45 protein-coding genes and 1 pseudogene (1 of these 46 only partly in view) are annotated in these 46987 nt (G+C 70.5%); 20 read left to right on the top strand and 26 right to left on the bottom strand.

Annotation, left to right across the window (positions count from 1 at the left end; all coding sequences use genetic code 11):
- Positions 1-92: 92 nt before the first annotated feature.
- The 4 genes from ACZ6MZ_RS18190 to ACZ6MZ_RS18175 form a co-directional block, all read right to left on the bottom strand.
- The gene (locus tag ACZ6MZ_RS18190) at positions 93-602 is read right to left on the bottom strand and encodes a hypothetical protein (protein WP_389786526.1); all 510 of its coding nucleotides are present in this window, start codon (positions 600-602) and stop codon (positions 93-95) included.
- Positions 603-747: 145 nt separating this feature from the next.
- Positions 748-990: a DUF6411 family protein gene (locus ACZ6MZ_RS18185; protein WP_384182148.1), complete on the bottom strand. Its 243-nt coding sequence runs from the start codon at positions 988-990 to the stop codon at positions 748-750.
- A 220-nt stretch (positions 991-1210) separates the two neighbouring features.
- Positions 1211-2137: a glycoside hydrolase family 16 protein gene (locus ACZ6MZ_RS18180; RefSeq protein WP_386875400.1), complete on the bottom strand. Its 927-nt coding sequence runs from the start codon at positions 2135-2137 to the stop codon at positions 1211-1213.
- Positions 2138-2336: 199 nt separating this feature from the next.
- Positions 2337-3308 (bottom strand): acetylxylan esterase, encoded by a 972-nt coding sequence (locus ACZ6MZ_RS18175; protein ID WP_469352917.1) that lies wholly within the window; start codon positions 3306-3308, stop codon positions 2337-2339.
- A 160-nt stretch (positions 3309-3468) separates the two neighbouring features.
- On the opposite strand from ACZ6MZ_RS18175, the gene ACZ6MZ_RS18170 reads away from it, so the two are divergent.
- The 8 genes from ACZ6MZ_RS18170 to ACZ6MZ_RS18135 all read left to right on the top strand — a co-directional run bounded on the left by ACZ6MZ_RS18170 (position 3469) and on the right by ACZ6MZ_RS18135 (position 10886).
- Complete coding sequence (locus ACZ6MZ_RS18170; protein WP_469352915.1) at positions 3469-4767, top strand: alpha/beta fold hydrolase; 1299 nt, start codon at positions 3469-3471, stop codon at positions 4765-4767.
- Positions 4768-4945: 178 nt separating this feature from the next.
- Positions 4946-5239, top strand: coding sequence for a DUF5133 domain-containing protein (locus ACZ6MZ_RS18165; protein WP_469352914.1), 294 nt, complete (start codon positions 4946-4948; stop codon positions 5237-5239).
- A 201-nt stretch (positions 5240-5440) separates the two neighbouring features.
- Positions 5441-6409 carry an NADPH:quinone oxidoreductase family protein gene (locus ACZ6MZ_RS18160; protein WP_469352912.1) on the top strand — a complete coding sequence of 323 codons (969 nt, stop codon included), beginning with the start codon at positions 5441-5443 and terminating at the stop codon, positions 6407-6409.
- Positions 6406-7605, top strand: a complete 1200-nt coding sequence (locus ACZ6MZ_RS18155) for an acyl-CoA dehydrogenase family protein (protein WP_469352910.1) — start codon at positions 6406-6408, stop codon at positions 7603-7605. The genes ACZ6MZ_RS18160 and ACZ6MZ_RS18155 overlap by 4 nt, the downstream gene beginning before the upstream one ends.
- Positions 7602-8708: an acyl-CoA dehydrogenase family protein gene (locus ACZ6MZ_RS18150; RefSeq protein ID WP_469352908.1), complete on the top strand. Its 1107-nt coding sequence runs from the start codon at positions 7602-7604 to the stop codon at positions 8706-8708. The genes ACZ6MZ_RS18155 and ACZ6MZ_RS18150 overlap by 4 nt, the downstream gene beginning before the upstream one ends.
- 259 nt (positions 8709-8967) lie before the next feature.
- The gene (locus tag ACZ6MZ_RS18145) at positions 8968-9834 is read left to right on the top strand and encodes a phosphatidylinositol-specific phospholipase C/glycerophosphodiester phosphodiesterase family protein (RefSeq protein ID WP_469352907.1); all 867 of its coding nucleotides are present in this window, start codon (positions 8968-8970) and stop codon (positions 9832-9834) included.
- A gap of 119 nt (positions 9835-9953) precedes the next feature.
- Positions 9954-10148: a hypothetical protein gene (locus ACZ6MZ_RS18140; RefSeq protein WP_384182123.1), complete on the top strand. Its 195-nt coding sequence runs from the start codon at positions 9954-9956 to the stop codon at positions 10146-10148.
- Positions 10149-10271: 123 nt separating this feature from the next.
- The gene (locus ACZ6MZ_RS18135) at positions 10272-10886 is read left to right on the top strand and encodes a GOLPH3/VPS74 family protein (RefSeq protein ID WP_469352905.1); all 615 of its coding nucleotides are present in this window, start codon (positions 10272-10274) and stop codon (positions 10884-10886) included.
- 43 nt (positions 10887-10929) lie between these two features.
- Here the strand turns inward: ACZ6MZ_RS18135 and ACZ6MZ_RS18130 are convergent, their stop codons facing one another.
- The 7 genes from ACZ6MZ_RS18130 to ACZ6MZ_RS18100 form a co-directional block, all read right to left on the bottom strand.
- Positions 10930-11661, bottom strand: a complete 732-nt coding sequence (locus ACZ6MZ_RS18130; RefSeq protein WP_469352903.1) for a 2OG-Fe(II) oxygenase — start codon at positions 11659-11661, stop codon at positions 10930-10932.
- 37 nt (positions 11662-11698) lie between these two features.
- A complete protein-coding gene (locus tag ACZ6MZ_RS18125; protein ID WP_469352902.1) occupies positions 11699-12205 on the bottom strand; it encodes a methylated-DNA--[protein]-cysteine S-methyltransferase in 507 nt (168 codons plus the stop codon).
- A gap of 345 nt (positions 12206-12550) precedes the next feature.
- A complete protein-coding gene (locus tag ACZ6MZ_RS18120; RefSeq protein WP_469352901.1) occupies positions 12551-13900 on the bottom strand; it encodes a PP2C family protein-serine/threonine phosphatase in 1350 nt (449 codons plus the stop codon).
- 103 nt (positions 13901-14003) lie between these two features.
- Entirely contained in the window at positions 14004-15218 is a 1215-nt protein-coding gene (locus ACZ6MZ_RS18115; protein WP_469352899.1) for a cytochrome P450, read from the bottom strand.
- Positions 15219-15255: 37 nt separating this feature from the next.
- A complete protein-coding gene (locus tag ACZ6MZ_RS18110) occupies positions 15256-16626 on the bottom strand; it encodes an NAD(P)/FAD-dependent oxidoreductase (protein ID WP_469352897.1) in 1371 nt (456 codons plus the stop codon).
- On the bottom strand, positions 16610-16825 hold the full coding sequence (locus ACZ6MZ_RS18105) for a ferredoxin (RefSeq protein ID WP_389786496.1): 216 nt from the start codon (positions 16823-16825) through the stop codon (positions 16610-16612). The genes ACZ6MZ_RS18110 and ACZ6MZ_RS18105 overlap by 17 nt, the downstream gene beginning before the upstream one ends.
- A gap of 109 nt (positions 16826-16934) precedes the next feature.
- On the bottom strand, positions 16935-17627 hold the full coding sequence (locus ACZ6MZ_RS18100; RefSeq protein ID WP_469352895.1) for a formylglycine-generating enzyme family protein: 693 nt from the start codon (positions 17625-17627) through the stop codon (positions 16935-16937).
- Positions 17628-17775: 148 nt separating this feature from the next.
- On the opposite strand from ACZ6MZ_RS18100, the gene ACZ6MZ_RS18095 reads away from it, so the two are divergent.
- Positions 17776-18651, top strand: coding sequence for an LLM class F420-dependent oxidoreductase (locus ACZ6MZ_RS18095; protein WP_389786492.1), 876 nt, complete (start codon positions 17776-17778; stop codon positions 18649-18651).
- A 76-nt stretch (positions 18652-18727) separates the two neighbouring features.
- On the opposite strand, the gene ACZ6MZ_RS18090 is transcribed toward ACZ6MZ_RS18095, so the two are convergent.
- Complete coding sequence (locus tag ACZ6MZ_RS18090; RefSeq protein ID WP_469352893.1) at positions 18728-20269, bottom strand: GMC family oxidoreductase; 1542 nt, start codon at positions 20267-20269, stop codon at positions 18728-18730.
- Positions 20270-20496: 227 nt separating this feature from the next.
- On the opposite strand from ACZ6MZ_RS18090, the gene ACZ6MZ_RS18085 reads away from it, so the two are divergent.
- Together ACZ6MZ_RS18085 and ACZ6MZ_RS18080 are read left to right on the top strand one after the other, a co-directional pair.
- Positions 20497-21501 (top strand): helix-turn-helix domain-containing protein, encoded by a 1005-nt coding sequence (locus ACZ6MZ_RS18085; protein WP_469352891.1) that lies wholly within the window; start codon positions 20497-20499, stop codon positions 21499-21501.
- A gap of 41 nt (positions 21502-21542) precedes the next feature.
- Positions 21543-21635, top strand: a pseudogene (locus ACZ6MZ_RS18080) (polyketide cyclase); the annotation flags it as partial.
- A gap of 53 nt (positions 21636-21688) precedes the next feature.
- Here ACZ6MZ_RS18080 and ACZ6MZ_RS18075 read toward each other — a convergent pair.
- The 3 genes from ACZ6MZ_RS18075 to ACZ6MZ_RS18065 form a co-directional block, all read right to left on the bottom strand.
- Positions 21689-24451 (bottom strand): type 1 periplasmic-binding domain-containing protein, encoded by a 2763-nt coding sequence (locus ACZ6MZ_RS18075; RefSeq protein ID WP_389786485.1) that lies wholly within the window; start codon positions 24449-24451, stop codon positions 21689-21691.
- Between the two features lie 105 nt (positions 24452-24556).
- Positions 24557-25615, bottom strand: coding sequence for an LLM class flavin-dependent oxidoreductase (locus ACZ6MZ_RS18070; RefSeq protein ID WP_469352890.1), 1059 nt, complete (start codon positions 25613-25615; stop codon positions 24557-24559).
- A gap of 74 nt (positions 25616-25689) precedes the next feature.
- Complete coding sequence (locus tag ACZ6MZ_RS18065) at positions 25690-27411, bottom strand: serine/threonine-protein kinase (protein ID WP_469352889.1); 1722 nt, start codon at positions 27409-27411, stop codon at positions 25690-25692.
- Between the two features lie 158 nt (positions 27412-27569).
- Here ACZ6MZ_RS18065 and ACZ6MZ_RS18060 point away from each other — a divergent pair, with 158 nt between their 5' ends.
- The gene (locus ACZ6MZ_RS18060) at positions 27570-28133 is read left to right on the top strand and encodes a type 1 glutamine amidotransferase domain-containing protein (protein WP_469352888.1); all 564 of its coding nucleotides are present in this window, start codon (positions 27570-27572) and stop codon (positions 28131-28133) included.
- Between the two features lie 5 nt (positions 28134-28138).
- On the opposite strand, the gene ACZ6MZ_RS18055 is transcribed toward ACZ6MZ_RS18060, so the two are convergent.
- Positions 28139-29110: a LysR family transcriptional regulator gene (locus ACZ6MZ_RS18055; RefSeq protein ID WP_469352886.1), complete on the bottom strand. Its 972-nt coding sequence runs from the start codon at positions 29108-29110 to the stop codon at positions 28139-28141.
- A 100-nt stretch (positions 29111-29210) separates the two neighbouring features.
- On the opposite strand from ACZ6MZ_RS18055, the gene ACZ6MZ_RS18050 reads away from it, so the two are divergent.
- Positions 29211-29834, top strand: a complete 624-nt coding sequence (locus ACZ6MZ_RS18050) for an NAD(P)-dependent oxidoreductase (protein ID WP_389786476.1) — start codon at positions 29211-29213, stop codon at positions 29832-29834.
- A 77-nt stretch (positions 29835-29911) separates the two neighbouring features.
- Here the strand turns inward: ACZ6MZ_RS18050 and ACZ6MZ_RS18045 are convergent, their stop codons facing one another.
- Together ACZ6MZ_RS18045 and ACZ6MZ_RS18040 are read right to left on the bottom strand one after the other, a co-directional pair.
- Positions 29912-30823, bottom strand: a complete 912-nt coding sequence (locus ACZ6MZ_RS18045; protein WP_389786474.1) for a hypothetical protein — start codon at positions 30821-30823, stop codon at positions 29912-29914.
- Positions 30824-30986: 163 nt separating this feature from the next.
- Positions 30987-31232, bottom strand: coding sequence for a hypothetical protein (locus ACZ6MZ_RS18040; RefSeq protein ID WP_469352884.1), 246 nt, complete (start codon positions 31230-31232; stop codon positions 30987-30989).
- Between the two features lie 533 nt (positions 31233-31765).
- Between ACZ6MZ_RS18040 and ACZ6MZ_RS18035 the strand changes: the two genes are divergently transcribed.
- Both ACZ6MZ_RS18035 and ACZ6MZ_RS18030 read left to right on the top strand, forming a co-directional pair.
- Positions 31766-32533 carry an NPP1 family protein gene (locus ACZ6MZ_RS18035; protein ID WP_389786468.1) on the top strand — a complete coding sequence of 256 codons (768 nt, stop codon included), beginning with the start codon at positions 31766-31768 and terminating at the stop codon, positions 32531-32533.
- A 179-nt stretch (positions 32534-32712) separates the two neighbouring features.
- The gene (locus ACZ6MZ_RS18030; RefSeq protein WP_469352882.1) at positions 32713-33693 is read left to right on the top strand and encodes a DsbA family protein; all 981 of its coding nucleotides are present in this window, start codon (positions 32713-32715) and stop codon (positions 33691-33693) included.
- 60 nt (positions 33694-33753) lie between these two features.
- On the opposite strand, the gene ACZ6MZ_RS18025 is transcribed toward ACZ6MZ_RS18030, so the two are convergent.
- Positions 33754-34920 (bottom strand): acetyl-CoA C-acetyltransferase, encoded by a 1167-nt coding sequence (locus tag ACZ6MZ_RS18025; RefSeq protein WP_469352938.1) that lies wholly within the window; start codon positions 34918-34920, stop codon positions 33754-33756.
- A gap of 160 nt (positions 34921-35080) precedes the next feature.
- On the opposite strand from ACZ6MZ_RS18025, the gene ACZ6MZ_RS18020 reads away from it, so the two are divergent.
- A complete protein-coding gene (locus ACZ6MZ_RS18020) occupies positions 35081-35734 on the top strand; it encodes a TetR/AcrR family transcriptional regulator (RefSeq protein WP_384182059.1) in 654 nt (217 codons plus the stop codon).
- Positions 35735-35806: 72 nt separating this feature from the next.
- A complete protein-coding gene (locus ACZ6MZ_RS18015; RefSeq protein ID WP_384182056.1) occupies positions 35807-36481 on the top strand; it encodes a LuxR C-terminal-related transcriptional regulator in 675 nt (224 codons plus the stop codon).
- A gap of 38 nt (positions 36482-36519) precedes the next feature.
- On the opposite strand, the gene ACZ6MZ_RS18010 is transcribed toward ACZ6MZ_RS18015, so the two are convergent.
- The 4 genes from ACZ6MZ_RS18010 to ACZ6MZ_RS17995 are packed head-to-tail and all read right to left on the bottom strand — an operon-like array spanning position 36520 to position 40057.
- The gene (locus ACZ6MZ_RS18010) at positions 36520-37281 is read right to left on the bottom strand and encodes an SDR family NAD(P)-dependent oxidoreductase (protein WP_469352880.1); all 762 of its coding nucleotides are present in this window, start codon (positions 37279-37281) and stop codon (positions 36520-36522) included.
- Positions 37282-37293: 12 nt separating this feature from the next.
- Positions 37294-38094 carry an enoyl-CoA hydratase/isomerase family protein gene (locus tag ACZ6MZ_RS18005; RefSeq protein ID WP_469352879.1) on the bottom strand — a complete coding sequence of 267 codons (801 nt, stop codon included), beginning with the start codon at positions 38092-38094 and terminating at the stop codon, positions 37294-37296.
- On the bottom strand, positions 38091-39020 hold the full coding sequence (locus tag ACZ6MZ_RS18000; protein ID WP_469352878.1) for a 3-hydroxyacyl-CoA dehydrogenase family protein: 930 nt from the start codon (positions 39018-39020) through the stop codon (positions 38091-38093). The genes ACZ6MZ_RS18005 and ACZ6MZ_RS18000 overlap by 4 nt, the downstream gene beginning before the upstream one ends.
- On the bottom strand, positions 39017-40057 hold the full coding sequence (locus tag ACZ6MZ_RS17995; protein ID WP_469352877.1) for a 3-oxoacyl-ACP synthase III family protein: 1041 nt from the start codon (positions 40055-40057) through the stop codon (positions 39017-39019). The genes ACZ6MZ_RS18000 and ACZ6MZ_RS17995 overlap by 4 nt, the downstream gene beginning before the upstream one ends.
- Positions 40058-40782: 725 nt before the next feature.
- Here ACZ6MZ_RS17995 and ACZ6MZ_RS17990 point away from each other — a divergent pair.
- Both ACZ6MZ_RS17990 and ACZ6MZ_RS17985 read left to right on the top strand, forming a co-directional pair.
- Positions 40783-41820 (top strand): 3-oxoacyl-ACP synthase III family protein, encoded by a 1038-nt coding sequence (locus ACZ6MZ_RS17990; RefSeq protein ID WP_469352876.1) that lies wholly within the window; start codon positions 40783-40785, stop codon positions 41818-41820.
- A 6-nt stretch (positions 41821-41826) separates the two neighbouring features.
- Positions 41827-42795: a zinc-binding dehydrogenase gene (locus ACZ6MZ_RS17985; protein ID WP_386875364.1), complete on the top strand. Its 969-nt coding sequence runs from the start codon at positions 41827-41829 to the stop codon at positions 42793-42795.
- 67 nt (positions 42796-42862) lie between these two features.
- Here the strand turns inward: ACZ6MZ_RS17985 and ACZ6MZ_RS17980 are convergent, their stop codons facing one another.
- Positions 42863-44347 (bottom strand): MDR family MFS transporter, encoded by a 1485-nt coding sequence (locus ACZ6MZ_RS17980; protein WP_469352874.1) that lies wholly within the window; start codon positions 44345-44347, stop codon positions 42863-42865.
- Positions 44348-44465: 118 nt separating this feature from the next.
- On the opposite strand from ACZ6MZ_RS17980, the gene ACZ6MZ_RS17975 reads away from it, so the two are divergent.
- On the top strand, positions 44466-45146 hold the full coding sequence (locus ACZ6MZ_RS17975) for a TetR/AcrR family transcriptional regulator (protein ID WP_469352872.1): 681 nt from the start codon (positions 44466-44468) through the stop codon (positions 45144-45146).
- On the opposite strand, the gene ACZ6MZ_RS17970 is transcribed toward ACZ6MZ_RS17975, so the two are convergent.
- Together ACZ6MZ_RS17970 and ACZ6MZ_RS17965 are read right to left on the bottom strand one after the other, a co-directional pair.
- On the bottom strand, positions 45124-46374 hold the full coding sequence (locus ACZ6MZ_RS17970) for an acyltransferase family protein (protein WP_469352870.1): 1251 nt from the start codon (positions 46372-46374) through the stop codon (positions 45124-45126). The two genes, ACZ6MZ_RS17975 and ACZ6MZ_RS17970, sit on opposite strands and share 23 nt — an antisense overlap.
- A gap of 71 nt (positions 46375-46445) precedes the next feature.
- On the bottom strand, positions 46446-46987 hold the final stretch of the coding sequence (locus ACZ6MZ_RS17965; RefSeq protein ID WP_469352869.1) for an LLM class flavin-dependent oxidoreductase. Its footprint extends 664 nt past the window's final position; 542 of the gene's 1206 nt are visible here — the last part of the coding sequence; the start codon falls outside the window, past its right edge — the gene reads right to left on this strand; the stop codon is at positions 46446-46448.

The raw sequence follows: 46987 nt of genomic DNA, 5'->3' as shown, positions 1-46987 counted from the left end.
CCAACACCTGTTAACCACCTGGACCGGCACCTGCCCCACCTGCCGACAACCCACCCCATGGCAGACCTACGACACCACCTAACAAAGCCCTACTAGGTGGCGGGCGACGGCTCGGAGTCGCACGGCCGCTTCGACGTGCCGAGCAACAGCGCTCCCTCGTAGGACTCCGCCATCGGTTTGTGTTCCTCGGCTATCTCCGACCCGCCCACGGAGCCCTCCCAGCCGTCCTTCGTCAGAAACGCGTCCAGGTCGCCATCCGTGTAGCTGTCATCCGCGGTCCAGCCGCGTTCCACGAGACGATCGACCACGGCCCGTACGTCTTCGGGGGTCGGCGGCTTCTCGGTGAAGACCATCTGGGAAATGATGGGGCAGGCCGACACGCGGGACGGCTTGATGAACTGCTTCCGGCCTGTCGTCTTCGCCGAGGCGTACCGGAGGTCGCTGGTCGCTTCGGTGCGGCTCATCGCCACGGCGGGCGACGCCGAGGGCTTCGCCCGTGCACCGTCCTGCTGCGTCGTCGTGGACTCGGCGGAGCCACCGCACCCCGACAGCAACAGCGCCGCCAGCGCCAAGGCCGGCACCGCGTTTGTCCCACGTCTCATGATCCCCACCCACGTCGTATGCCTGTCACCGCACGGTGCCGCGTGCGTCCCCCACCTGCGGCAGCGGGATTCTGTCACGCGCCGCGCAGCGCGTGAGCTCCGCCCCCGCGCATCGGGGGCGGAGCTCACGACTGTGGGGTCCGGGTCAGAAGGGCATACGGCCCCGGGTGCGGCGTCCGGCGGAGCCGCTGTGGCTCACGGCGCGTGAGCTGCTGCTGAAGGGCTTGCGCAGCAGTCGGCCGAGAGCGCCGGGGGCCTTGCCCGCCACCTGCCCTCCTGTGCCCAGGGTGCGCTGGGTGCCGCGCTCCGGGTGGCGGGACAGACGCGGAATCAGAAAGGCGAGCACGAGTAGCACTGCGCAGACGGCGACGATACCAACGATGATCATGCGACGGTCCTCCTCTGGCGTGGGCGCGATGTACTGATCGGCTACCCGTCCGTCGCCCTCGCATACGTCGCTGAGCCCGGCCGGCTCCGGTGGTGCCCGCCGGTACGGAGACGGCGGAAAGGGAAGGCCGCCGGTCCGATGACCGGCGGCCTCCCCTTTTTCCTGTCAGCTTTCTCCTGTCAGCGGCCGGGACGTATCCGTTCCGCCGACGCGTTCGCGGCTACGACGTGGGCAGCGCCTTGTCGGCGGTGGTGACACGGACGTAGTCGACGACGAGCTGCTGCGGGAACGAGGTGCTTCCATCCGGGTCGCCCGGCCAGTAGCCGCCGACGGCGAGGTTCAGGATGATGAAGAAGGGCTTGTTGAACACCCACTGACGGCCGCCGAGGTCGGCGGGCGTCCGGGTCTGGTAGACGTTGCCGTCCACCGACCAGGTGATCGAGTCGGGCGACCAGTCGATCGCGAAGGTGTGGAAGGCGTCGGCGAACGCCTGTCCGCCCGGCAGGGTGTAGCCCGCGCCGATGCCGCCCTCGCCGGAGTAGCCGGGGCCGTGCAGGGTGCCGTGGACGGTGCCGGGCTCGAAGCCGACGTTCTCCATGATGTCGATCTCACCGCTGTTGGGCCAGCCGACGCTGCCGAGATCGTCCCCGAGCATCCAGAACGCGGGCCAGATGCCCTGGCCGCGCGGGATCTTCATCCTGCTCTCGACATGTCCGTACGTCGAGGTGAACTTTCCGGAGGTGTTCAGCCGGGACGAGGTGTACTCGCAGGCGCCGTACCAGCACTGGTACCCGGCCGGGTTCTCCTTTCGCGCGGTGATGACCAGGTTGCCCTGGCCGTCGAGTGCGGCGTTGTTGTTTCCGGCGGTGTAGTACTGCCGCTCGTGGTTGTTGACGTTGTCACCGGTCTCGATCTGCCACTTGCTGCCGTCGACAGCGGATCCGGCCCCGCCGTCGAACTCGTCGGCGAACGTCACCGCGGCGGGTGCCGCGGCGGTACGGGAGGATGACGCGGCCGTGTGGGGGGCGGGCGCGGCGGATGCTCCGACGGGCAGTGCGGTCAGTGCTCCGGCGCAGCAGAGCAACGAGAGGGCGTACAGCGCCGTGCGGCGCCGCTTGGAGGTGTGCTTCGCTTGGTTCACAGTCATCACATCACTTGAGTGGGGGCATGTGCATGACATTTCGTTGCTGAGAGGTGAACACAATTCATGATCACCTGTGGCTGATGGTTCAGTTCTCGATTTAAGAGACTGTCGAGACGGTCGTCAAGAAGCCGAACAACAGCGGAACGTGAACGCGCCAGTCGACGCCGTTCCCCTCAGCGGGCCACTCGCAGCCGGATCTCTGTCAGGCCGTCAGCTTCCCCGGCAGCCAGGCCAGTTGGGCGGCCTGCTGGAAGGGACCGCCCCCCTCGTGGTCGTTGAAGTCGTACACCTCGATCGACTTGTCCTTGCCGGCGTAGGCGTTGAAGGCCCCGAACACCGTCGACGGCGGGCAGGTCTGGTCCTCCAGCGCCACCGAGAACAGCGCCGGAGCCCTCCCGCGTGACGCGAAGTGCACCCCGTCGAAGTAGCTGAGCGTCCGCCGCACGTTCCGCGTCCTGTCGCGATACGTCTTCAGGTAGTTGCCCACTTCCCGGTACGGATTGCGGTCGGTGAGCGTCGTCGCCCGGGGGAAGTCGCAGAGGAACGGCACATCCGGCGCGATGGCCGTCAGGTCCGGCACCAGACCGCCGACCGCCAGGGTGATCCCGCCGCCCTGACTGATCCCGAGGACCGCCGTCCGTGAGGCGTCGACGAGGGGATGCGCGCGGGCGGCCTCTATGGCGCGCACCGCGTCGGCGAACAGGCGCCGGTAGTAGAACGCGTACGGGTCCTCGATGCCCCGGGTGAGGAAGCCGGGGTACGCGGAGGCGCTGCCCACCGGGTCGGGGGTACCGCCGCCGCCCCAGCCGCTGCCCTGCCCCCGGGTGTCCATCACGAAGTGCGCGAAGCCGGCCGCGCCCCAGAGCAGATGGGTGTGGGGCAGTCCGCGCCCGCCGCCGTAGCCGAGGTACTCCACCACCACGGGCAGCGGCTCAGACGTCCCGGCGGGCAGGATCAGCCAGCCCTTGACCGGGTGACCGCCGAACCCCGCGAAGGTCACGTCGAACACGTCCAGCGCCGTCAGCGCCGTGGGTACGGGCTCGAAGCGGGCGGCGAGCTCATGGCCGCGCGTCTCGGCGAGGGTCTCGGCCCAGAACTGGTCGAAGTCCTCAGGCTCCGTGGACCGGCTCCGGTAGCCCCGGAGCTCGTCGAGGGGCAGGTCGAACAGGGACATGCGGGACCACCTTGGTCGTACGAGACGGACAACAGGACGATACGACCAGGGCCGGCGCCGGTGCGCACGGGAGCGGGGCGGGCTCCGCCGCTCCCGTACCCGTGTGCTGAACTGTCCGGCGTGACTGCCCCGGCGGGGGCGATCGAGAACAGGAGCACCCTTGACCAGCTATCGCCAGCCCGGCGTCGTCCTCACCGACCACCGCTTCACGGTCCCGCTGGATCACAGCGACCCGTCGGGGGAGCGGATCGAGCTGTACGGCCGCGAGGTCGTCGCGAGCGGGAAGGCCGACGCTGGCCTGCCCTGGCTGGTGTATCTGGAGGGCGGCCCCGGCTGCGCCGCGCGCCGTTTCGTCGGACAGCAGGCCTGGCTCGGCCGTGCCCTCAAGGAATTCCGGGTGCTTCTCCTCGACCAGCGCGGCACCGGTCTCTCCACCCCCGCCGACCGGCAGACCCTGCCGCTGCGCGGCGGTCCCCAGGAGCAGGCCGCCTATCTCGCCCACTTCCGGGCCGACTCCATCGTGCGTGACTGCGAGACCATCCGCCCGGGGCTGACCGGCGGCGCCCCCTGGACCCTGCTCGGCCAGAGCTTCGGCGGTTTCTGTGCCACCCACTATCTCTCCACCGCCCCCGAGGGCCTGGCCACCGTCGTGATCACCGGCGGGCTGCCCTCCCTGGACGCCACCGCCGACGAGGTGTACCGCGCCGCGTACCCGCGGATCGCGCGCAAGGTCGAGGGGCACTACGCCCGCTACCCGCAGGACATCGGCCGCGCCCGCCGGATCGCGGAGCACCTCGCCGAGTACCGCGTTGTGCTCCCCACCGGATACACCCTCACACCCGAGGCCTTCCAGTCCCTCGGCATCCTGCTCGGCGGCGGGGACGGCAGCCACCAGCTGCACTACCTGCTGGAGAACGCCTTCGTCCTCACGCCGGGGGGCCAGGCCCTCTCCGACACCTTCCAGGAGGGCGTGGCGTCGGCTCTCTCGTACGCGGGACGCCCGCTGTACGCCGTGCTCCACGAGGCGATCTACGCCCAGGACGACCGGGCCACCGCCTGGGCCGCCGAGCGGGTCCGCGCCGAATTCGCGCGGTTCGACGCGGCCAAGACCCTGGCCGGGGAGGGCCCGTTGTACTTCACCGGCGAGACCATCCACCCCTGGCACTTCGACGCCGACCCCGCGCTGCGCCCGCTGCGCGAGACCGCCGAACTGCTCGCCGCCCGCACCGACTGGGCGCCGCTGTACGACACCGCGCGGCTCGCGGCCAACGAGGTGCCGGTCGCCGCGGCCGTCTACCACGACGACATGTATGTCGACACGGACCACTCCCTGAGCACGGCACGGGCGATCCGCGGGCTGCGTACCTGGGTGACGGACGAGTACGAGCACGACGGGGTACGGGCGAGCGGCCCGCGTGTCCTGGACCGGCTGCTGGCGCTCGCGAGGGGCGAGGACTGAGCTCCTGACGGGTGGCCTTCGAGGTCTTCGGCCGCTGGTCCGCGGCCTCCGGGCCTCGGCGAGCGGATGCCCGGCGCTGGGGGGAGAATAGGTATCAGGGGACTGGTGCCACGCTGCGCGCGAGGCCGGTCCCGCCCCACGCCGTCCTCGCGATCCTGGCGTACGGAAGGAACCCTGGGTGAGCGGGCGGACTCCGATGCTGGAAGTGGTGCACATGCTGCTACCGGACAGACATCTGGTCGCCGATCTGCTGGGTCGCTACCGGGCCTGGGAACGGCTGGTGCTCGCCGAGCCGCTGGACGAGACCACCCGCAGACGGTTCGAGGACGTGGCGTACACCCTCTGTGTGCTGATGGGGCAGCGCACCGCACGTGAGGCGATCTGGCAGGCGGAGGCGTATCTGCGCCGGATCCAGCCTGTTCCGGTCATCCCGGAGGGAAAGGAGAGCGTCACGCCGGGAGTTCACGAATGATCAAGGCTTGGTAGGCACACAACCGCGGCTCCGGGCGGGCGCGTTGCTCGCGCCGTTCGAGCCGCGGACCCGTATGCGCGGGCCTGGGTACGTGGCCGGGCGCGGCCGAAGACATCAGGAGCGGGCTGTTCCCCCGAAGGCAAGCGACCGCTTAGTATGCGAAAGAGTGCGGTACTGCCCATCGTGTGTGGAGGCCCCGAAATGCAGGCATGGCGAGTGCACCGGAACGGCGAGCCGAGCGAGGTGATGCGGCTCGAAGAGGTGGAGCGCCCTGTGCCCGGCGACGGACAGGTCCAGCTGCTGGTCCGTGCCGCGAACATCAACTTCCCCGATGCCCTGCTCTGCCGCGGTCACTACCAGGTGCGGCCGCCGCTGCCCTTCACACCCGGTGTGGAGATCTGCGGGGAGACGGAGGACGGGCGCCGCGTCATCGCCACGCCCGCGCTGCCGCACGGCGGTCTGTCGCAGTACGTCGTCGCCGACGCCGCCGCGCTCCTGCCCGCGCCCGAGGCGCTGGACGACGCCGAGGCGGCCGCTCTGCACATCGGCTACCAGACGGGCTGGTTCGGTCTGCACCGGCGGGCGCGTCTGCAGGCGGGCGAGACTTTGCTCGTCCACGCGGCGGCCGGTGGGGTCGGCAGCGCAGCCGTTCAGCTCGGCAAGGCGGCCGGAGCCACCGTCATCGGCGTCGTCGGCGGACCGGAGAAGGCCCGCGTCGCCAGGGAGCTGGGCTGTGACGTCGTGATCGACCGCCGTACGGACGACATCGTCGCCGCCGTGAAGGAGGCCACCGGCGGCCGGGGCGCGGATGTCGTCTACGACCCGGTGGGCGGCGACGCCTACACCGCGTCCGCGAAATGCGTGGCCTTCGAGGGCCGCATCGTGGTCGTGGGCTTCGCGAGCGGCGCCATCCCCAGCCCCGCCCTCAACCACGCGCTGGTGAAGAACTACTCCGTCATGGGCCTGCATTGGGGTCTCTACAACACCAAGGACCCGGCCGCCGTCCTGCGTTGTCACGAAGAGCTGACCGGTCTCGCCGAACGAGGCGCCATCAAGCCGCTCGTCAGCGAGCGAGTGCCGATGAAGGGCGCGGCGGACGCTGTCCAGCGCGTCGCGGACGGTGTCACCACCGGACGTGTCGTCGTCCTCCCGGAGGGCGATGACCGATGACCGACGCCACCGAACTGCGCTCCCTCACCAGGAAGTTGCTGGCCGAGCACCCGCCGGCCGACACAGCGCGCACCGATTTCCTCAAGGCCCGCTTCGACGCCGGACTCGCCTGGGTGCACTACCCCGCCGGGCTCGGCGGACTCGACGCGCCGCGCTCCCTCCAGGCCGTCGTGGACGCCGAGTTGGCGGCCGCCGGGGCACCCGACAACGACCCGCGCCGGATCGGCATCGGCCTCGGCATGGCCGCGCCGACCATCCTGCGCTTCGGCACCCAGGAACAGAAGGAGCGCTTTCTGCGGCCCCTGTGGGTCGGCGAGGAGGTGTGGTGCCAGCTCTTCAGCGAGCCGGGAGCGGGCTCCGACCTGGCGGCGCTCGGAACCCGCGCCGTACGCGACCCGGACACGGACCCCGTCTCCGGCGACTGGATCATCGACGGGCAGAAGGTGTGGACCTCCAGCGCCCATGTCGCCCGTTGGGCCATCCTCATCGCCCGCACCGATCCCGACCTGCCCAAGCACCGGGGCATCAGCTACTTCCTCTGCGACATGACCGATCCCGGTGTCGAGGTGCGGCCGCTGCGCCAGATCACCGGCGAGGCCGAGTTCAACGAGGTCTTCCTCACCGGCGTACGGATCCCCGACGCGCACCGCCTCGGCGAGATCGGCGAGGGCTGGAAGGTCGCACAGACCACGCTGATGAACGAGCGGGTCTCCATCGGCGGCGCCCGGCTCCCGCGCGAGGGCGGCATGATCGGCACACTCGCCAGGACCTGGCGTGAACGGCCCGAGCTGCGCACGCACGATCTCCGTCAGCGCCTTGTCACGCTGTGGGTGGAGGCCGAGGTCGCCCGCCTGACCGGGGAACGGCTGCGCCAGCAGCTCGTCGCGGGACAGCCAGGACCCGAGGGCAGCGGAATGAAGCTCTCCTTCGCCCGGCTCAACCAGGAGATCAGCGGTCTGGAGGTCGAACTCCTCGGTGAAGAAGGCTTGTTGTACTCCGACTGGACCATGCGCCGGCCCGAGCTGGTCGACTTCACCGGGCGCGACGCCGGTTACCGCTATCTGCGGTCGAAGGGGAATTCCATCGAAGGCGGTACGAGCGAGGTACTGCTGAACATCGTCGCCGAACGTGTCCTCGGCCTGCCCTCCGAGCCGCGCAACGACAAGGACGTCGCCTGGAAGGACCTGGCCCGATGACCGAAACCTCCCCCGATCTGCTCTACTCGGACACCGAGGACGCTCTGCGCGCGGCCGTACGGTCCCTGCTCACCGCCCGCGGTGATGTCCCGGCGGCGCTCGTCCGCGCCGAGGCCGGCGATCCGTACGACCACGAGCTGTGGACCTCTCTCACCGCCGGGATCGGCGCGTCGGGTCTGCTCGTCCCGGAGAAGCTCGGCGGCCAGGGCGCGAGCCACCGCGAGGCCGCCGTCGTACTGGAAGAGCTGGGCCGGAGCGTCACACCCGCGCCGTATCTCACCAGTTCGGTGATGGCGACCGAGACGCTCCTCGCCTGCGACGGGGAGAGCACGGAGAGCACGGACGTCGCGGGTCTGCTCACCGCGCTCGCCCACGGCCATCGCGTCGCCGTACTCGCGCTGCCGCTGGCCACCGCCCCGGACGCACCGCTCCCCGTCGGCGCGAGCACCGTGACCGGTGTGGCCGACGCCGTGCGCGCCGATGTCCTGCTCGTGCTGAATGACGACGGGCTGTACGCCGTCGAGACGGCCTCGCCCGGCGTCACCGTCGAGCCGCTGACGCCGCTCGATCTGACCCGCCCCCTCGCCACGGTCACCGTCGACCCCGGCGCCGGGATCCGGATCGCCGACGCTTCCGCGGCGGAGGCCGCCGTACGCCGAGGACTGCTGGCCGGGGCCGGGCTGCTCGCCTCCGAACAGCTCGGCATCGCCGAATGGTGCCTGGAGGAGACGGTCAGGCACACGCGCGAGCGGCATCAGTTCAACCGCCCCATCGGGTCGTTCCAGGCGCTCAAACACCGGATGGCACAGCTCTGGCTGGAGGTCGTCTCGGCCCGCGCCGCCGCCCGGAACGCCGCCGACGCGCTGGCCACCGGCAGCCCGGACGCCCCGCTCGCGGTGGCCGTCGCGCAGGCGTACTGCGGGCGGGTCGCCGTCCACGCCGCCGAGGAGTGCGTCCAGCTGCACGGCGGGATCGGGATGACCTGGGAGCACTCCGCGCATCTGTATCTCAAGCGCGCCAAGTCCGATGAGATCGCGCTCGGTTCACCTGGCCGGCACAAGGAGACGCTGGCCGCTCTGGCCGACCTGCCGGGCCCCGGGTAGCGGCCCCTGGCCAGGGCGAGCCCGTGGCCGTCGTCGGGCACCACCGCCGCGAGCGCGGTACGGGGCCGCCCGGCGTCGGCCACGGGATCGCCCTGCCGGAGCGCCGGAGCGGCCGTACGGTCCGCCGGACGCGGGCCGCCGGGACTGTCTGAACCACAGCCGTCGCGCCGGCGAACTCTGCGCCGGCCGCTGTCGGTCGGGCCACGGGAGGACCGATACTCGCCTGGACCGCGCCCCACCGCGTCCACCTGGAGGCATCATGGCCCTCACCACCCGCCGCAGAGCCGTCAGCACACTCGCCGCCGCGATCACGGGAGTGGTCGCGGCTCCCGCGTACGCACAGGCCGCGTCACGGACACCGGCCAGTCCCGGGCCCCGGCCGCTGCGCCAGGCCCACGCCCACAACGACTATCTGCACCCGCGCCCCCTCCTCGACGCCCTGTCACACGGCTTCACCAGCGTCGAGGCCGACATATTCCTGGTCGACGGCGAGCTGCTGGTCGCTCACGAGGCCACGGATCTCGACCCGGCCCGTACCCTCCGCGCCCTCTACCTGGACCCGCTGGCGGCTCTCGTCCGGGCCAACCACGGCTCCGTACACCAGGGTTACCACCGTCCGGTGCAGCTGCTCATCGACATCAAGACGGACGGCGCCGCCGCCTACGCCGAACTCCACCGCCAACTGACCTCCTACCGCTCGATGCTGAGCCGCTTCACGTACGGCTCGGTGCGCCTCGGCGCGGTCACCCCGGTCATCTCCGGCGACCGCGCGGCCCGCGTCCCGATGGAGGCGCAGCGGACCCGGTACGCCTTCTACGACGGGCGGCTCGAGGACCTCGGCACCGCGGCGGGCGCCGCGTTCATCCCGCTCATCAGCAGCAACTGGACCACGACCTTCAGCTGGCTGGGTGTGGGCGCGTTCCCCGCCGCCGAACGTGCCGAGCTGCGCCGCATCACCGCCACGGCACACAGCCGTGGTCAGCGCGTGCGCTTCTGGGGGACACCCGACCAGGCGGGGCCCGCGCGGGACGCCGTCTGGGCCGAGCTGCTCGCCGCCGGCGTCGACCATGTCAATTCGGATGACCTTGCGGGGCTCGAACGTTTCCTGCGTGCCCGTCGCCCGTAAACGCGATCACCAGGGACAACCACCCGAATGGCGGACATGCCAGTCGGCCGTACGGGACTCCTCCTCCGCCACACTGGCCGCCGAATGCCGCGATTCCGGTGCGGCGGAGGAGGTTGTCGATGGCTATTTCGATCTCACTGATGCTGCTTCTGGTGATCCTCACGGTGATCTTCATGCGCAACGGCGGACTGAAGCTCTCCCACGCGATGGTCTGTGTCCTGCTCGGGTTCTTCCTGGCGGGCTCGAGCATGGCGCCGACGATCGCGAACGGGATCTCCGCCACGGCTGGGGTGGTGGCCGGCCTCAACCCGTGAACGACGTTCCGGGATGGAGCATAGAGAGCGCCTATAATATGAGGTACGTATGGAAAACTGATTTAATTCGCACAACGCGCCTGATGCGACAGACCGGGCCCTCGTGCTGACATGGAGCCATTCATGACCACACCGCGGGACCTGTTGATCGTTGCCATGGACAGGGCGTCCAGCAGCCCCGTGGAGCGTGGCGATCTGTCGCTCGCGCTCGCGGGAGCCGAGGTGATCGACCTCCTCGGCGCCCAGGCCGTCGAACTGGACGACGGTCACCTCGTGCCGAGCGCCCGGCGAGCGGTGGCCGACCCCCTGTTGGTCGAGGCCGCGTCGTCGCTGGCCCGCCAAGCGCCGTACGAGTCGCTCGGCGACTGGCTGTGGCGCAGAGGCCGCGGTCTGTCCGCCACCTATCTGGCCGCCCTTGAGGCGGAAGGACAGCTGGCCCGCCAGCGCCGCCGCCGCTGGATGCTCTTCCGTACCAAACGGGTGGTGCTGGTCGATTCGCCCGCCCGCAGCCAGGCGGCGGACCGCTGGACAGCGGATGAACCCGTCCTCGCCGCCCTCGCCGCGGCCATCGGGATCCGCGACGAATCGACCGGAGACTTCCCGAGCGTGTCCGACGACGAGGTGGCGACCGTGCTCGCCGCCGTCAGCGACGCGTTGGGGGAACTGGCGGACGAACGGCAACGGCGAGGCCGGAGGCTCAACGAAGCGGCCGTGAACAACGTCCGCCGAGGCTACTGACGATCGCGGCCCCCGCAGTCCGTGCACCGTGTCCGCACGGGCATCAGGAGGCGTTGTGGAAGACCAGGCCCAGGGTGCGCCGGCTGCCTGAGCGTACGGCGCTGACTCCGTGCCGTACCGGCGAAGCCGACCAGCCTCGCTTGGAGAGCACGGGCCGGTCGCGGGTGGTGAAGATCAGGCCGTGGCCCTGCGTCAGCAGGGTGGCGGTGCCGCGCGACTGGGCGCGGGGGCGCTGCTCGACGAGCAGGAACTCACCGCCGGTGTAGTCGGTGCCCGCCGCGTCGAGGCTGATGACGACCTGGAGCGGGAAGACCGCGTCGCCGAAGAGGTCGCGGTGCAGGGCGTTCCAGTCTCCGGGCCCGTAACGCAGCAGGATCTGGGACGACTTGGCCTGGCCCGCCTCGCGGCACATCGCGAGCCACTCCTCGAAGCTGTCCGGCCAGGGCGCGGGCCGGCCGAGTTTGCCGGCCCAGTCGCGGGCGATCGGCAGCAGACGTGGGTAGAACGCCTCCCGCAACTCCCGCACCAACTCCGGCAGCGGGTCGCTGAAGTAGCGGTACTGGCCGGAGCCGAAGCGGTAGCGGGCCATGTCGATCGTGGAGCGGAAGTGCTCCGTCTCCTCGTACAGCGCGGCCAGCAACCGGCATTCCTCCAGGGTGAGGATCCGGTGGGTCGGCGCACAGCCGTATTCATTGACCTCGTCGGCCAGGGCGCTCCAGTCGCCCGCGTCGACGCGCGCGCCTGCTCGGGCCGGAAGACGGGTGGTCACGGTCATGGTTCTGGTTCCTCCGGTGTCGTGGGCGGAGCGCGGGTCAGGCGGCCTGCCTGACGCCTTCGTGGAGCAGCAGCTGCTGCTTGCACGGGAGGCCGCCCACGTAGCCGGTCAGGGAACCGTCCGCGCCGATCACGCGGTGACAGGGCCGGACGATCAGCAGCGGATTCGCGCCGATCGCCGCGCCCAGGGCGCGCAGTGCGGCACGCGGGGCGCCGATCCGCTCGGCCAGCCGGCCGTAGGTGGTCGTGGTGCCGTACGGGACGGACTCCAGGGCCTGCCAGACCCGCCGCTGGAATTCCGTGCCGGCGGAGACGTACTCGATGTCGAAGTGGGTGACCTCGCCGTCGAAGTACGAACGCAGCTGGGAGAGGATCTCGGTGAACGCCTCCGGGCTGCGCCGCCAGCCGTTCTGAATGGCCGCTCCGCCCTTCTGGCCGGGTACGGACAGGGACGCGAGCGCGGTGCCACCCTTGGCGGTCGCCGACTCCTCACCCACCAGGAGCAGTTCACCCAGGGGGCTGTCGATCGTGGTGTACAACGTCATCGTTCTTCCCTTTCCTTCGGGCTTGCTTGGATATGTTCGAGTCTGCCCTCCGTACAAGGTTTCGTCTGGCGGGATTCGGACGCCACGCTCCTTGCCTGCTCGGCACGGCGGCGCGAGGCCGTGCCGGCCCCGTCGTTCTGCGGACGCGGAGAAGACAGTGAGCAGGCTGGACTCGGCGAAGAGCAGCTCGCTGGTGTCCAGGATGACGACGGCGTGCGCTGCGGCGGCTGTCTCCAGAGCTTCCCGCACATCCGAGTGGTCGTCGTTGTGGGGCGTGCGGGGGCTGGGCACGCAGGGAAGCGTAGGCCAATGAAGCCGCCGGGCCCCCGATAGGTGAGTCGGATCTCATTCGGTGGTGGCGGTGTACGCAGTGGAGGTGGCGGGCGGGATACGGACCGCGATCAGGGCGATGTCATCGGTACTGGCCTGCCCGAGGCCGGTCATGAGTTCGTCGCAGAACGTCTCCAGCGGTGCGCGGGCCAGCGCGGCGGCGTGCTGGCGCAGCCGGGCCATGCCGTCGTCGAAGGTTTCACTGCGGCGTTCGATGAGTCCGTCGGTGTACAGCAGCACGGTGGAGCCGGGTGGCAGGGGCTCGATCGCGTCGGGGCGGACCGTGTCGGCGTCGGCTCCGAGCAGCAGGCTGCGGCCCTCGTTCAGGAATCGGGCATCGCCCTGACGGGTGACCAGGAGCGGGGCGGGGTGGCCGGCCACGCCGTAGTGGAACAGCCAGGGGCCGTCGGGTTCGGGTTTGGTGACCAGGGCGTACAGGCACGTCAGGGTCTGGGTGGGGTAGAGAATCTCGTTCGCGGCGTCCAGCCGGGCCAGGATCTTGCCCGGGGGTTCCTTGCGGTCGCACGCGATGCCGCGGAGCATGTTGCGCATCTGGCTCATGGATACGGCGGCCTTGAGGTCGTGGCCGGTGACGTCGCCGATGATGAGCGTGAGCGCGCCGTCGGGAAGCAGGAAGGCGTCGTACCAGTCACCGCCCACCTCCGCGCTCACCCGCGCGGGGTCGTAGCGCGCGGCGATGTCGAGGGGCCCGTGGTCGGGCAGGTCGGGCAACAGGGAGCGCTGGAGCCGTTCCGCGGTGGTGGCGATCTGGGCGTGCAGGCGCGCGTTGTCCACGGCCATGGCGATGCGATGGGCCAGATCCTCGATCAGCGGCAGCCGGTCCTGCTCTGCCAGCCCGTCCTGGTCGGTACGTACCAAGGTCAGCACCCCCAGCACCTGGCGGCGCGCACGCAGCGGTACCAGAACCGCTCGATGGGCCCCCAGCTGCTGGAAGGTCTGCAGTTCGATGCGGTGCAGGGCATCGGTGCCCTCTTCGGACGGCGGAAAGTCCGTCAGCAGCAGGGGCCCGGCGCCCCGCAACGCCCGGGCCAGCGGGGCATCGGAGGAGTCGTCCGCCGGTGGGAGCAGTGCTTCGAGAAACCCGGGAGGCACCGCGTCGGGATCGCGGTGCTCCACCACGGCCCGGCGCAACCGCCCTTCACCCCCGTCCTCGTCCTCGACCAGGTCGATGACGCACCAGTCCGCCACGGCGGGTACCAGCACCCGACACAACCGGCGTAGTCCCGGATCCAACTCCAGCGTGCTGGACAGCGCCTCGGAGGCGTTGGCCACCAGGGTCAGCCGGTCCAGGGCGTCCTGCACGGCCTGGTCCACCTCGAAGGAATCGCTTCCGTGGGGCTGCATGGCCACCGTGCTCTCTCTGCCTCGGACGCGGGGTCGGCTACGAAAAGGCGCCGCCCACATGATCGGCGAGAACGCCCGCCACTGCGGCCACGCCGACCGGAGCTCACGAACCAGCCGCGCCGAGTCCGATGGCCAGGTGGCGGGGGCCGCGCAGTACCGGGCTGGGGCGGTACGGAGGCGGGTCTTCGATCAGGCGGGGACTGTCGAGCCGCCGGATGAGCTCGTTCAGCGCGATCTGTGCCTCCACCCGGGCGAGCGGGGCGCCGAAGCAGTTGTGGATGCCGCTGCCGAAGCCGAAATGCTGATTGTCCTCACGGGTCGGGTCGAAGCGGTCGGGATCGTGGAACCGCTGGGGATCACGGTTGCCGGAGGCAAGCATGAGGACGAGGGGCGCGCCCTTGGGGACGACGGTGCCCGATACCTCGATATCGGTCAGCGGCGTGCGCTGCGGCAGCATCTGGACGGGCGGCTCGTAACGGAGCATTTCCTCCACCGCCCTCGGCATCAGCGCCGGTTCCTCGCGCAGTCGTTCCAGCTGGTCGGGCCGGCGCAGCAGGGTGAGCATGCTGTTGCTGATGAGATTGACGGTCGTCTCATGACCGGCGATGAGCAGCAGGACGGACGTGGCCATCAGTTCCTGCTGGGTGAGGTGTCCCTCGGGGCCCTCGTCGTTGACGTACGCGGAGAGCATGTCGTCGGACGGGTGGCCACGGCGTCTGTCGGCGAGCTCTCCCAGGTACAGGCCCATCGCCTGCCGGGCTTCCATGGCCGCGCGCACGCGCTCGGCGGTGTCCGTGGCGGAGCCGGGGTCGATTCTGGCGATGATGGTGTTCGACCAGACGCGGAACAGCGGTTCGTCCTCGCGGGGTACGCCCAGAAGCCGGCAGATCACGGTGACGGGGAGCGGGTAGGCGAAGTCGTCGACGAGGTCGATCTGCTCCTTCCCCCGGAACGCGGCGATGAGCTCCTCGGCGATCCGGGTGATGTCGCCGCGCATCGCGTCGATGCGGCCAGGGGTGTGGGGCGGGCCGAAGGGCCGCATCGCGAGGCGGCGGAGCCGGTCGTGTTCGGGGTCGTCGACCCCGATGAACGCCGGCTGCAGCTTGAACGCGTCCTCGTCCGGTTCGTTGAGGTTGCGGCGGTCCGAGCTGATCCGCGGGTCGTGGAGCAGAGCCGCGATGTCGTGGTAGGTGCCGACCACATAGCTGCCGTCGTCCTGGCGCGCGACCCTGCTCCGGCGCAGCTCGGCGTAGAGCGGATAGGGGTCGGCGCGGTTGGCGTAGTCGGTGATCCGGCGGAGCAGGGTGTCGGCAGCCATGGGTGGGCGCTCCTCATCGGTAGGGAGTGTGGGCGGTTCAGTCGGCGTGCCGCAGCAGGATCAGGCGCCGGTCCGGCAGATAGCCGGTGAGTGCGACGGTCGGCCCGTGCGAGAGCCCCTTCGGGTCCAGTACGTCCGAGGAGACGGGGACGGCCGTGCCGGGACGGTCGGCGGCGCCCGGTCCCGGCGGAAACGGCGCCGCCGTCTCGATCAGGTTCTGGTAGTAACTCAGCCACTTGGTCCGGTTCACGCTCACCGCCGCGGTGACGCGTCCCCGGTAGCCGTAGACGGCGACGAGCCGGGCCTCCTTGAGCGAGCCCTGCGCGATGACCACCTGGTCCGAGAAGGTGGGCACGCCGACGGACTTGATGTTGAGGCCGAACTGGCTGGACCAGAAGACCGGCACCGCCAGATGAGGGCGTCTGCTCGGGCCCGGGCTGACCATGTTGTGGGCCGCGACCTCGGCCTGCGCGACCGCGTTGCCCCAGTGGTCCAGGGAGAGCATCTGGTACTCGAAGAGCGGATGCGGGAAGCGGGCCACGTCGCCGGCGACGAAGACGTCGTCGGTGACGATCCCGTACATGCTGAAGGCGCGGCACCCGGCGTCGCAGGTCACTCCGAGCGGGCCCGCGGCGAGTCCCGAGTCGGCAAGCCATTCGGTGTTGCGGACCGCACCCAGGGCGACCACGGCGATGTCGGCGTCGATCCTGCTGCCGTCGGACAGTGTCGCGCCGGTGAGCCGGTCGGTGCCCTCCAGGGCGGTGACCGTCACGCCGCAGCGCAGGTCGACACCGTGCGCGAGCTGCAACTTCGCGGCGAGCGCGCCGAACGCTCCGCCGAGCGCGCCGACCAGCGGCGCGGGGCCGCGCTCGGCGACCGTCACCTCAAGACCGCGTTCCCGGCAGGCGGAGGCGATCTCCGAGCCGGTGAAACCGGCACCGATCACCAGCACCCGTCGCGGCCCGGCGTCCAGCCGCTCGGCGAGGCGGCCTGCTTCGTCGCTCGTGCGCAGCGTGAACACCCCGTCCAAGGCGTTCTCGGCGGGGTTCGGCCAGGGCCTGGCACGGGTTCCGGTGGCGATCAGCAGCCGGTCGTAGGGCAGCTCCTCGCCGTCGGCGAGGAGGACCCGCTTCTTGACCGGGTCGACGCCGGTGGCCCGTACGCCGAGCTTCCAGCGCGCGTCCACCTCACGCCGCTGCGGCAGCCCGGTGTCCTTCGCCGACACCCGCCCGAGCAGCACCTGTTTGGACAGCGGTGGTCTGTCGTACGGGGGATGGGGCTCGTCCCCGACCATGGTCAGCGAGCCGGTGAAGCCTTCCTCACGCAGCGTCTCGGCGGCACGCAGCCCGGCCAGTGACGCGCCGACGATGACGATCCGGCAGCCGCGCAGCTCACCGTCGCCCGGCATCGGTACCCGCCTCCTCGCCGATGAGGATGGCCTGCACCGGACACGCCGCCGCGGCCCGCCTGACATGTTCGTCCTGGTCTGCCGGGGCGACGGGGCTGTACGACAGGGCCTCCTCGCCATGCATCGCGAACACGCGCGGGGCGAGGAACGCGCACTGGGCGTAGGCCTGACATCGATTGAGGTCGACGACGATGTTCATCCCGAGCAGCTCCTCCACCGCGACACCCGTGATGTCCGTCCTACTACCGATCAGGCGAGGGCGCGGACGGTGCTGCTCCGTCCGGGGGATGACGCACAGTCACGGGTGCTCACATCGACCGGGCGAGCCGGAATCCGAGGTCGTCGATGCGGAAGGTCGGGTGGCTCTTGCGGCGGCACGACGCCCGGCATCCCCGGGGCGGGTCGTATCCACCACCGCCACGGAACACGCGGTACGGGCCGTAGACCCTGGGATCGTAGACATCCCAGCACCACTCCCACACATTGCCGATCATGTCGTAGAGGCCCCACGCGTTCGGCGCCTTGGCCGCGACGTCGTGCACCGCGCCGCCGGAGTTCCCGCGGTACCAGGCGATTTCGTCCAGCTCCCCGTAGCGGGCGTCGGAGGTCCCGGCCCGGCACGCGTACTCCCACTCCGCCTCGGACGGAAGGCGATAGCCGTCGGCCTCCCAGTCACAGACCACGTCCTGCCCGTCGCGGTCGTCGCCCATCGCGTAGCAGGGTGCGAGCCCCGTCGCTCGCGAGAGCAGGTTGCAGAACCGAACGGCCTCCTGCCAGGAGACCTCGGTCACCGGCGTCCTGGGCCCCGCCGAGCTCGCGGGCGCCTCGCCCCGAACGGCGCGGTACAGCTCGCGGGTCACGGGACAGGGCGCCAGCCGGAAGGCCCCGACCTCGACCTTCCAGTTCGTCTTCGTACCCTCGTCCCGCAGGAGGATCTCCCCGGCGGGGATGTCCCTCATGTTCTGGACGATCGCCCGGTGGAGGGTCGATTCAGGATTCATCCCAGCTCCTGTGCGCGTAACAGCCGTACCGCTCCTGTGCACCGGACTGGCCCGTACGGGGGACAGGCCGCCGTGCCGGAATAGTCGGTGCCGGGCGCGGGTTGGCACGGCCGTCGCTGGATTTCGAGGGCACGTAGGAGACAAGACGATGGTAACTCTGCAGGAGTCCGTGGGCCGTTACGGGATCTGGAGCGCGGAGCTCCGCTCCGAGGACCCCGCGCTGCGCGGGGAGATCCCGGAAGCCGCCGCCGAGCTGGAGGAGCTCGGCTTCGGAGCCGTCTGGCTGGGCGGCAGCAGCGGCGTCGAGCACGCGGTACCCCTGATCGAGGCCACGTCGGGGCTCACCGTCGCCACCGGCATCCTCAGCATCTGGCAGTACGAGGCCGCCGACGCCGCCGCCCGGTTCCTGCGGCTGGACTCCGCGCATCCGGGGCGTTTCGTGCTCGGTATCGGCGCCAGCCACGCCAAGCTCGCCGCGCAGTACCGACGGCCCTACTCGGCGATGGTCGACTACCTCGACGCCCTGGACACGGCCGGTGTTCCGGCCGGCCGGATCGTGCTGGCCGCGCTCGGCCCGAAGATGCTCGAACTCTCCCGCGACCGCGCGGGCGGTGCCCACCCGTACCTCGTCACCCCCGAGCACACCGCCCAGGCCCGTGAACTCCTCGGCGCGGGACCGCTCCTCGCCCCCGAGCTGAAGGTCGTCCTGGACGCCGACCCGGACACCGCTCGGGCCACGGCCCGCGGCTACCTCGCCATGTACCTCACCCTGCCCAACTACACCAACAGCTTCCTGCGGCTGGGCTTCACCGAGGACGACTTCGCGGACGGCGGCAGCGACCGGCTCATCGACGCCGTCTACGCCTGGGGCGACGACGCCGAGATCCGGCGCCGTATCGACGCCTTCCACACGGCCGGCGCGGACCACGTCGCCCTGCAGATCGTCACCCCCGGCACCACCCCCGGCACCCCGGGCCCCCTGCCCCGCGCCGAATGGCGCCGGCTCGCCGAGGTACTGGCCTGACCCTCGCACCCTCGCCGCCCGTACCCTCGCCGCCCGTACCCTCGTCGTCCGTACGGAACAGATCCTGCAGCAGGGGTCAGCGGGCGGTCAGGACGAGCTCCGCGGCGCGTTCGGCGATGGCCACCACCGTGGCGTTGGGATTGACGCTCACGATGTCCGGCATGACCGAGGCGTCGGCGACGCGCAGCCCCGTCACGCCGTGCGCGCGCAGCTCGGTGTCGACGACGGCCCTGGGATCCGTCCCGATGCGGCACGTACCCACCGGATGGAAGGAGGACCCCGAGGACCGGCGCAGATACGCGGCGAGCGCGTCCCGGTCCTGTACCCCGGGGCCGGGCAGCACCTCGGCGTCACGCCAGGGCGCGAGCGCGTCGGCCTGTCCGACCTCGCGCGCCGCGCGCAGGCAGTCGATCATCTCCGACAGGTCCGCGTCGTCCGCGTAGTAGCGGGGGTCGATGACCGGCGGCCGCTCCGGATCGGCGGAGGCGAGGCGGACCGAGCCCCGGCCGGCCGGCGGCGACTGCTGGGAGAAGGCGAGGGTGTAGCCGGCGGCGGGAAGCCGCGCGGCGAAGTCCGTGTCGGCCGTCAGCGGACCGGCGGGGAAGTCCATCAGCAGCAGGAACACGGTGGGAGCGGTGTCCGCCGTACAGTCGCCGCGCAGCAGCGCGCCCGCCGGGCAGAAGCCGTTGGACGCCGTTTCCACCGGCTTCTTCGCGGTGTAGACCAGTCGGCTCTGTATGTGGTCCTGGAGGTTCTCCCCGACCCCGGGGAGGTCGGCGACCACCTCGATGCCGTGCCCGCGCAACTGCTCCGCGGGACCGATCCCCGACAGCAGGAGCTGCTGGGGGGAGCCCACGGCGCCCGCCGTGAGAACGGCCTCCCGGCCCACGCCCAACGTACGGACCTCGCCCCCGACCGAGAACTCGACGGCCGTGCACGCACCGCCCCGCGTCCGCAGGCGCCGTACCAGGGCGCCGCCCACCACGTCCAGGTTGTCCCGGTCCGCCGCGGGACGCAGGTAGGCGTCCGCCGCGCTCTGGCGGCGCCCGTCCACCACGTTCAGATCGAACCAGAACGCTCCCACCTGGTCGCGGCCGCTGATGTCGTCGCTCGCGGGGTGGCCCGCCTCGATCACCGCCGCGTGGAAGGCCCGGGCGGCGCGCGTCCGTGTGGCAGGCGGCGCGACGATCAGGGGACCGTCCGTGCCTCGGTGGGCCGGGTCGCGTCCAGGGGCCGTCTCGCTGCGCCGGAAGTAGGGCAGGAGCCGCTCGTGACCCCAGCCGTCCGCGCCGTTCGCGGCCCATCCGTCGTAGTTCGCCCGGTGACCTCGAATGTGGGCCATCGCGTTGATGCTGCTGGTCCCGCCGATCACCTTGCCGCGCGGCCACATGTGCACCGAACCGCCGGTGCCCGGCTGCGGGGTGGTGAGGTACGACCAGTCGATCGCCGATCCGATCAGCTTCAGCGGGAATGACTCCGGGGCGTACACGTCGGCGGGTGGAGTCGCGGGCCCCGCCTCCAGGAGCAGGACGCTCTCCCCGCTCTCCGACAGCCGGGCGGCCACCACCGATCCGGCGGTGCCGCCGCCCACGACGACATACTCATAGCTGCGCAGCATGGTCCTCTCCCCAGTCCTCTCGGCGCTTCTTTTCGCTGTCTTTCGCTTCGTTTCGCTTCGTTTCGTCCCTCCTGAACAGGCTCGCGCCCGTCGACGGGCATCCGATAGATGAGGGGCGCCAGCTGCGTGGAACCTCCGTGCCACGTCCGTCCCTGACGGGGCCGGACCGCCCGACGTATGCTCGGAACACACACTGCGCTCCTCGCACTGTGGATGGGTCACTCGACATGTGCCGTGAACGAGACGTCGCCGAAGCCGCACTGAGTGTGGACGTCGAACTGGACCGGCCCGGCGCGGGACAGCGGCTGCGCGAGGGCATCGAACGCGTCCCCGTCTTCCGGGTCAGGGACCTTGCCGTGCCCACCGCGGCGGCCTCCCGCAGCTCCCGCAGATACCGCTACCGGATGGGCTGGCGTACGTACGCCGACGTGGCCTGCCTGGACCAGCGCAGCGACGCGATATCGGGCACCGTCGCGGGCGACCCCGGATCCGACCGGGTCGTGGCGCACTTCGTGACGCACGGCTCGATGCGCCTGGAGAGCCCGGAGGAAGCCGTCACGCTGAGGCCGGGAAGCGTCTGCGTCCGGGACATCCGTACGGCATGGCGCTTCTCCTTCGGCGCGGGGACGGTCGCGCCCCTGCTGATCGTCCCGCGGTCCGGACTCGTCCCGCATCTGCCGGCCGGCACCACGCTGCCGACGCTCACCATGGCCGAGCAGGGCGCGCCCGAGGTCCGCCTCCTCTCCGGGCACCTGGAGCTGATGAAGTCCTTCGCCGACGGGGAGCTGCCCCAGGCGGGGCTACGGGCGGCGGGCAACGCGACACTCGAACTCCTGGCCGCCGTTCTGTCGGCCAACTGCCCGGCGGACGGCGCCCCGTTCCGGTCGTCGCTGCGCTCGGCCGGCCTGCTCGCCATCGACGAGTACCTGCTCGATCCCCAGCTGAATCCCGCGCTGATCGCGCACCTGCTCAATGTGTCGGTGCGCACGCTGCACCGCGCGTTCGCGGACACAGGGGATCCGGTCATGGTGTGTGTGCGCCAGCGGCGCCTGGACCGCGCCAGGGCCGAGCTGGCGGCGGGCGGCGGCCTCACCGTCTCCGAGATCGCCGCCCGCTGGCACTTCGCGGACGCGAGCCACTTCGTACGGTCCTTCAAAAAACGCCACGGCGTGACGCCGTCCGCCTGCGTGCCCCGCGAGCCCGCCGGCCCTGAACCACGGGACAGCCCTTAGGTTGACTCCCACGTACTCGACGTGGGTCTCCCGGCACGTGAGTGCCTCACGTGCGGTCTCCCGACGCCGTGCCCGCCGCCGACAACGAGACAGGCACGCGCATGGCCCTGGCGAACCTCGCCCGGCTCGTCGAGGCGGACGAGCGCTCCGGGGGCGGCCGGGCCGCCCCCCGCGTGAGCCGACGCCCTCACGGGCACGGATACTCGTCGCCCTTCGGCCCCCACCTCGTGCGTTCATCGCCGCGCGCCACCCTGCCGCACAGCAGCTCGGTCGCCGGCGCGCCGCCGGTGCCGCGCAACACCGCGAGCAGCTTGTCCTCCGTCACCCGCCCCCCGCCCGCCGCGCCGTGCGCGTCGGTACGGCCGGTGGCGCCGTCGAGGCCCCCGCCGCCCAGGCCCTGGTAGAGCACACCTTGCAGCAGCCCGCGGTCGAGGCGGTCGTCATGTCCGCCGGTGGTGCGCCAGGCCTGGTCGATGCCTTCGGCGAGATAGCGCAACGCGTCCCAGGCGAGCGCGAGATGGCCGTCCTCGCGCATGGCCTTCGTCCTGGCGCTGTGGTCGCCCGCGTACGCACGGTCGTACGCGGCGAGGAAGGCCGCGGCCTCCGGGCTCCGTGGAGCCAGCGCCGGGGCGTTGCCGTGCGAGACATAGAAGAGGGTGAGGCCCTTGAAGTCGTCCCAGGGACGCTCCTCTTCCGTCAGTGTGTTGGTGACGTCGTCGCCGCCGAGCACACTGATCTTCGGGCAGTCGCCGGAGATACGGGCGATCTCGGCCAGGAACAACTGGAACTGGCTGGCCCGCGCCGACCACACCACCGCCGTCCGCGGCTCCTCACTCACGGCGCCGCAGACCTCGCGGGCCAGGTCCTCCACGGTCGCCACGGGCCGTCCGCCCAGCGCACCCGGCACCGGCCCGGGCTCCGGTGCGTCGGTGGGGGTGTAGAGGAGTACGTCGACGCTCCCCGGCCTGTACGAGGCACGGAAAGACGCGGCAAGGCTGTTGCTGTAGGCGTCGGTGGCGTCGGCGACGAGAGTCACCCGGCGCGCCTTCTGCCCGTCCGCGGTCATCTCCGCGCTCGAAGCGAACGCTGCCATCAGCTCGGCGGCCCGCGCGTCGGTGGGGGCCGTCTGGTAGTAGTGCTCGCCCTGGCGAAGGAGTTCATCGGCCGTGCCCGAGGTGCCGACCATCGGGATGCCGGCCTTGTCGAGGATGCCTATCGCGTCGTACGTCTTGCGGCGGCTCTGCCCGAAACCGACGACGCCCGCGATGGACGGATCGCTCGCGGCGAGCTCCACGATCCGGTCGGCGACGGCGGGCGCGTCCTTGAAACGGTCACCCGCGTTGGCGGCGAGGACCCGTAGCGGAACGCGCTCGCCGGAGCGCAGCGCCTGGGCGTTGATGTGCTGCTGAGCCAGCGCGAGACCGCGCAGCTCCGCCAGCGTGCCGCCGCGCACCGGGTCTTCCGCGTCCTTGCCGCCGGTGAGCGGGCCGAAGTAGACGACGGTGCGGCGACCGGGGCGCGGGTCGTCGCCCGGCCGGCCCGCGAGCTCCTTGTCGACCTCCTCGTTCTGCCGCTCGATCTGCTGGAGCACGGCCCGTACGGCCTGCTCACTGGGCTCCTTGCCGAAGCCCGCCGCGCCTTCCGCGACCCCGACGCACTGCCCGTCCGTGCCGAGGAAGGTGGAGCCCTGGCAGGGGTCGTCCTTCTGGCGGTTCCCGATGTCCGGTACGAGGACGAGGGCGGCGACGGCGGCGAGTACGAGCGTTCCGATGCCGAGCACTCCGGCCACCTCGGCGCCGGGCCCCCAGCGCGGCGACGGCGTCACCAGCGTCGGCCAGCGGCCGAGCCAGTACACCGCGGCCTGGTCGTCCTCCGGTCCCTCGGCCACCGGCACGACGATGCCGGTCGGCTGACCCGGCGTCATCCCGCGCCGCTCGATGTTGATCAGCTCGGCGCCGGCGTGAGCCAGGCCGGACGCGTCGATGTCGGGGATGCGCGAGGCCAGCGAGCGCACGCCGCCCGCCACCGCGAACACCGAGGTGCAGCGTAAGTCCTCCATGGCGGAGCGGAGTTCACGCAGGAAGCGCTGCACGCGCGAGTCGGCGGGCCCCGCCTCGTCGAAGAGCAGCACGAAGCGGGCGGCGCGGCGCCGCCGCCAGGGGTTGAAGAGACGGGTTCGGCACGCCTGGTCCAGGTCGGCGAGCAGGGCGTGCATGAGCACCCGGTCCATTCGCTCCGGCTCATGGGACGGATCGCCGTGTACGAGGTCCAGCGCGGAGCGGAAGAAGTCGGTGGGCGGGCTGCCGTGCTGACGGCGCACCCACTCCGCGTACCAGCTGCGGCTGCGGGCCCGCCCGAGCATCCGGCGGTTGGCGCGCCAGCCGAACAGGGCGCGCGGCAGCCGCTGGAAGAGCGGGCCCGCGACGAAGTTCCACAGCAGTTCGAGCAGCGTGCCGCCGCTCGCCTGGTCGCGGCCGCCGAGCCACCACAGGGACTGGGCGGTACGGGACCAGTTGCGGTGCTCCGCGTAGCAGTGGTTGCGCAGCTCGGCGTGGCGGCGCTCCATGAGCCCCTCGATGGCGGGCGCGGTGACGACCGAGCGCAGCAACCGGTAGCTGTGCAGCCGAAGTTCACCGGTGCCGGGCGGCATGGTCTCGGCGAGCTGAAGGGTCAGATGCTCGAAGAGTTCGAGCGGCGGCGAGTCGTTCCCGTCCGGTATCCGCGGAATGTACGCGTGCGGCGCGAGGACCTCGCTGCGGCCGCGCATCCGTGAGCGGAGCCCCGTGACGATCTGTCGTCCCGCGGTGCCGTCGCCCGGCTCACTGAACAGGACGACCGGCACTCTGCTGCGGCTGCGCCGCGGCTGTACCACCAGTTTGTCGAAGGCGTCGATGAAGCGCTCGACGCCCGGATAAGCCGGAATGCGGCTTTGTGGATCCCCCGTGGTCATGAACAGGCCCCCCTGTGTCCCCCTGCGAAGCAAGGGATATTCCCCTTAACCGTCATACGCAAGCATGGGGTCACAGCACAGGAGAGACACAGGATTTTTCCGGGTTCAGGCGGCCGGTTGCCAGCCGAGTGCCGGGCCGAGCTCGGTGGCGATGTCCGTGAGGATCTGGACGTAGTCGTCATGGTCGAACGTGAAGGGCAGCGCGAACGCGACCTCGTCGATCTCCCGGAAAGCGGCGTGGGAGTAGAGCCGTTCGGCGATCTGCGCGGAGGTTCCGACGAGATCGGGCGCGAACATCATGCGCGCAGGCCCCTGGGGCGTGGCGGTACGCGGCGTGCGCTTCCGGGCGAACTCCTCGTACTTCGCGCGTTGCTCCGGCGAGGCGGTGTCGGTGGGGATGACGACGAGCCCCTGGGAGACGCGGGCGCGGTCCCCGTCGGGGTGGTGGGCGCGGAAAGTCCGTATGTGCGAAAGCTGGATCTCGGCGAAGTCCTCGGACTCCTCCGCCTTCACGACGCTGCTGGTCAAGAGGTTCATCCCGTGCTCACCGGCCCACTGGGCCGACCGCAGGCTCGCGCCGCCGTACCACATGCGGCGGCCCAGACCGGGAGCGTGGGGCTGGACCCGGTCGGAGAACACCTCGAAGCCCTCGGTCCCGCTGAAGTCGGTCGCTGGTTCGCCGCGCACGAAGTCCAGGAGCCGCTGCACACGGTCGTAGCTGAAATCCTCGATGGCGGCGGTGTCGGGGTAGAGCGCGTGTCCGACCTGGTCGTAGTGGATCGGCGGACCGACGCTGACCCCCGGATTGAGGCGCCCCCCGGACAGGATGTCGACCGTCGCCAGGTCTTCGGCCAGCCGCAGTGGGTTCTCCCATCCCAGGGGGATGACCGCCGTGCCCAGTTCGATGCGGCTGGTGCGCTGCGAGGCCGCTGCCAGGACCGCGACGGGGGAGGAGATGCCGTACTGGAGATGGCGGTGGCGCATCCACGCGCTGTCGAAACCCAGCTGCTCACCCAGTTCGATGATCTCAAGTGTTGATTCGTGGCCCCGGCGTGGGTCGGCCCCGTCGAACAGCCCGATGGTCAAGAAGCCCAGCTTCCGCAACGGTTCCGAGGGCAGCGGCACAGGGATCCTCCATCGTCCGCGGCATCCTCTGCCGCACATCAGCACTGTCCCGATTGTGGCAGGCGATCGTCGGGCGGACCTGGTCGGCCCGGGGCCGCAGGAGAACCGGTGTCTCAGGCGTGGAAGCCGTTACACGTGACGGATGTGAACTTCGTGGGGCCGCCCTCCACGTGGTACAGCACCACGGTCCAGTCGCCCCTGTCGTCGCCCACCGGGATCGCGTCGACGGTCCGTTCGCCGAAGTGGGCCCGGAAGTCGTCGGGATAGGTGAGTGTGATGGTTCCGCCCGAGGACCACCGGGAGTAGAGGTCGACGGGCTTGCTGGTGAAGCCGACGCCCTTGCCGGCGGACCGGGTGGGCCGACCGGTGGCGCGGTCGGTCTCGTGCGGGGGCCGTACCCCGACGGATATGTAGTACGGCGCGGGCCGCTTTCCCTGTCCGGCGTTCTTGGGGCGCAGCGCCACCGAGGCGGTGTCAAAGCCGGTGGTGTGCGAAACGGAGGACCGCAGGCCGTCCGGCGGTGAGGACTCGGCGAGGCCGGCCAGATCGCAGGAGCCGATGCCCTGGGCGGCCTGCGCGGGATCCTCCGACAGGGTCCAGCGGTCCTGCGAGACACGGTCGTTCATGATGTGGTCCGGCGGTCGCCCGGCCGGACCGCCGGCCGCCGGCCGGGACGCGGTCTGCGGCCCGGACGGGGTCACGTCGGTCCTGGGTTCGGCCGTGGAGTCCTGGCTGTCCGCTCCGGGGAGCAGCCAGACCGTCACCGCCGCGGCGACCGCCACCGCACCGAGCACGGTCCAGGCTCTGCGACGTGTGGCGCGGGCGGGAAGGCGCTGCTGATCGGGCAGGCCGTACGGGGTGGTGCCGAGCGGCCCCGGAGATACCCTGCCCCACGCCCCGGCCTCCGGTTCGGGGTCGGACAGCGTGTACCCACTGAACGGCGGGGCTGGCGTGTTCACGTGCCCGGGCGCGGACACGGGCTCGGGTTCGGTGGTGCGGGCCAGCGAGCGGTAGTGGGCGTCCGTCACCAGCGCCGAGTCCACCGCGCATCCGGCGATCACGGCGGACAACTCCGGCCGCTCCGCAGGGTCCTTGGCGACACACCGCCGGATCAGCGCGGCCAGATCGGGCCGTACCCCCGCCAGGTCGATGTCCTCGTGCACGGCCCGGTAGCTCACCACCGTCGCGTCGCCCGTGCCGTACGGGGGCCGGCCGGTCGCCGTGTACGCGAGCGTCGCCCCCAGCGCGAAGACGTCCGCCGCCGGTCCGACCTCGTTACGCAGGACGACCTCGGGCGCCGCGTACCCGGGCGTCCCCGGCGTCATCCCGTCCCGGGTGAGCATCGTCTGCTCAAGCCCCCGGGCGATTCCGAAGTCGATCAGTTGCGGCCCCTGCGGCGAGAGGATGACGTTCTGCGGTTTCACGTCCCGGTGGGTGACGCCGTGGACATGGACCGCGGCCAGTCCCTCGGCGAGCGCGGCGAGCAGCCGCAGGGCACTGTCCGGCGGGAACGGTCCGCCCGCGCCCACGGCGGCGCGCAGCGTGGGCCCGGCCACGTACTCGGTGGCCAGCCAGTACGGGGACGAGTCGAGCGACGCCTCGATCAACTGGGCGGTGTAGGCGCTGCGCACGGCCTCCACGGTCGCGGCCTCCCGCCGGAACCGGGCCAGCGCGTCGGGGTGCTCGCTGATCTCGTCCCGGATCACCTTCACGGCCACCAGCCGCCCGCCGGGTGACCGGCCGAGATACACCTGTCCCATGCCGCCCGCGCCGAGACGGGCGAGAAGCTGGTACGCGCCTATTCGCGCGGGGTCCTGAGGTCGCAGCGCATCCACCAGCACGACTGTGCCATATCCGCCCGCCCACGTGACGGGCTGCGGTTGACATGCCTGTCGAGGGTGGGAGCGTGGAGGATGAAGGCGCGATGGTGCGGCGACGGGAGCCGTTACGCGAACCTCACGAGCGCCTCCCACCGAGAGGCAGATCAAACACCATGGGACACGCACTGCACGACCGGAAAGTCGCGATCCTGGCCACCGACGGAGTGGAACGCGTAGAGGTGGAACAGCCCCGCGGCGCCCTCTACGGCGCCGGGGCCAAGAGCGAGATCCTCTCCCTCCACCCCGGTGAGATCCAGGCCCGGCAGTTCGACATCAACCCCGCCGGGACCTTCCCCGTCGACCGACTCGTCGCCGACGCCTCCGTGGACGACTACGACGCCCTGCTCCTGCCGGGCGGCACCATGAACCCCGACCAGCTCCGCACCAATCAGGACGCCGTCGGCTTCGTGAAAGCGTTCGTCGCCAGCGGGAAACCGATCGGCGTGATCTGCCACGGCCCGTGGACGCTCGTGGAAGCCGACGCCGTACGCGGACACCGCTTCACCTCCTGGCCGAGCGTGCGCACCGACCTGCGCAACGCGGGAGCCGAGGTGGTCGACGAGGAAGTGGTGATCGACGGCCAGTTCATCTCCAGCCGCTCACCCGCAGACCTCCCGGCCTTCTGCGAGGCCATTGTCGACCAGTTCGCCAAGGCCGGCCACGAGGTGGCCGGATAGCCCGGTCAACGCGCGAGCCCCGGACCTGGGCGGTGGTCCCGACCTTCACCGGCCTGATGAGCGGGTGGCTGAGCCGATGACCGGCAGGCTGCCCGCATGACGGAGCGGGCCAGGCCGCGCAGCCAGGTGTGAGCGCGGTCGCTGTCGTAACGCTGGTGCCACGTCAGATACACCGGGACCGTGGGCATGTCGAGGGGGAGCGGGAGCACGCGCAGGGCGAGGTCGCCGAGCAGGGGGCGGCTGATGAGTGCGGGGACCGCGACCACGAGGTCGCTGTGCCGGACGAGCTGCAGCGCGGTGGCGCCGGTGGGCACCGCGGCCACCACCCGACGTCGCAGGCCGTGGGCCGCCAGCGCGTCGTCGATGGGGTCGCTCAGGCGTCCGCGGCGGGAGACCGTGACGTGCTCGGCCGCCGTGTACCGCTCGATGCTGAGCGGCCCGTCGGTCAGCGGATGACCCGGGCGGACCGCGACGACCAGGCTGTCCAGGCCGACCTTCTCGTAATGGATCTCTGACGGCGACGGCTCGCTGGTGCTGGTTTCGAGGTCGACCTCGCCGCGCCGTAGCTCGTGGGTGTCCGTACTCGACTCAGGCACGAAGCGCAGCCGGACCCCGGGGGCCTGGGAACGGACCGCGGCGAGCAGCGCGGGGCCGCACGCGTGGGTGAGGGCGTCGTGCCACCTCAGGGTGAAAGTGCGCTCCAGATTCGCCAGGTCGACGTCCCGCTCCGGAGAGAGCACCGCCTGGGCCTGGTGCACCAGGCCGTGTACCTGTTCGCGGATGGCGAGGGAGTACGGCGTCGGGGTCATCGTCCGACCGGTGCGCACCAGGATCTGGTCGCCGGTCGCGCGCCGGATACGGCCCAGGGTCCGGCTCATCGCGGGCGCGGACACATGGAGCCGGGCGGCGGCGCCGGCCACACTGCCCTCCTCCAGCAACGCGTCGAGCGCGGTCAGCAGGTTCAGATCCACATGCATGGGAGTAATGCTAGGCGTAACAAGCATGCACTTGTCGTTAACTGAGGAGCGGCTTACCGTCGAGATCACTCCGCCGCAGCCCCTCTTCTCGGAGATCACCATGAAGATCGTCATACTCGGTTCCACCGGGCGCACCGGCCGCCTGCTGGTGGCCCAGGCCCTCGCCCGGGGCCACGAGGTCATCGCTCTGGCCCGCGACCCGAGCCGGCTCTCCGAGCTTGCCGCCGGCACCCTGGTCGTGGTCCGGGCGGATGTGACCCAGGCGTCCACCGTCCTGCCCCCGGTCGAGGACGCCGACGTGCTCGTGAGCGGACTGGGCATCACCAAGAAGCAGGACCCGCGCATCCTCGTCGACGGAGCCCGCCTGGTGGCCTCGGCGGTCCCTCGGGTGGTCTGGCTCAGCTCGCTGGGAATGGGAGCGACCGAGGGCGCTCTGGGGAGAGTGAACGGTGCGCTGCTCAAGCGCGTCCTGCGCCACGAGTGGGAGGCCAAGGGCGTCGCCGGCCAGGTCGTCCGCGCCGCAGGGGGAAGCGTTGTGTACGCCGGGCCGCTGACCAATCGGCCCTACCTGGGCGGCGGACGCCTCGTTCCCGCTGAGAGGTTCAAGCCGCGGCTGGTTCCGCCCGCGGCACCCCGGGCCGGTATCGCCACTCTCCTGCTCGACGAGGCGGAAGAGCCCCGCTTTTCCGCCACGCCTGCCATCGCGCTGTTCGACCAGCGTTGAAGCCAGCGTTGAAGCCAGCGGTGAAAAAGGTCTCCCGGGGCCACCACGGATACCGTGGTGGCCCCGAGCGCTCCGCGCTATCCGTCTTCGGGCAAGGGGCCGTTGTCGCTGGTGACGCCGTCGTTGAAGATGATGGTCAAGGGCGCGGTTCCCTCCCGCCTGGTCTTGCGGAGGTCTTCGGCCATACGCCGGTAGAAGGCCGAGGCCATGGCCCAGCTACCGTCGATGATGTCGCCCTTCACCCGTGCTTCGCGCAGCGCGATGAGCACGCCGATGAGGGAGCGTCCGGAGAGGATGATCCGTACCCGGCCTTCTCCGTCGTCGGTGATTTCCGGGGTGGGGTTGAAGTGCTCCTGGCCCGAAGCGAGGTCGGCGACGAAGTTCCAGGCGTCCCGGTGGCAGACGAGCACGATGGAGGCGATCGGCGCGGCGCCCAGCAGAAGGGCGCCGTGGCTGATCGCCTCACTCGGTTCCGTGCCGGAGTCGAGGGCCTCGCTGGACTGCTTGCGCCGGTCGGCCTCCTCGGGCTCTCCCTCGCCTTCGGCGCCCGCGGGGGCCGGTGCCTCGGTCTCGGCCTCCGGCTCGGGACCACCCGCGGAAGGCTCCTCGGCGGGTACTGCGGCGGCTGCCGCCGTCCGCTCTTCGACGTCGGGGGCGAGCGGAGCCCGGGAGATTGACGTATCGAAGAGCTGATGGTGAGCCAGATCGGTCACCAGGCCGCGGAGCGCGGCTATCGCCTGATGGATCTCGTGCAGGTCCTGACGCAGAGCGGTGACCTGCCTGCTCACCTCGGTCGTAGCCGCGGACCCGTTGTTCACGCGAGTGCGCGTCTCACGGATGTCGGAGCGGAGGCTTTCCACTTCGGATGCGACAACCTGACGCAGATCCTTTTCCGCGGTGTCGACGCGGTCTCCCACCGCGCCGATCTGGTCACTCAGCTCCCGCCGGGTGTCCAGCAAGGCTGTCATCAGGTCGTTGTTACGTGCCACGGTCGTCCTCATTGCACTCAAAGTATCCAAGTAACTTCGTCTTGTAGTTTCCCCTGGTCGCGGAGTGCTGAAGGCGATTTGTAGCGATCAGGCCGAGGTCCGGCCGAAACTGATGCGTTGTTGATGTTGCTCCGGGTGCCGGACGCGGCCTACGGGACAGCCCTCAGCCCAGCAGGCCGCCGAGGACGCCGCTGATCAGGTCGCCGAGCGGATGTCCCGGGTCCGACGGTCCGGCGCTCGGCTGACCGGCGTCCTGCCCCGGCTCGCCCGGGGCAGGATTGTCGACGGCCCCGGACGAGCCGTCCGCCGGCTTCCCCGCTCCCGGCTTGCCTGCTTCGGGTTGGCCCGCGGGTTCGTCCGTTCCGGGTTCGTCCGCTTCCGGCTCGGCCAGCTCCTGATGGTCCGTCACCGGCACCGCCGCGCCCGGTCGCGGCGCGGCCGGGCGTGTCGGATCCGGTGTCCGCACCACGGATTCGCGAACGGCGGGAGCCGGCGACGTCGGTACGGGTAGCGCCTTTGGCTCCTGCGCGAACGCGAGTATCACCAGCCCGGGCGCCAACGAACTCCCGCCGACCAGCAGGCCTCCTATGTACGCATGACGCTCCCCCTGTGTCTGTGTGTCGTGCGCATTCCAATCCGTTGTTCGGATCAGCACACAAGAAGGATTGGTCGGAAGTGCGCCACATTCGAACGTCCCTTGGGAGCGCCTCGGTGCGGCTCGCTGCCCAACTCGGCTTCCGACAGCTTCACTTCGGCCGCCCCTGCCGTCACACTCTGCTCAGCAGGTAACCTCGGCCCGGGTCGCCCACCCCCCTGTATTGGCTGACCTTTCATCACTCTGACACCTGCCGACTCTCGGCGTGTCAACGAAGACCGGCGAAGCTGATCCGGGCATGTCAATCGGACCGTGTGCCCCACGCCGCGGTCGATCAGGAGGACGCAGTGAAGAAAAGCTCGCGCATCCGCAAGGTTTCACTCACCCTCGGCAGTGCCATCGCGCTGGTCATCGCCTTTCCGGGCAGCGCTCTCGCCGATCCCCCCAGGGCCTTGCCCGCCAACGCGGATGGGATGGAGCAGACGTTCCAGCCGGCCTTCGACTACGACACGGACGGTTGCTACCCCACTCCCGCCATCGGCCCCGACGGGACCATAGCCCCCGGCCTCAACACGACCGGGGCCGTCAACGGCTCGTGCCGCGACTCCTGGGATCTCGACAGCACCAACGGATACGCGCGGTACAAGTGCAACAACGGCTGGTGCGCGATCATTTACGGCCTCTATTTCGAGAAGGACCAGGCCGTCGCGGGCAGCGGCCTCGGCGGGCACCGTCATGACTGGGAGCACGTCGTGGTGTGGGTGCAGAACAACCAGGCCCAGTACGTCTCCACCTCCGCCCACGGCAATTTCAACATCCACAGCCGTGACCAGATCCAGTGGGACGGGACGCACCCCAAGATCGTCTACCACAAGGACGGCGCGGGCACGCACTGCTTCCGCGCCGCGAACACCAACGACGAGCCGCCGGAGAACCACTACCGCGGGTGGCAGTTCCCCACGCTGGTCGGCTGGAACGGTTACCCCGCGGGTCTCCGCGACAAGCTGAGCCAGGCCAATTTCGGCAGTGCCGTCTTCGGCCTCAAGGACGGCAATTTCAACTCTCACCTGGAGAAGGCCAAGCCGGCCAACATTCCGTTCGACCCCAACGCCTGACGCACGGGGCCGGAGGGTGGACGCGGCGCGTCAGCCGCCGCTCCATCCCCCCGGCCCGCCCATCCCCCGTGGCGGACGTTTCGACACGCCGGGGATCGACGAGAACGGAGCGCCCGCAGCCGTCCCACCCAAGGCAACGCTCGTTGCATAAGCGACGAGTGTCGATTATCTTGCCCGGTATGCGACTGGAGATCTGGGCGGATGTTGTCTGCGCGTGGGCCTACATCGGCAAGCGGCGGCTGGAGACGGTTCTGCTCTCCTGGCACGGGGAGCCCGTAGAGGTGATCTGGCGGCCGTTCCGGATCGACCCCATGGCTCCGGCTCAGGCGCTCGCCCTCGCCGACGCGCTCCAGGATCCGCTGGTGGACGCCGCGTTGCAGCAGTGCGCTCCCGGTCTGTCGCCCGCGGAGAACCGCGTGCGGGTGTCGGAGATCGCGGCGGCCGAAGGACTGGGGCCGCACTGGGGCGCGGCCTGGCGGGCCAACAGTCACGACGCGCACCGGCTCATCGCCCTCGCTCACGAATCCGGCGGCGCGCCGCTGCAGAACGCCGTGGCGGAAGAGGTGATGAAGGCGCACTTCCTCGACGCGCTCGACATCAGCGCTCACGGCACCCTCGCCCTGGTCGCGGAGCGGGCCGGGTTCCCCGAGGGAGCCGGGCTGCTCGCCGGGACGGCCGGTGAGGACCACGTCCGCGAACTGGTCCTGCGCGGCAAGGCCATCGGGGTCACCACATCCCCCACGTTCGTCGTGGCCGGCGAAGCCCTCGCGGGGGCACATGCCCCGGACGTCATCGCGGACTTCCTGCGCCGTAACGAAGGGCTCACCGAGCCCCGGATCCCGGCGGAAGTGGTACGGCTCCGGGAGGCCGAAGCGCTCCTGGACCTCGGCGACCCGCTGGGGTGCCTCACCCTCCTCGGCCCTCTTCTGGACGAGCACGGCGAGGACAAGAACGTACGGCTGCTCGCCGCCCGCGCCTACTTCCACTCCGCCCAACTGGGCCGCGCCCGTGCGGTGCTGGAGCCCCTGTGCGCGGAAGCGCCCGACGACTCGTACGCCCAACTGCTTCTCGGGCGCGTGCTGGAGCGGCAGGGCCGGGGCGCGGAGGCCGCTCCCCATCTGCGCCTCGCGGCCGCCATGACACCGACGTACGGACGCTGAACCCGGCGCCGGTCGGCAACGGTCGGCGAGCGGGGTGGAGGGGAGCGGCGCCCGGTCGGGTCAGCCGAGCCGTTCGATGATGGTGACGTTCGCCTGGCCGCCGCCCTCGCACATGGTCTGAAGCCCGTAGCGGCCTCCGGTGCGCTCCAGATGGTGGAGCATCGTCGTCATGAGCCGGGCGCCGGTCGCTCCCAGTGGATGCCCCAGAGCGATGGCGCCTCCGCACGGATTGACCTTGTCCGGATCGATGTCGGTCTCCCGCTGCCAGGCGAGGACGACGGGAGCGAACGCCTCGTTGATCTCCACGGCGTCGATGTCCCCCGCCGCCAGCCCCGCTAGGTCCAGCGCTCTGCGCGTCGCCGGAATGGGCGCGCTGAGCATCATGATGGGATCGTCACCCAGCACGGTCATCTGATGGATACGGGCGCGGGGTGTCAGGCCGTGCTCGATGACGGCACGCTCGGAGGCGATGAGCAGCGCCGCCGCCCCGTCGGCGATCTGCGACGAGGTGGCGGCTGTCAGACGGCCGGCCGGATCGAGTGTCCTGAGCTTCGCCATCGACTCCAGGCTGGTGTCGCGGCGGGCACACTCGTCGGTCGTGAGGGACGCCTCCCCGTCGTCGTACGTGGCGATCTCGCCCGCGAAGTGCCCCCCGTCGATGGCCTTCAGCGCCTTCTGATGGCTGGTGAGCGCGAATGCCTCCATCTCCTCGCGTCCGATCCGCCACTTCCCGGCCATCAGCTCGGCCGCGTGGAACTGACTGACCGTCTGGTCGCCGTACCTCTTGCGCCAGCCGCGTGAGCCCGAGTACGGGTCCGGCATGCCGAACTGATCGCCGACCAGGGCCGCCGCGGTCAGCGGTATCTGCGACATGTTCTGCACGCCGCCCGCCACGACGAGGTCGGACAGGCCGCTCATCACGGCCTGGGCGGCGAAATGGACGGCTTGCTGCGACGAGCCGCACTGGCGGTCCACGGTCACGCCCGGCACGGACTCGGGCAGGCCGGCCGCCAGCCAGCTCGTACGGGCGATGTCACCGGACTGGGAACCGATCTGGTCCAGGCAGCCGAAGACGACATCATCGACCGCCGCCGGGTCGATGCCCGTGCGGTCCATCAGGGCGGTGAGTACATGGGCGCCGAGGTCCGCGGAGTGCACTTCTGCCAGTGATCCATTCCTGCGTCCCACGGGCGTGCGGACCGCGCCGACGATGTATGCCTCAGACAATGCGCGCATCTCTACCTTGATCCTCTCGAAGGGAGTCATGACCTGGAGGGAACAGACAGGACGTCCGGCGGACCGGCCTCGCCGGCCCCGACTGTACGACGGCTGTCGCATAAATGACAGGTGTTGCTTTCACGGCACCAGTCGTGGAAACTGTGGCCTCATGCCGAACAACTCAAGCACCAGGGGCACTTCGCGCGACCCCCGAGCCCGGCGCACCCGAGCGCTGCTGCGGGCAGCCGTTCTGGAACTCTCGATGGAGAAAAGCCTGGACGGCATCACCATGGGGGACATCGCGGAGCGGGCAGAGGTCAACCGCGCGACTGTGTATCTGCACTACAAGGACCGGGAAGACCTGCTGCTGGAGGCTTCGGAGAGCACGATGGCCGGCATCCTTGACGCGGCGAGCGCCTGCCGGCTCACGGCGGACACCTCGTTCGCCTTCGAGGAACCCGCTCCCGCGCATCTGGTCAATCTCTTCACGCACGTCGATCAGCACCACTCCCTCTACAGTCATCTGCTCGGGGAGGACGGCAGCCCGCGGTTCGCCGCTCACCTCGAACGGCTTCTCGCCCAGGGCTGGTACGAGCAACTCGTGGCCGACACCGACCCGGAGAAGACGGACGAGATCGCGCTCTCGTTGCGTGCGCACTTCCTCAGCGGGGCGCTGCTCTCGGTCATCGCCCGCTGGACCCAGGGGGAGTTCGCCGACACCGATGCCGCCGCGCACAACTCTGCGGCCTCCGATATCGAGCACGTCGCGCAGGTGACGTGGTCCCTCATCCGCAGCCAGATCTGCGTGCGCGAGCAGCTCTGACCCCCGCACGGAATACGGCAGTTCGCCCACTCGGCACACCCACCCGTTTCTAGTAGATTGCGTAACGCAGAGATGCTGAACGACGTACAGGTCTACTCACAGGCAACGGATACTGATTCCCAGGTCTCGGTCCTGGTGGTTCTGGAGAACGAGTTGGTGCGCTGCGGCGTATTCAACATGCTGAGGAATGTCCCATCGGTCGCCCAGGTGTGGTCGTGCGGCGGCGCGGCCGTCGCGAGCGAACTGATGGCCACGTACCGGCCCGGCATCGTCGTCTGCCACGGAAGCGGCCAGTTGGCCGCAGCGCTGGTGCAGGACGCGGTGGCGTGCGACGCCCGGATCCTCCTGCTCCTGGAGGATCTCCGTCTCGAGGCCATCGACGAGATGGTGATGCTGGCCTCGCAGGGATTTCTCATGCAGGCGGATCTGACCGCGGCCAGCCTCTACGAGGCGGTCACCAAGCTGCAGAGCGGGGAAATGCCGCTGCCGCCCGGACTGGCCCGCAACCTTATGGTCCGGGTCCGTGGAACGACCTCATCGAGTACCTCCAGGAAAGTGTCGCTCACGCCCCGCGAACAACAGGTTCTCGCCCTTCTGGCGCAGGGCCTCAGCAATAAGCAGATCGCCCGCCGGCTGACCATTTCCGAACATGGCGTCAAAAGACATGTGACCAATCTGCTGGCCAAACTCAATTCACCCAACCGCACCCTCGCCGTGGCGCTCGCACTCCAGGAGGGACTGGTCTGACCCCGGGGGCGCGGTGACCGTCGTAGGCGCCGGGACCGTCAGATCGGGCCAAGGCGCACCGCGCCGTCCAGCCGGATGACTTCGCCGTTGAGCATGGGATTCTCCAGGATGTGTGCGACGAGCGCCGCGAATTCCTCGGTACGGCCCAGCCGTACGGGGTGGGGTGTCTGCGCCGCCAGGGAGTCCCGTGCCTCGTGCGACAGTCCCGCGACCATGGGGGTGTCGAACAGGCCCGGGGCGATGGTCATCACGCGGATCGCGTGCCGGGCGAGGTCGCGCGCGAGGGGCAGGGTCATGCCCGCGACCGCCGCCTTCGAGGCGGTGTAGGCGGCCTGGCCCTCCTGCCCCTCGTAGGCGGCGATCGACGACGTACAGACCATCACCCCGCGGTCGCCGTCCACCGGGGTGTTCCCCGCCATGGCCGCCGCCGCGAGCCGGACCACATTGAAGGTCCCCAGCAGGTTGACCCGTACGACGTGCTCGAACTCCTCCAGGGGCAGGGGCCCCCTGCGCCCGAGCGTCCGGCCGGGCACCGCGATGCCCGCACAGTTGACGACGGCGCCCAGACGGCCCAGCGAGCACGCCAGCCCGACCGCCTCGGACACGTCGTCGGCGCTGGTGACATCACCCGGGACGAAGTACGCCTCGCCGCCGAGATCCGCCGCCGCCTTGTCCGCCCGTTCCGACGGCCGGCCCATGAAGACCACGCGGGCCCCGGAGGCGGTGAGCCGCCGGGCGGAGGCCAGCCCCAGCCCGGACGTTCCGCCGGTGACCAGTGCGACACTGCCGTGGATGTCCATGCTCCCCTCCCCTCAGCGTCCGAGCCAGACAGCGGGGCGGCGTTCGGCGAACGCCCGTATGCCCTCGGCCGCGTCCGGGGTCGAAGCGACGGCGCTGAGCGTCGCCGACTCGTCCTGGAGGTGGTCGGCGAGGGTGCGCGCGAAGCCGGACCGCAGGAGCCGGTTGGTCTGACCGTGCGCCGTGGTGGGACCGGCGGCGAGCCGCGCGCAGACCGACCGGGCCCGCGCCGTCAGGTGGCCGGCCGGCACGGTCTCGCTGGACAGCCCCCACTGCTCGGCCTGTTCGGCGTCCAGGACATGGCCCAGCAAGGTCATGCGCTGGGCGCGGCGCAGCCCCACCAGCCTGGGCAGCAGATGACTCGTGGAGGCGTCGGGTGTGAGTCCGAGGGCGCCGTACGCCGAGCGGTACGTGGTCCCTTGCTCCGTGAGCAGGACGTCCGCCAGACAGGCCAGCCCCAGTCCCGCACCCGCCACATGCCCCCGCGCCGCCACCACGAGAGGGGCGGCCAGGGCCGCCAGCCGGCTGATCGCCGCGTGCAGGTAGCTGGTCACCTCCGTCAGGTGGTGGGAGATGTCGTCCTGCGCCTGGAAGGCATGGAGGTCCCCGCCCACGCAGAAGTGGTCGCCCGCGCCGCTGAGCAGCACGCACCGGCTGTCCGCGGTGCGTTCCAGCAGACAGGCCCGCAGCAGTTCCTGGGCCAGCCCGAGGTCGATGGCGTTGCGGCGGGCGGGGCGGTTCAGCGTCAGGTGGGTGACGCCTGCTTCCCAGGTGACGCTGATCCTGGTGAAGGCGGTGGTACCGGGTCCGGTCATCCGCCGCCCCCTTCCGTCCTGTCCGCGTCGGAGTAGTCATGGAAGCCACGGCCCGACTTCCGTCCGTGGTGCCCTGAGGCGACGAGCTCGCCGAGGAGCGCGGGAACGGCGAACACCGGGTTTCCCGTGGCACGGTGGAGCCCGGAGGCCACGTCGTGGAAGACGTCCAGACCGCTCAGGTCCACCGACGCGAGCGGCCCCATGGGGTGGCCGAAGCCGAGCCGGCAGGCGAGATCGATGTCCGCCGCACGGCAGGTGCCGTCCTCCACCATCCTGATCGCCTCCAGGATGAGGACCGTGAGCAGGCGGGTGGTGACGAATCCTGGCGAGTCCCGGTCCACCACGATGCTCTGCTTACCGATCTCCCGCGCGAAGGAACGCGCGGCGGCCATGGTGCTGTCCGCAGTGGCCGGACCCCGCACGATCTCGCACAGCTCCATCACGGGGACCGGCGAGAAGAAGTGCGTGCCGACCACCCGCTCGGGACGGGACGTGGCGCCCGCGACCAGGCCGATGGGTATGCCCGAGGTGTTGGTCGCCAGCAGCGCGGAGCCGGCGCAGATCCTGTCCAGTTCGGTGAACATCCGCCGCTTGGCGGTGAGGTCCTCGGCGATCGATTCGATCACCACGGCTGCCTCGCCGCAGTCACCCAGATCGGTGGTGAGGGAGATACGGAGCCGGACCTGATCGGGATCGGCCGCGGCGCCCGGTTCCGGCCGGGCGGCCGCGCGCCGCGCGATCCGCCGCAGGGAGGTGTCGATGGACACCGAAGCACGGGCGAGGGTCTCCTCCGTCCGGCTGTAGAGGATCACGTCGCGGCCCGCGGCCGCCGCGGTCTGCGCCAGGCCGGCCCCCATCGTGCCCGCCCCGATCACGGCCACAGGACCGGCGGGGGCCGCCGGGAGTACGGGGGACTCGACGCTCATGAAACGGGACCGAAGTCGTCGTCACCGGTCCAGCGGATCACCGCGCCGCCGTGGCTCATGCCCGCACCGAACGAGACGATGACGACAATGCTGCCCGGGGTGATCCGGCCGCTGTCCACCGCCTCGCGCAGGACGAGCGGCACCCCGGCGCCCGAGGTGTTGCCGTACTTCTGCACGTTCGTCATGGTCCGGTCGGCGGGCAGGCCCAGCTTCTCCATCAGGAGATGGATCAGGTGGTAGTTGGCCTGGTGAAAGACGATCAGGTCGATGTCGTCCACGGAGAGCCCGTCGCCCTTGACGAGTTCCTCGACGAAGGGCGGAATCCGGTCGAGGGCGAAGTCACGCACGCCGCGGCCGTGCATATGGGCGAAGTTGTCGCCGAAGGCCGACTGCTTGGGACTGCCGTCGTCCCAGGTGCGCTTCTCGCGCTTGACGTACGCGGTGGTGTACGCCGTCGGGTCGCTGCGCAGCAGGGCCGTACCGACTCCCTTGCCGGCCGCAGTCGGCTCCAGCAGGTAACAGGCCGCGCCGTCACCGAAGATGACCCCGACGGTACGGTCCTCCGGGTCGAACGTCTTCGTGCTGACATCGGCCAGCACCACCGCGACGCGGCGGTAGGAGCCGGAGGCCACGTACTTCGCGCCGACATCCAGGGCGAAGGTACCGCCCGGGCATCCGCCGCTGTTGACGTCGAATCCGGGGGTCTCCCGGATTCCCGCCTTGCCCATGATGGCCACGGCCGTCGCGGGGATGAGGTGGTCGGGGGTGTACGTGCCGCAGACGACGAGGTCGATTGACTCGGGGCTCACCCCGGCCCTGCGGCAGGCGTCGAGCAGCGCGGCGGCACCGAGGTCGGACGACCACTCGTCGGGGGCGGACCAGCGACGGGTCTTCACCCCGATGTACTCGCTGATCCAGGCGTCGGTGGTGTCGAGCCGCTTCTCCAGTTCCGCGTTGGTGACGACCCGTTCGGGAAGGTGGCCACCGATGGCTCTGATCCCTGCGCCGTGCCGCTCGTGGTGTGCGATGTCTGCCATCTGACGGGTGCTCCTCATGCCGGCCACCTGGGGTGGACGGCGAGTCGGGACAGGTCGGAAGCGGGGCTGTGGGCGAGGCCGGGGGGAGCGGGCCCTCCCCGGGGGGAGCCCGGTCCCGGGGAAGGCCCGCATCGGCGGGTCCGGCCGGCCGCGCCGGCCTTCGGTGCCGCGGGTGGCGGTACCGGCAGGATGGGACCAGGTACTGACAAGGCCACTCGCACGGTTCGCGAGCGAATGGAAGGTCTGCCGGCGGCGCACCGCAGTGCGCTGGATTCGGTCCTGTTGGGACACGCGCCGGCTGCCACCCGGTGTGCCACGAGTCTGGCTTCTGCCACCGGGGCCGGGAAGAGTCGATCCGGGTGCTCCATCGCCACCGACGGACGGATCGTCCCCCACCTGCACGACCGGGCAGGGCACTTGGATACGTCGAACAACCACCACGAAAATACCGCGCCGACTGAACAGTTGTGGATGGCCCGGAATGCGGGACGCGACCTAGAGTGCCGTGCACTGGAAGGACTGTGCGCCCGGCCCACGCCGGATTTCCCGCAATTCGCCGGGCCCACCGAAGAGCCTGCCCCGGCCTCGTTGTCCGGGCGGCGACCGCGCACGTACCGAAGCCCGGGTCCGGCCGGAGCCGAGCGGCTGACCGGGCCATCTATCTGCTGCAGCCGTGGCCTCGGTCCCTGTGCACGAGGCCGCGGCCAGCCGGGAAGTGAGCAGACATGCCAGAGGTAATCGAGAATGCCGTGCCGTCCCCGGGCCTTTCGCAGGGCGGTCTCCGTATTCCTGTCGGAATAGCCGGAACCGGCATGTACGTGCCTTCCCAGGTCGTCCGGAACAGTGACCTGGTGAAGACGCTGGACACGACCGACGAATGGATCCGAACGCGTACCGGAATCCAGGAACGGCGATGGCTGGAACCGGGATTGACCACATCCGACATGTGCACGGCCGCGGGCCGTCAGGCGCTGGAGAACAGTGGGGTGGCCGCCGAGGACATCGACGCGGTCATCGTCGCCACCTTCACCTACGACCAGCCCCTGCCGTCCACGGCCCTGATCGTCAAGGAGGCGCTGGGGGCGAGCCGTGCCTTCCCGCTGGATCTCAGTCAGGCCGCCTGCGCCGGCGGCGCCTACGGGATGCTGGTGGCCGCTCATCTTCTCCAGAACGACAGCCTGCGCCACGTCCTGGTGATCGGCGCCGAGTGCCTGTCCCGGGTGACCGACCCGGCGGACCGTGCCACGCGGGTGTTCTTCGGTGACGCGGCCGGCGCGGTCGTCATGAGCCGTACGTCACCGGGACACGGAATCCTCTCCTGGGATCTCGACGCCTCCCTCTCGCACGCGGTGGAGATCCGGGCCGGCGGTGCCTCCCTGCCCACCACGCCCGAGACCGCCGCCGAGGGCGGGCAGTACCTCCGGATGGACGGCCGCGCGGTATGGGTCGAGGCGACGAAGCGGCTGCCGGAGAGCATCCGCGTCACGCTCGGCCGGGCGGGACTTCGGGCGGACGACATCGCCCACTACGTACTCCACCAGGCCAACCTGAACATCGTGCGGGAGGTGATGGACGTGCTGGGCGTCGAGCGGTCCAGGGCCGGGGTCACGGTCGACCGGTACGGCAACACCGGGGCGGCCACGGTGTTCACGGTCCTCCACGAGGCCATGGAGCGGGGCGAGGTCACCGATGGGGATCTGATGATCATCTCGGGGATCGGTGCCGGGTTCGTCTGGGGCACCCTCTGCCTGCGGGCCGGGTGACAGCTCATGTACGCCGTTGTGGCCGAGCGGTCCGCGCCGCACGATCCGCTCGCCGGTCTGCGTACCGGCGAGTGGCCCGAGCCGTCCGAGCGGGCGGGGTGGACCACCGTCTCGGTCCGTGCCGCCGCGCTCAATCACCACGACCTGTGGACCCTGCGCGGTGTCGCGGTACAGCCGGGCCAGCTTCCCGTGATCCTCGGCAGCGACGCGGCGGGGGTGGACGAGGAGGGGAACGCGGTCATCGTCTATCCCGTGATCGGGGATCCGCTGGCGGGCGGCGGGGACGAGACGATGGATCCCGCGGTCCAGTTCCTCTCCGTGCACCACCCGGGAACGCTGGCGGAACGCGTGTCGGTGCCCGTGCGCTGTCTGGTTCCGAAGCCCGCCGAGCTCAGCTTCACGGAGGCCGCCTGCCTGCCGGGGGCCTGGCTCACCGCCTACCGGATGCTGTTCGAGAAGTCCGGGGCGGAGCCCGGGTCGACGATCCTGGTGCAGGGCGGCGGCGGAGGCGTCGGGACGGCGCTGGTCAGCCTCGGCCGGGCGGCGGGATACCGCGTCTGGGCGGTCAGCCGTTCCGGGGCCAAGCGTGACCGGCTGGCGGGGCTGGGCGCGGAGCTGGTCCTCGCCCCGGGCGAGCGGCTTCCGCACAAGGTCGACGCGGTCCTGGACACCGTCGGCGAGGCCACCTGGGCCCACTCGCTGAAGGCCCTGCGCACCGGCGGGCGGCTGGTCATCTCCGGCGCCACCACGGGCGGGTTCCCGCCGGCCGACCTGGGGCGTATCTTCGCCAACCAGCTCTCCGTGGTGGGCTCGACCATGGGGACCGCGGCCCAGCTCGCCCGGCTGGCGGCCTTCTGTGTCCGTACCGGTGTACGTCCCGTCGTGGACCGGGTGCTGCCCCTGGGGGAGGCGCGGGCCGGCCTCGCCGCCATGGGGGCGGGCGACCTCTTCGGGAAAGTCGTCTTCACGGTCTGACCCGGTCCCGTCGCACGCGTGTGGGCCCGGCCCCGCTTCGTACGGAGCCGGGCCCACACGGTTTTCGTCACACGCGGCCGGGCGCTGTCGTCTCGTGCTCCGGCTCAGCCGGAGCCGTGACCGCGGAAGCCGGGGGCTGGGCTTTGCGCGGCAGGAACAGCACGGGCAGCACAGTGATCACGGCGAAGACGAGGACCCACCAGAAGGACGTACTGAACGACTCGCTCAGCGGAGTGCCGACGGGCCTGCCGTCCGTGAGGGCCTGTTGCAGGACGACCGCCGCGACAGCGGTGCCCACCGATCCGCCGAGGCGCTGGAAGATGTTCATCGCGCTGGATGCCCGGGGCATCGCCGCGGGTGCCAGCGACCGGTAGGCGGCCGCCAGGCTGGGCAGCGTGACCACGCCGACGCCGATGCCGCGTACCACCATCGCGATCCCCAGCACGAGTTGGCTGGAGCCGCTGTCCAGCATGACGAACGGGACGGTCCCCAGCACGGTCAGCACCACCCCTGCCAGCGCGATCGGACCGGCGCTCAGCCGGTCCGTGGCCTTGCCGACGAGCACCATCGCGATGACATAGCCGGCCCCCTGCGGCGCCAGCATCAGCCCGGCGTGCAGGACGCTGTCACCGCGGCTCATCTGGAAGTACAGCGGCAGCAGGAACATCCCGCCGAAGAGGGCCGCGTTGAGGGTGAACTGCGTGAGGACGGCGGCGGAGAAGCCGCGGTCCGAGAAGAGCCGCAGGTCGATCAGCGGGGTGCGGCGGGTACGCAGCGCGTGTACGGCGAAGGCCACGATCAGGACCGCGCCGGACAGGGTCCACGGCAGGCTGCCGGCGCTGGCGAAGCCGTCACCGGCGCTCTCGGCCATTCCGTACAGCAGCAGCGCGAGGCCGGGGGAGAGGAGCAGCAGTCCGAGCACGTCGAGACGTGTCTCCTTGGACGGCCGGTCGGCGGGGAGCTTCACCCAGGCCAGCACGATCGCGGCCAGTCCGATCGGAATGTTGATGAAGAAGATCCACCGCCAGCTCAGCTCGTCGACGAACAGGCCGCCGATCACCGGGCCGATCACCGGGGCGAGCATCGCGGGTACGGAGACGACGGCCATGACCCGGCCCATCCGGCTGGGGCCGGCCGCCCGGGCCAGCATGGCCTGGGCCATCGGCATCACCATGCCGCCGCCGAGCCCCTGGACCACCCGGAAGGCGATCAGGCTCTCCACGGACCACGCGATGCCCGACAGCACGGAGCCGATCAGGAAGAGCGCCTGGGCGGCGAGCCACATGCGCTTGGCGCCGAAGCGCTCCATGGCCCATCCGGAGAGCGGCACCACCAGGGACAACGCCAGCAGATAGCCGGTGATCGTCCACTGGATCGAGTCGAGTGTGGAGTTGAACTCGTGCGAGAGCGTGTCGATCGCGACGTTGACGATGGTGCCGTCCAGCAGCGTGGTCACGGCTCCGAGGACGAGCACACCGCACAGCCACCACAGCTGTGCGTCGATACGGCTGTCCTGCGCCGCGCCCGGGGGCGAAGGCATCTGTTGGGTCATGGCGGGATCCCCTCCGAGCGGTGGTGCGGACTTACAAAGTTAGACGGTGTCGTCTAGATTTGAATAGTAGAGTAGGTCATCCAAGAGGCAAGCCGGTGCCAGTCCGGGAGGCAGAGCGGTGGCAGTGACGCGGAAGACCGGGGCTTCGGGCCCTGTCGCGGTGGCGGGCCCGCCACCGCGCAGGACACACGGGGGCAGGGACCGCAGGGCGCAGATCCTGGAGGCGGCCGCCCTTGTCTTCCTGCGGGACGGCTTCGCGCGGGGCAGTGTCGACGCAATCGCCGTGCAGGCGCGGGTCGCGAAGCAGACGCTCTACAACCACTTCGGCGACCGCGACGCGCTGGTCAGGAGCGTCGTGGTGAACGCGATGGATCCGCTCGCCGCGCAGTTCCACGCGGTGCTGAGCGAAACCATCGCGACCCACGACTGCGCCGATCTCGAAGCGCAGTTCCTCGACTTCGGACGCCGCTGGGTGCGTCTGATGCTGTGTGACGACACGGCCGCACTGCGCTGGCGCATCCTTGTCGACGCGCCCTTGGAAGAGTGCCTGAGGGTGGCGCTGCGCGGTGTCGACCAGGAGGCGAGCGTCCGTGACATCGCCGAGCAGCTGGCGCTCCTCGGGCGGGCCGGCCGCCTGTCCGTACCCGATCCGGAGGTCGCGGCGCGTCAGTTGCGCGCCCTGCTGATCGGCGAGGCGCAACTGGTCTCCGCGCTGGGACAGGTGACCCTCGACGACGCCGGGATCGACCGGATCGTCGACCGGGGCATCGGCATGTTCATGCGAGCTTACGGACGATGACCTCGGCCGGGTCGACAGGTGTCTGGACGAGCACGTCCACGTACACCGGTACCGGACGGGGCCGCAGACGCCGCATCATCGGCACCTCCACCCATCGGTACGCGGCCCACGCGGCCAGCGAGCAGACGGCCAGACACCCGAGGACGACCGGCCCGACCAGCCAGGTGGGCGGGGCGGCGTCCTTGCCGTCGAGCACCCCGGCGGCGGCAAGAGCCGGCCGCAGCCCCGTCGAGAGCACCGCCAGGATCAGCAGCTGGAACACGTACAGGCAGTACGAGATCTCTCCGAGGAAGAGCGCCGCCCGCGAGCGCAGCGGAGACCACCGGCCGCGGATGTCGGCCGTCGCCAGCGCCCCGATCAGGACCAGGAACGGCAGGAAGGTGCCCGCTTCGTGCTGGAGGCGTGGCGGGAGCTGGAGATTGACCACGAACCCCGCCAGGCAGATGACCAGGGCCCAGCGGACACCCGGTCCGCGCCACTTCCCCTCGCGTACCAGCAGCGCGGCGGCGACCCCGGCGACGAACTCCAGCAGCCGGAACCCCGGGAAGACATAGGTGAACCAGTACGGGAAGGGCCCGCCGACCGGACCTGTCGGGATCATCTCCTCGGCGGGGTAGGGCAGTTGGACGGCGGCGCCCGCCGTGTAGGGCAGAACGAACGAGAGGACCACGGCCCCGCCGATCACGAGATGCAGCGTCCTGGCCCCGGCCCGGCGCAGCAGCAGGAAGACGACCGGCATCATGAGATAGAAGAAAGCCTCACAACTCAGCGACCAGGTGACCGGGTTGAGGCCGAAGTAGTGGCTCTGGTCGAAGGACCAGGACTGGAGCAGGGTGAGATGGAGGCCGACGTTCGACAGGCTGGGCGTGTCGCCCATCGCGGAGAACATCAGGAACGCCAGCACGGTCGAGAGGAGGTAGACCGGATAGATCTTGGCGAACCGCCGCTGCCAGAAGCGGCGCACGGTGTCGCTCTGCGGCCGGTAGGTCCAGGCGAGTACGAAGCCGCTCAGAATGAAGAAGCCGCTGACGCCGATCGTGCCGGTGCCGAAGAGCGTGCGCAGGACCACGTCGGCCGGCCCCGGATCGTCGGCACCCACTCCGGTCCCGAGTCTCAGCGCGGCTATGTGTTCCCCGAATACGAGTAACGCCAGCCACCAGCGCAGACCGGTGAGGGAATGGAGCCTGGCGGCGCCCGTGTGGACGGGGGCGGGGTGTGCGGAACTCATGAAGACCTCCAGAACGGTAGATGCCGCCGGCCGCTCGGGAAGAGCGGCCGGCGGCCTGGTGGGAACGTGGGTCAGACGGACCTGGGGGCGTCCGGTACCGGGACGGGCAGCTGCGGTGCGGCGACACCGGAGTCGGTGAACGCCTTCTGGAACGCTCCGATCGCCTGGGTGACGAACTCGGTCCGGTGGGACACCACCCAGTCGCGGGAGTCCTCGAAGCCGCGCAGCGATCCGTCGAACTGCGGCGCCACATACCGCGCGAGGAGTTCGAGGCTGCGTCGGGCGTTCTCCCTGGACGCCCAGTCCGCGCCGGTGACCAGCAGCTTGCCGAACCCTCCGCTGCTCGCGTGCAGGTTCTCGATGGACTCGGTGACCTCTTCGGGCGAGCCGACGATCGCCGCGCCCGACTTCACCAGCGCTTCGATCTCACGGCCGGGTTCGATGCCGAGCGCGTCGACCGGGAGCCCGACGATGTCGCCGAAGTAGCCGCGCATCCAGGCCGCCGCACCGGCCCGCAGGTCCTCCATGGCCCGCTGACGCGATTCGGCCACATAGACGTTGACGACCAGACGCCAGTCGTCGCGGCTGACAGTGGTGCCGTTGGCCTCGGCCG

This window comes from Streptomyces sp. NPDC042201 (assembly GCF_055582185.1).
Note: the sequence above shows the minus strand (reverse complement) of the source record. Positions and strands in the feature narration are given on the sequence as shown.

Bases quoted from the DNA above. Each gene is read 5' to 3' on its own strand.
- ACZ6MZ_RS17995 (WP_469352877.1), bottom strand. From the start codon at position 40,057: ATGGCAGACATCGCACACCACGAGCGGCACGGCGCAGGGATCAGAGCC.
- ACZ6MZ_RS18140 (WP_384182123.1), top strand. From the start codon at position 9,954: ATGGCTATTTCGATCTCACTGATGCTGCTTCTGGTGATCCTCACGGTG.
- ACZ6MZ_RS18090 (WP_469352893.1), bottom strand. From the start codon at position 20,269: ATGCTGCGCAGCTATGAGTATGTCGTCGTGGGCGGCGGCACCGCCGGA.
- ACZ6MZ_RS18100 (WP_469352895.1), bottom strand. From the start codon at position 17,627: ATGAATCCTGAATCGACCCTCCACCGGGCGATCGTCCAGAACATGAGG.
- ACZ6MZ_RS18005 (WP_469352879.1), bottom strand. From the start codon at position 38,094: ATGACCGGACCCGGTACCACCGCCTTCACCAGGATCAGCGTCACCTGG.
- ACZ6MZ_RS18060 (WP_469352888.1), top strand. From the start codon at position 27,570: ATGGGACACGCACTGCACGACCGGAAAGTCGCGATCCTGGCCACCGAC.
- ACZ6MZ_RS18020 (WP_384182059.1), top strand. From the start codon at position 35,081: ATGCCGAACAACTCAAGCACCAGGGGCACTTCGCGCGACCCCCGAGCC.
- ACZ6MZ_RS18125 (WP_469352902.1), bottom strand. From the start codon at position 12,205: ATGACGTTGTACACCACGATCGACAGCCCCCTGGGTGAACTGCTCCTG.
- ACZ6MZ_RS18120 (WP_469352901.1), bottom strand. From the start codon at position 13,900: ATGCAGCCCCACGGAAGCGATTCCTTCGAGGTGGACCAGGCCGTGCAG.
- ACZ6MZ_RS18050 (WP_389786476.1), top strand. From the start codon at position 29,211: ATGAAGATCGTCATACTCGGTTCCACCGGGCGCACCGGCCGCCTGCTG.
- ACZ6MZ_RS18075 (WP_389786485.1), bottom strand. From the start codon at position 24,451: ATGACCACGGGGGATCCACAAAGCCGCATTCCGGCTTATCCGGGCGTC.
- ACZ6MZ_RS17980 (WP_469352874.1), bottom strand. From the start codon at position 44,347: ATGACCCAACAGATGCCTTCGCCCCCGGGCGCGGCGCAGGACAGCCGT.
- ACZ6MZ_RS18160 (WP_469352912.1), top strand. From the start codon at position 5,441: ATGCAGGCATGGCGAGTGCACCGGAACGGCGAGCCGAGCGAGGTGATG.
- ACZ6MZ_RS18030 (WP_469352882.1), top strand. From the start codon at position 32,713: ATGCGACTGGAGATCTGGGCGGATGTTGTCTGCGCGTGGGCCTACATC.
- ACZ6MZ_RS18095 (WP_389786492.1), top strand. From the start codon at position 17,776: ATGGTAACTCTGCAGGAGTCCGTGGGCCGTTACGGGATCTGGAGCGCG.
- ACZ6MZ_RS18110 (WP_469352897.1), bottom strand. From the start codon at position 16,626: ATGCCGGGCGACGGTGAGCTGCGCGGCTGCCGGATCGTCATCGTCGGC.
- ACZ6MZ_RS17985 (WP_386875364.1), top strand. From the start codon at position 41,827: ATGTACGCCGTTGTGGCCGAGCGGTCCGCGCCGCACGATCCGCTCGCC.
- ACZ6MZ_RS18135 (WP_469352905.1), top strand. From the start codon at position 10,272: ATGACCACACCGCGGGACCTGTTGATCGTTGCCATGGACAGGGCGTCC.
- ACZ6MZ_RS18180 (WP_386875400.1), bottom strand. From the start codon at position 2,137: ATGACTGTGAACCAAGCGAAGCACACCTCCAAGCGGCGCCGCACGGCG.
- ACZ6MZ_RS18055 (WP_469352886.1), bottom strand. From the start codon at position 29,110: ATGCATGTGGATCTGAACCTGCTGACCGCGCTCGACGCGTTGCTGGAG.
- ACZ6MZ_RS18115 (WP_469352899.1), bottom strand. From the start codon at position 15,218: ATGGCTGCCGACACCCTGCTCCGCCGGATCACCGACTACGCCAACCGC.
- ACZ6MZ_RS18085 (WP_469352891.1), top strand. From the start codon at position 20,497: ATGTGCCGTGAACGAGACGTCGCCGAAGCCGCACTGAGTGTGGACGTC.
- ACZ6MZ_RS18175 (WP_469352917.1), bottom strand. From the start codon at position 3,308: ATGTCCCTGTTCGACCTGCCCCTCGACGAGCTCCGGGGCTACCGGAGC.
- ACZ6MZ_RS18105 (WP_389786496.1), bottom strand. From the start codon at position 16,825: ATGAACATCGTCGTCGACCTCAATCGATGTCAGGCCTACGCCCAGTGC.
- ACZ6MZ_RS18000 (WP_469352878.1), bottom strand. From the start codon at position 39,020: ATGAGCGTCGAGTCCCCCGTACTCCCGGCGGCCCCCGCCGGTCCTGTG.
- ACZ6MZ_RS17970 (WP_469352870.1), bottom strand. From the start codon at position 46,374: ATGAGTTCCGCACACCCCGCCCCCGTCCACACGGGCGCCGCCAGGCTC.
- ACZ6MZ_RS18070 (WP_469352890.1), bottom strand. From the start codon at position 25,615: ATGTGCGGCAGAGGATGCCGCGGACGATGGAGGATCCCTGTGCCGCTG.
- ACZ6MZ_RS18155 (WP_469352910.1), top strand. From the start codon at position 6,406: ATGACCGACGCCACCGAACTGCGCTCCCTCACCAGGAAGTTGCTGGCC.
- ACZ6MZ_RS18010 (WP_469352880.1), bottom strand. From the start codon at position 37,281: ATGGACATCCACGGCAGTGTCGCACTGGTCACCGGCGGAACGTCCGGG.
- ACZ6MZ_RS18145 (WP_469352907.1), top strand. From the start codon at position 8,968: ATGGCCCTCACCACCCGCCGCAGAGCCGTCAGCACACTCGCCGCCGCG.
- ACZ6MZ_RS17990 (WP_469352876.1), top strand. From the start codon at position 40,783: ATGCCAGAGGTAATCGAGAATGCCGTGCCGTCCCCGGGCCTTTCGCAG.
- ACZ6MZ_RS18015 (WP_384182056.1), top strand. From the start codon at position 35,807: ATGCTGAACGACGTACAGGTCTACTCACAGGCAACGGATACTGATTCC.
- ACZ6MZ_RS18185 (WP_384182148.1), bottom strand. From the start codon at position 990: ATGATCATCGTTGGTATCGTCGCCGTCTGCGCAGTGCTACTCGTGCTC.
- ACZ6MZ_RS18130 (WP_469352903.1), bottom strand. From the start codon at position 11,661: ATGACCGTGACCACCCGTCTTCCGGCCCGAGCAGGCGCGCGCGTCGAC.
- ACZ6MZ_RS18150 (WP_469352908.1), top strand. From the start codon at position 7,602: ATGACCGAAACCTCCCCCGATCTGCTCTACTCGGACACCGAGGACGCT.
- ACZ6MZ_RS18190 (WP_389786526.1), bottom strand. From the start codon at position 602: ATGAGACGTGGGACAAACGCGGTGCCGGCCTTGGCGCTGGCGGCGCTG.